Annotated in this window: 55 protein-coding genes (2 of these 55 running past the window's edge); 33 read left to right on the forward strand and 22 right to left on the reverse strand. The window is 58.1% G+C overall.

All coding sequences use genetic code 11. The features are described 5' to 3' along the window. The 7 genes from AC5QPF_RS10185 to AC5QPF_RS10215 all read left to right on the forward strand — a co-directional run. Positions 1–53: the end of a glycoside hydrolase family protein gene (locus tag AC5QPF_RS10185; RefSeq protein WP_494963090.1), read on the forward strand. Its footprint begins 412 nt before the window's first position; only the last 53 of its 465 coding nucleotides appear in the window; its start codon lies beyond the left edge, outside the window; its stop codon occupies positions 51–53. After that, on the forward strand, positions 50–508 hold the full coding sequence (locus AC5QPF_RS10190; protein ID WP_494963091.1) for a lysis system i-spanin subunit Rz: 459 nt from the start codon (positions 50–52) through the stop codon (positions 506–508). Before AC5QPF_RS10185 ends, AC5QPF_RS10190 begins: the two co-directional genes overlap by 4 nt. Continuing rightward, positions 508–1,452, forward strand: coding sequence for a minor capsid protein (locus AC5QPF_RS10195; protein ID WP_494963092.1), 945 nt, complete (start codon positions 508–510; stop codon positions 1,450–1,452). The genes AC5QPF_RS10190 and AC5QPF_RS10195 overlap by 1 nt, the downstream gene beginning before the upstream one ends. Positions 1,453–1,692: 240 nt before the next feature. Further along, positions 1,693–1,953 carry a phage protein Gp36 family protein gene (locus AC5QPF_RS10200; protein ID WP_494963093.1) on the forward strand — a complete coding sequence of 87 codons (261 nt, stop codon included), beginning with the start codon at positions 1,693–1,695 and terminating at the stop codon, positions 1,951–1,953. 3 nt (positions 1,954–1,956) lie between these two features. After that, the gene (locus AC5QPF_RS10205) at positions 1,957–2,430 is read left to right on the forward strand and encodes a phage virion morphogenesis family protein (protein ID WP_494963094.1); all 474 of its coding nucleotides are present in this window, start codon (positions 1,957–1,959) and stop codon (positions 2,428–2,430) included. Next, complete coding sequence (locus AC5QPF_RS10210; RefSeq protein WP_494963095.1) at positions 2,427–2,873, forward strand: hypothetical protein; 447 nt, start codon at positions 2,427–2,429, stop codon at positions 2,871–2,873. Before AC5QPF_RS10205 ends, AC5QPF_RS10210 begins: the two co-directional genes overlap by 4 nt. 38 nt (positions 2,874–2,911) lie before the next feature. Next, entirely contained in the window at positions 2,912–3,688 is a 777-nt protein-coding gene (locus AC5QPF_RS10215; protein ID WP_494963096.1) for a phage tail tube protein, read from the forward strand. 39 nt (positions 3,689–3,727) lie between these two features. Here AC5QPF_RS10215 and AC5QPF_RS10220 read toward each other — a convergent pair whose 3' ends face one another. The 3 genes from AC5QPF_RS10220 to AC5QPF_RS10230 are packed head-to-tail and all read right to left on the reverse strand — an operon-like array spanning position 3,728 to position 6,068. Further along, entirely contained in the window at positions 3,728–5,107 is a 1,380-nt protein-coding gene (locus tag AC5QPF_RS10220) for a hypothetical protein (RefSeq protein WP_494963097.1), read from the reverse strand. A 17-nt stretch (positions 5,108–5,124) separates the two neighbouring features. Next, positions 5,125–5,727 carry a histidine phosphatase family protein gene (locus AC5QPF_RS10225; RefSeq protein WP_494963098.1) on the reverse strand — a complete coding sequence of 201 codons (603 nt, stop codon included), beginning with the start codon at positions 5,725–5,727 and terminating at the stop codon, positions 5,125–5,127. Then, on the reverse strand, positions 5,721–6,068 hold the full coding sequence (locus AC5QPF_RS10230) for a hypothetical protein (RefSeq protein WP_494963099.1): 348 nt from the start codon (positions 6,066–6,068) through the stop codon (positions 5,721–5,723). The genes AC5QPF_RS10225 and AC5QPF_RS10230 overlap by 7 nt, the downstream gene beginning before the upstream one ends. Before the next feature lie 108 nt (positions 6,069–6,176). Here AC5QPF_RS10230 and AC5QPF_RS10235 point away from each other — a divergent pair, with 108 nt between their 5' ends. The 7 genes from AC5QPF_RS10235 to AC5QPF_RS10265 all read left to right on the forward strand — a co-directional run bounded on the left by AC5QPF_RS10235 (position 6,177) and on the right by AC5QPF_RS10265 (position 16,161). After that, positions 6,177–6,584 carry a phage pre-tape measure protein gene (locus AC5QPF_RS10235; RefSeq protein WP_494963100.1) on the forward strand — a complete coding sequence of 136 codons (408 nt, stop codon included), beginning with the start codon at positions 6,177–6,179 and terminating at the stop codon, positions 6,582–6,584. 309 nt (positions 6,585–6,893) lie between these two features. Further along, entirely contained in the window at positions 6,894–9,632 is a 2,739-nt protein-coding gene (locus AC5QPF_RS10240; RefSeq protein ID WP_494963101.1) for a phage tail tape measure protein, read from the forward strand. Between the two features lie 35 nt (positions 9,633–9,667). After that, on the forward strand, positions 9,668–10,540 hold the full coding sequence (locus AC5QPF_RS10245) for a hypothetical protein (RefSeq protein ID WP_494963102.1): 873 nt from the start codon (positions 9,668–9,670) through the stop codon (positions 10,538–10,540). Continuing rightward, positions 10,537–11,478, forward strand: coding sequence for a hypothetical protein (locus AC5QPF_RS10250; protein ID WP_494963103.1), 942 nt, complete (start codon positions 10,537–10,539; stop codon positions 11,476–11,478). Before AC5QPF_RS10245 ends, AC5QPF_RS10250 begins: the two co-directional genes overlap by 4 nt. Beyond that, positions 11,475–13,007, forward strand: a complete 1,533-nt coding sequence (locus AC5QPF_RS10255) for a hypothetical protein (RefSeq protein WP_494963104.1) — start codon at positions 11,475–11,477, stop codon at positions 13,005–13,007. The genes AC5QPF_RS10250 and AC5QPF_RS10255 overlap by 4 nt, the downstream gene beginning before the upstream one ends. Continuing rightward, on the forward strand, positions 12,964–13,764 hold the full coding sequence (locus AC5QPF_RS10260) for a phage BR0599 family protein (protein WP_494963105.1): 801 nt from the start codon (positions 12,964–12,966) through the stop codon (positions 13,762–13,764). Before AC5QPF_RS10255 ends, AC5QPF_RS10260 begins: the two co-directional genes overlap by 44 nt. A gap of 30 nt (positions 13,765–13,794) precedes the next feature. After that, positions 13,795–16,161, forward strand: a complete 2,367-nt coding sequence (locus AC5QPF_RS10265) for a phage tail protein (protein ID WP_494963106.1) — start codon at positions 13,795–13,797, stop codon at positions 16,159–16,161. A 6-nt stretch (positions 16,162–16,167) separates the two neighbouring features. Here AC5QPF_RS10265 and AC5QPF_RS10270 read toward each other — a convergent pair whose 3' ends face one another. The 3 genes from AC5QPF_RS10270 to AC5QPF_RS10280 form a co-directional block, all read right to left on the reverse strand. Further along, positions 16,168–16,818, reverse strand: a complete 651-nt coding sequence (locus AC5QPF_RS10270) for a hypothetical protein (RefSeq protein ID WP_494963107.1) — start codon at positions 16,816–16,818, stop codon at positions 16,168–16,170. After that, complete coding sequence (locus tag AC5QPF_RS10275) at positions 16,818–17,141, reverse strand: hypothetical protein (protein ID WP_494963108.1); 324 nt, start codon at positions 17,139–17,141, stop codon at positions 16,818–16,820. The genes AC5QPF_RS10270 and AC5QPF_RS10275 overlap by 1 nt, the downstream gene beginning before the upstream one ends. Positions 17,142–17,213: 72 nt before the next feature. Beyond that, positions 17,214–18,185 carry a hypothetical protein gene (locus tag AC5QPF_RS10280; protein ID WP_494963109.1) on the reverse strand — a complete coding sequence of 324 codons (972 nt, stop codon included), beginning with the start codon at positions 18,183–18,185 and terminating at the stop codon, positions 17,214–17,216. Between the two features lie 175 nt (positions 18,186–18,360). On the opposite strand from AC5QPF_RS10280, the gene AC5QPF_RS10285 reads away from it, so the two are divergent. Beyond that, on the forward strand, positions 18,361–18,810 hold the full coding sequence (locus tag AC5QPF_RS10285; protein WP_494963110.1) for a hypothetical protein: 450 nt from the start codon (positions 18,361–18,363) through the stop codon (positions 18,808–18,810). Positions 18,811–19,217: 407 nt separating this feature from the next. Here the strand turns inward: AC5QPF_RS10285 and AC5QPF_RS10290 are convergent, their stop codons facing one another. Together AC5QPF_RS10290 and AC5QPF_RS10295 are read right to left on the reverse strand one after the other, a co-directional pair. After that, entirely contained in the window at positions 19,218–19,490 is a 273-nt protein-coding gene (locus AC5QPF_RS10290) for a hypothetical protein (protein WP_047595180.1), read from the reverse strand. After that, complete coding sequence (locus AC5QPF_RS10295) at positions 19,483–19,785, reverse strand: hypothetical protein (protein ID WP_494963111.1); 303 nt, start codon at positions 19,783–19,785, stop codon at positions 19,483–19,485. Before AC5QPF_RS10295 ends, AC5QPF_RS10290 begins: the two co-directional genes overlap by 8 nt. A gap of 104 nt (positions 19,786–19,889) precedes the next feature. Between AC5QPF_RS10295 and AC5QPF_RS10300 the strand changes: the two genes are divergently transcribed. Both AC5QPF_RS10300 and AC5QPF_RS10305 read left to right on the forward strand, forming a co-directional pair. Continuing rightward, the gene (locus AC5QPF_RS10300) at positions 19,890–20,750 is read left to right on the forward strand and encodes a hypothetical protein (protein ID WP_494963112.1); all 861 of its coding nucleotides are present in this window, start codon (positions 19,890–19,892) and stop codon (positions 20,748–20,750) included. Beyond that, on the forward strand, positions 20,751–21,218 hold the full coding sequence (locus tag AC5QPF_RS10305; RefSeq protein WP_494963113.1) for a 3'-5' exonuclease family protein: 468 nt from the start codon (positions 20,751–20,753) through the stop codon (positions 21,216–21,218). It abuts the gene before it with no gap. Here AC5QPF_RS10305 and AC5QPF_RS10310 read toward each other — a convergent pair. From AC5QPF_RS10310 to AC5QPF_RS10320, 3 genes are all read right to left on the reverse strand, one after another. Continuing rightward, the gene (locus AC5QPF_RS10310) at positions 21,208–22,362 is read right to left on the reverse strand and encodes a relaxase/mobilization nuclease domain-containing protein (protein WP_494963114.1); all 1,155 of its coding nucleotides are present in this window, start codon (positions 22,360–22,362) and stop codon (positions 21,208–21,210) included. The genes AC5QPF_RS10305 and AC5QPF_RS10310 overlap by 11 nt on opposite strands. Then, positions 22,359–22,652 carry a plasmid mobilization protein gene (locus AC5QPF_RS10315; protein ID WP_494963115.1) on the reverse strand — a complete coding sequence of 98 codons (294 nt, stop codon included), beginning with the start codon at positions 22,650–22,652 and terminating at the stop codon, positions 22,359–22,361. Before AC5QPF_RS10315 ends, AC5QPF_RS10310 begins: the two co-directional genes overlap by 4 nt. 336 nt (positions 22,653–22,988) lie before the next feature. Beyond that, entirely contained in the window at positions 22,989–24,185 is a 1,197-nt protein-coding gene (locus tag AC5QPF_RS10320; protein ID WP_494963116.1) for a hypothetical protein, read from the reverse strand. A 499-nt stretch (positions 24,186–24,684) separates the two neighbouring features. On the opposite strand from AC5QPF_RS10320, the gene AC5QPF_RS10325 reads away from it, so the two are divergent. Further along, the gene (locus AC5QPF_RS10325; protein ID WP_494963117.1) at positions 24,685–25,689 is read left to right on the forward strand and encodes a Fic family protein; all 1,005 of its coding nucleotides are present in this window, start codon (positions 24,685–24,687) and stop codon (positions 25,687–25,689) included. A 1-nt stretch (position 25,690) separates the two neighbouring features. Here AC5QPF_RS10325 and AC5QPF_RS10330 read toward each other — a convergent pair whose 3' ends face one another. Then, positions 25,691–25,921, reverse strand: a complete 231-nt coding sequence (locus AC5QPF_RS10330; RefSeq protein WP_494963118.1) for a 4Fe-4S binding protein — start codon at positions 25,919–25,921, stop codon at positions 25,691–25,693. A 138-nt stretch (positions 25,922–26,059) separates the two neighbouring features. After that, complete coding sequence (locus AC5QPF_RS10335) at positions 26,060–26,947, reverse strand: LysR substrate-binding domain-containing protein (RefSeq protein ID WP_494963119.1); 888 nt, start codon at positions 26,945–26,947, stop codon at positions 26,060–26,062. A gap of 102 nt (positions 26,948–27,049) precedes the next feature. Here AC5QPF_RS10335 and AC5QPF_RS10340 point away from each other — a divergent pair, with 102 nt between their 5' ends. Beyond that, the gene (locus tag AC5QPF_RS10340; RefSeq protein WP_494963120.1) at positions 27,050–28,000 is read left to right on the forward strand and encodes an EamA family transporter; all 951 of its coding nucleotides are present in this window, start codon (positions 27,050–27,052) and stop codon (positions 27,998–28,000) included. 66 nt (positions 28,001–28,066) lie between these two features. Here the strand turns inward: AC5QPF_RS10340 and AC5QPF_RS10345 are convergent, their stop codons facing one another. Next, on the reverse strand, positions 28,067–29,656 hold the full coding sequence (locus AC5QPF_RS10345; protein WP_494963121.1) for a diguanylate cyclase: 1,590 nt from the start codon (positions 29,654–29,656) through the stop codon (positions 28,067–28,069). Between the two features lie 310 nt (positions 29,657–29,966). Here AC5QPF_RS10345 and AC5QPF_RS10350 point away from each other — a divergent pair, with 310 nt between their 5' ends. Next, a complete protein-coding gene (locus AC5QPF_RS10350) occupies positions 29,967–32,540 on the forward strand; it encodes an EAL domain-containing protein (RefSeq protein ID WP_494963122.1) in 2,574 nt (857 codons plus the stop codon). A gap of 70 nt (positions 32,541–32,610) precedes the next feature. On the opposite strand, the gene AC5QPF_RS10355 is transcribed toward AC5QPF_RS10350, so the two are convergent. The 4 genes from AC5QPF_RS10355 to AC5QPF_RS10370 form a co-directional block, all read right to left on the reverse strand. Continuing rightward, the gene (locus tag AC5QPF_RS10355) at positions 32,611–33,855 is read right to left on the reverse strand and encodes an OprD family outer membrane porin (protein ID WP_494963123.1); all 1,245 of its coding nucleotides are present in this window, start codon (positions 33,853–33,855) and stop codon (positions 32,611–32,613) included. A gap of 94 nt (positions 33,856–33,949) precedes the next feature. Continuing rightward, positions 33,950–35,608: a cation/acetate symporter gene (locus tag AC5QPF_RS10360; protein WP_494963124.1), complete on the reverse strand. Its 1,659-nt coding sequence runs from the start codon at positions 35,606–35,608 to the stop codon at positions 33,950–33,952. Then, complete coding sequence (locus tag AC5QPF_RS10365) at positions 35,605–35,931, reverse strand: DUF485 domain-containing protein (protein ID WP_494963125.1); 327 nt, start codon at positions 35,929–35,931, stop codon at positions 35,605–35,607. The genes AC5QPF_RS10360 and AC5QPF_RS10365 overlap by 4 nt, the downstream gene beginning before the upstream one ends. 444 nt (positions 35,932–36,375) lie before the next feature. Continuing rightward, on the reverse strand, positions 36,376–37,290 hold the full coding sequence (locus AC5QPF_RS10370) for a LysR family transcriptional regulator (RefSeq protein ID WP_494963126.1): 915 nt from the start codon (positions 37,288–37,290) through the stop codon (positions 36,376–36,378). Between the two features lie 130 nt (positions 37,291–37,420). On the opposite strand from AC5QPF_RS10370, the gene lysA reads away from it, so the two are divergent. Continuing rightward, positions 37,421–38,638, forward strand: coding sequence for a diaminopimelate decarboxylase (lysA, locus tag AC5QPF_RS10375; protein ID WP_494963127.1), 1,218 nt, complete (start codon positions 37,421–37,423; stop codon positions 38,636–38,638). A gap of 152 nt (positions 38,639–38,790) precedes the next feature. Here lysA and AC5QPF_RS10380 read toward each other — a convergent pair whose 3' ends face one another. Further along, positions 38,791–39,309 (reverse strand): isochorismatase family protein, encoded by a 519-nt coding sequence (locus tag AC5QPF_RS10380; RefSeq protein ID WP_494963128.1) that lies wholly within the window; start codon positions 39,307–39,309, stop codon positions 38,791–38,793. A gap of 299 nt (positions 39,310–39,608) precedes the next feature. Between AC5QPF_RS10380 and AC5QPF_RS10385 the strand changes: the two genes are divergently transcribed. Beyond that, a complete protein-coding gene (locus tag AC5QPF_RS10385; protein ID WP_494963129.1) occupies positions 39,609–40,256 on the forward strand; it encodes a hypothetical protein in 648 nt (215 codons plus the stop codon). 42 nt (positions 40,257–40,298) lie between these two features. Here AC5QPF_RS10385 and AC5QPF_RS10390 read toward each other — a convergent pair whose 3' ends face one another. Continuing rightward, complete coding sequence (locus AC5QPF_RS10390) at positions 40,299–41,165, reverse strand: LysR substrate-binding domain-containing protein (RefSeq protein WP_494963130.1); 867 nt, start codon at positions 41,163–41,165, stop codon at positions 40,299–40,301. A gap of 130 nt (positions 41,166–41,295) precedes the next feature. Here AC5QPF_RS10390 and AC5QPF_RS10395 point away from each other — a divergent pair, with 130 nt between their 5' ends. The 5 genes from AC5QPF_RS10395 to AC5QPF_RS10415 all read left to right on the forward strand — a co-directional run bounded on the left by AC5QPF_RS10395 (position 41,296) and on the right by AC5QPF_RS10415 (position 45,966). Then, positions 41,296–41,928: a DUF998 domain-containing protein gene (locus AC5QPF_RS10395; protein ID WP_494963131.1), complete on the forward strand. Its 633-nt coding sequence runs from the start codon at positions 41,296–41,298 to the stop codon at positions 41,926–41,928. 71 nt (positions 41,929–41,999) lie between these two features. Then, positions 42,000–43,148 carry a heparan-alpha-glucosaminide N-acetyltransferase domain-containing protein gene (locus AC5QPF_RS10400; RefSeq protein ID WP_494963132.1) on the forward strand — a complete coding sequence of 383 codons (1,149 nt, stop codon included), beginning with the start codon at positions 42,000–42,002 and terminating at the stop codon, positions 43,146–43,148. A 527-nt stretch (positions 43,149–43,675) separates the two neighbouring features. Next, positions 43,676–43,954, forward strand: a complete 279-nt coding sequence (locus AC5QPF_RS10405; RefSeq protein WP_494963133.1) for a hypothetical protein — start codon at positions 43,676–43,678, stop codon at positions 43,952–43,954. Positions 43,955–44,150: 196 nt separating this feature from the next. Next, on the forward strand, positions 44,151–45,407 hold the full coding sequence (locus AC5QPF_RS10410) for a PAAR domain-containing protein (protein WP_494963134.1): 1,257 nt from the start codon (positions 44,151–44,153) through the stop codon (positions 45,405–45,407). Then, positions 45,388–45,966, forward strand: a complete 579-nt coding sequence (locus tag AC5QPF_RS10415; protein WP_494963135.1) for a hypothetical protein — start codon at positions 45,388–45,390, stop codon at positions 45,964–45,966. Before AC5QPF_RS10410 ends, AC5QPF_RS10415 begins: the two co-directional genes overlap by 20 nt. A gap of 68 nt (positions 45,967–46,034) precedes the next feature. On the opposite strand, the gene AC5QPF_RS10420 is transcribed toward AC5QPF_RS10415, so the two are convergent. Next, entirely contained in the window at positions 46,035–46,820 is a 786-nt protein-coding gene (locus AC5QPF_RS10420) for a TSUP family transporter (RefSeq protein ID WP_494963136.1), read from the reverse strand. A 285-nt stretch (positions 46,821–47,105) separates the two neighbouring features. On the opposite strand from AC5QPF_RS10420, the gene kdpF reads away from it, so the two are divergent. The 6 genes from kdpF to AC5QPF_RS10450 are packed head-to-tail and all read left to right on the forward strand — an operon-like array spanning position 47,106 to position 54,905. After that, positions 47,106–47,195, forward strand: coding sequence for a K(+)-transporting ATPase subunit F (kdpF, locus tag AC5QPF_RS10425; RefSeq protein WP_494963137.1), 90 nt, complete (start codon positions 47,106–47,108; stop codon positions 47,193–47,195). A gap of 8 nt (positions 47,196–47,203) precedes the next feature. Then, complete coding sequence (gene kdpA / locus AC5QPF_RS10430) at positions 47,204–48,898, forward strand: potassium-transporting ATPase subunit KdpA (protein ID WP_494963138.1); 1,695 nt, start codon at positions 47,204–47,206, stop codon at positions 48,896–48,898. Between the two features lie 10 nt (positions 48,899–48,908). Beyond that, complete coding sequence (gene kdpB / locus AC5QPF_RS10435; RefSeq protein ID WP_494963139.1) at positions 48,909–50,963, forward strand: potassium-transporting ATPase subunit KdpB; 2,055 nt, start codon at positions 48,909–48,911, stop codon at positions 50,961–50,963. Positions 50,964–50,979: 16 nt separating this feature from the next. Beyond that, positions 50,980–51,540 (forward strand): potassium-transporting ATPase subunit KdpC, encoded by a 561-nt coding sequence (gene kdpC, locus AC5QPF_RS10440; RefSeq protein WP_494963140.1) that lies wholly within the window; start codon positions 50,980–50,982, stop codon positions 51,538–51,540. A 15-nt stretch (positions 51,541–51,555) separates the two neighbouring features. After that, positions 51,556–54,210, forward strand: coding sequence for a DUF4118 domain-containing protein (locus AC5QPF_RS10445; RefSeq protein WP_494963141.1), 2,655 nt, complete (start codon positions 51,556–51,558; stop codon positions 54,208–54,210). Then, entirely contained in the window at positions 54,207–54,905 is a 699-nt protein-coding gene (locus AC5QPF_RS10450) for a response regulator (RefSeq protein ID WP_494963142.1), read from the forward strand. Before AC5QPF_RS10445 ends, AC5QPF_RS10450 begins: the two co-directional genes overlap by 4 nt. Before the next feature lie 130 nt (positions 54,906–55,035). On the opposite strand, the gene AC5QPF_RS10455 is transcribed toward AC5QPF_RS10450, so the two are convergent. Beyond that, positions 55,036–55,447, reverse strand: partial view of a patatin-like phospholipase family protein gene (locus AC5QPF_RS10455; protein ID WP_494963143.1) — the 3' end only. The gene runs 647 nt beyond the window's last position; the window shows 412 of its 1,059 coding nt (coding positions 648–1,059); its start codon lies beyond the right edge, outside the window; the stop codon is at positions 55,036–55,038.

Here is a 55,447-nt window from a genome sequence, read left to right on the forward strand (position 1 = left end):
GCCTGGTTACACGGCGAGCGGAAGAGCGTGCGCTGTGCGAGGTCGGGCTATGAACAAGTACCTGCTGATCGCCATCTTCACGACCGTAGCTGTCCTTGGTGGAATTCTACTCAAGGGGAATCGTGATTCACTCATGCGCCAGATCGACGAAGCAAATGTTCGGGTGGCTCAGCTAGAGCAGCAGGCACTGCAGGCTGCTCAGACTCTTCATGCTCGCGACGAATTAGATAAACAACGTTTCCAGGAAATGAGTGATGCGAAGAATCAGATCGACACTTTGCGTGATCAGCTTGCTTCTGGCACTAAGCGCGTGCTCGTCCGTGCCACCTGCCCAGCAGCAATGCCAACCGCTACCAGCCCCACCGTCTTGGATGATGGAGCGGAACCAGCGCTTACAGCCATTGCTCGACAGGATTATCTACGTCTCCGAGAGCAAATAGTCACCACTGAAGCCCAGCTCCATGGACTTCAGGACTACGTCCGCAAGATCGTACAGGGTGCTCAATAATGTCGAGCCTGGCGGACAAAACGATCAAACACCAAGTCAGCATGCGAGGGCAGTTCACACGCATCGCGAAGCAAGCTGCGTTGCACCTGCAGGCGCTAAAAGTGGCTGTGAAGGCCGAGCTCGATGAGGCGATGACAGCCAGGAATTGGAGTGCTGTGGCCAGGCTGCGAAAGACCTTTGTGACAATCGACAAGCTGATTGCTGATGAATACGAGCTGATGTCTGAGACGCTCAAGCGCGAGCTGGGCTACCTATTTGCGTATGAGTCGGAATTCACAAGCAAGCTGCTCGGATTCGATTTCAGCAGCAACATGGTCACAGAGAAGCTGGTTGAGAGCATCGTGAGCCAAGACCCATTTGACGGCAAAATCCTTGGGGAGTGGCTCGACGAGCAGAAGCTAGCGACACAGATCAAAGTGAAGCAGACGATTAGGCTCGGTGTGCTCAATGGCCTGTCTACTTCGAAGATAGTTGATGCTCTGTATGCCGAGCCTGGCAATCCGTTCCTGGGGGCGAAGCGAAACGCTGAGATCATGGTTCGGACTGCCTCAGCGCACGTCACGTCGCAGGCTTCGCTGAAGACTTTTGAGCGGGTTGGGTTCAGCTCGTATCAGCTCAGTGCCGTGCTCGACTCCAGGACGACTCCGGTGTGCCGGGCGCTGGACGGGAAGATCTTCAAGACGACGGACAAGGGCCGAAAGGTGCCTCCTTTCCACCCTGGGTGTCGCACTGTGATGATCGCGGTCAGTGATGATGAGCCGGCTTTCACGGACGGGTATGAGGATTGGCTGGGTAAGCAGACTGCAGGCGAGCAGGAAGCGATTCTTGGGCCTGCCAGGTACAGGCTTTGGAAGGCTGGCCAACCGCTTGAGAGCTTTGTGGATCTCGATACCCATCACGTCATTCCGCTTGATCAGCTCAAGCAACGAGAGAGTTCTTCTTAATCATGCTGGTGTATGACCCCCACTACCCACACTACCTCTCTATTAATAATAAGAAAGAAAAATCGAGGTAGTGGGGGTAGCGATCCCCAGTAGGCCCATAACAACTAAAACATCTGATTCAGAGAAACTGCTTTTATGACTTACGCAAGCTACGAAGACTACAGGAACGAATTTGGTGACGACGATCTACCGAGTGACGCTGAGCCCAGGGTCAACCGAGCAATCGACCGAGCTTCCAGGATGGCTGACAATTACATCCGGTCGCACGGTATCAGCGTACCTCTGACAGACCCTTCCGCAATTCTAGACGTGCGCGGGTCAGTGCTCGACATCGCTCGGTACACCGCCTGGCCCGACAACGATATTGAGAACCTGAGAAAGCGCTACGAAGACGCGCTGGCATTCCTCGAAGGCATTGCGACAGGCAAAATCCATCTCGTCTCAGCAGGGCAGACGACCACGGGTTCAAAGCTCACCAACATCAAGATTTATAGGGCCTGACTCGTGATCCCTATCATCGCCAGGGCCTTGGCGGCTTCACCTGGTAGAAACAGATCAGTTGAGCTCGTTGCCAACACGAGGCAGCTTCAGGCTCTCGCAGTCAAAGTCAAAAAGCTCGGCCCGAACAGCCCACAGATCCGGTCAGGCCTGCAGGAAATCGCTGGTCTCTGGGAAAACCGTATCAAAGCGAACTTCCGAAAATCCCAAGACCCATACGGAAACACCTGGGCTGAAATCAAGCATCGTAAAGGTCAGCCGTTGATCGACACCGGCATGCTCCGAAATAGTATTTTCGGTGAAGTCCGTGGCCTGAGCATCGTCCTAGGGTCTCCTCTTGAATACGCTGACACTCATCAAGACGGTATTCGAGTAACTCGCCGCATGTTCCTTCCAAGTCAAGAAAAAGGCCTGCCGGACAAGTGGAAGAATGAATATGTTAAGATAATCACAAAGAACGTCGAAAAGGCGCTGGCATGAAAATATCTGAACATCTGGAACTAATAAAAACACAAATCCAGGCGCTCCCATCAAGCCCAACAGTAAAATTCTTCTCTGGCGAACTAACTGTCGAAGATTTAAGCGAGCTAAAGCTTGACGGCAAACGTCCGTATATCTTGCTTTCCTGTGGCGGGGGCAATGTGCCAGAGCGTAATCAACGAGTGAAGCTAGAGTTGGATTCGCTATTTGGTGCTTGGATAATAGGTAAAGTAGATCCGGCATCTCACGGTATGTCGTCAATCGCCGCAGACACCGCTATTGAAATTGCACAGCTGATCGAAAACTTTCGTGGCGACCCCAAAACCAATACAAAAGCCCCCGTGCTACAATTAATTAAGGAAGCATTTAACGGCGTTACCAAAGGCAAGACTAGCTTTAGTGCTTGGTCAGTCGTTTGGTCGCAACGAATCGTGCTTGTTTGAGCTCAATATCACAATAACAATAATAATAGGTATCTAATATGTCTCTCGGATTTAACGCGCCGGATACAACCATTGGCTGGATCGCAAACGGCGGCCTGCTCATCTCCAAGCTTGATGCTAACGACCAGCCTGTAGGTGGGTTTTTCACTGTGGGCCAAGCTTCGTCTGCCGTCTTGGCCCTCTCCTCGGACAAGGTCGAGATGCCGGATATGGTTTATGGAACTCTCGGCATTGCCAAATCGAAGGTAATCAAAAACTCAGCTGAAGCAACCATCAACATGAAGTCGTTTTCCCCGGAGGTCATGGAGCTTGCACTCTTCGGACAGGTTACCGAAGACATTGCTGAGACGGGTGCCACTGCAACTACCAAGGCTTACAGGGGCCGTAGCATTATCGTAAATGGCATCATTGCGGGTGTCACGAGCATCAAAATTGCCGGCGAAGAAGACAGCCTAGTGCTCGGTACTGACTACGTTGTGTCGAACGGCTCTATCTACTTCCCCGCGACGTCTGGAATTGCGGATGGCGATGTTGTTGATGTCGTGTACGACAAAGCAGCCGTGCGCAGGATCGAAGGAATGGTAAATACGGGCGTCAACGTGATGATCGTGTTCGACGGGGTAAACCTGGCCGAGAGCGACACCCCTGTGAAAGTGACGTACCACAAAGTGGCTCTGTCTCCTGCTGCACAGCGTCAGCTTCTGTCGAGTGACTACGCTGACCAGGAGATCAAGGGTACTCTGCAGGTATCCAAGGCTGTCACTGGCTCTGGGCTATCCAAGATGTTCAAAGAGGAGCATGTTGTAGCAGTATAATCCTCAAAGATGAAGCGGAGGGGGCTCGCGCCCCCTTTTCTATTTCTTGTCGTCAACGATGTTCAGAATGTTTGTAGTAGAGGAATATGGGTAGAAGTCTGGAAGATGGCTGACAATCTGGCCATCCTTAAACCAATGATGGGCTATCGAGGGAAATAGTCCCGGATGGATCGGGTGAAGAGCATTCGGGTTGTGGAACATAGAGAGACCTTCCGCCCAGTTTTCATTGGTCTCACCAGTCACATTGATCATGAACGCTTTCGGTAGAGATGCATTCTCATCGTGATCATGGCAGAAGCCTGTGCGAACCAACATTACTTTACTAGAGCCAAAGCCAGCCTGTTTACCCATTCTGTTGAACTTAGATATCGTTCCGCTATTGGAGAACATAACAGCGCTGATGTTTTCAGAGTCAGGCTGGAAAAAATACCCAGAAGGAATTTCTTTGTCTCCAAATTTGTGCATGTCAATCTGAATGGGTTCTATAACGAGCTTCCCGTCCTCATCATAATGAGAGTTGTGCCGAACGCCATACAAGTAGCTCGGGAGGGATGTAGAACTCCAAAGCATTGACTGCTTATCATGAAAATCGGCAATTGCTATTACCAGCGGCTTGCCGGCAACGTGTTTGTGCTCCCAGTATTTTTTCTTGAGCTTAGAATACAGCGGGCTGCCAAATTTTATAGGCATTTCGCCCATGGATTTTTCGAGGATTTCTTCTTTTGTGTATTCCTTGGCTGGTATCTTGGCATCTTCTTCCGTCAAAGGTTGCTTGCGGCCTACGATAGTCGCTTCAATACATACCTTTTCACCATACTTGCTTACATTGAAATCTGGAGCGAAGTGGGAGCGATCAAACTCAAAACCTTCTTCGATAAGGTAGGCATTTAAGTACAGCTCCCAGATCCGAGCATCAAAACCAGCAGACTGGAACTGCTCGACGAAGTTTCCATCGATGTCAGTGTAATGAGGCATCATTTCCCCGATGATACCTTTAGCGCAGGAAAAGGACGGCTCTTCCGACAGTCTCCTAAAAAATGGATGGATCTTTTCATTAGGGACAATGATGTTAAATAAGTCTAAAGCTTTCCCTTTGTCACCTTGCGGAAATACTGTTTGGCCTGTTTTAGTGATTCTTTCAAGTTCGGCCAAAAGTTGCGAGGTAGCTTCTTCTTGTGTTTCAATGCATGCGTTGATTCCAAAGTTCCTGTAGCGCCCGATTTCATCTCGCCCAAGCGTCAGCCATACATAGTCATTGTCGCAAGTGTCGAGGAGAACCACACCGAGAACTGACTCATCTTCATTGCTATACCAATCGATCTCTCTGCTAAAAAACTCGGCTCGTGGGCTGCGCGAGGGCCCAACAAGTGCAGTAAATCGCTTTAAGTCCAGTCTTACAATTTTTACTTCGTCGGTCATAGCAGCTCCTTGCTCAATTAACAAAGCCAACGCTGGCCGTCGGGATCGATGGTGATCACCTGGCAGTTCGAAATGGTGTGTTCAAGATCGAAGGCGCGAAAGGCTCGCATTGCATCCGAGTCGATTCGCTCTGGTGATTGAGCTACGAGCCACCGCACGGCTTGAATGAACTGACCGTGACCGAACACAGCCACCAGGCCAGTCATGCCGTGCAGCCGGCGCAGCGACTCCCTTGCTCTCTGCACCAGGCCCGCAAAAGATTCAGTACCTGGCCCATCCACAAAGTCAGGGTCAGCAGACGTCCAGTAGCTCTCCACCCACGGCTTACGATCTGCTGCCGTGGTGTTTGCGCATCTAGAAGGTGATAGGTAAGTGAACTCCTCAACAGGCCAAACCTCAACCGGCACGCCTGGAAAACGAGCAATGGTAGGCTTCGCGGTATCAGCAGCACGCTCATAAGGAGAAGTGACGATCAATGTCGGCACCTGCAAGAACGTCTCTGCGACAGCTCGTGCTTGCTCCCAGCCCAGGTCGGTCAGTGGAATAAGTGCCGGGTCGGATGTAGCGGTGCCGGCGTTGGCAGCGCTCTCACCATGACGAACGAAATGGACAGTCAGCATACGAGTGGCTCCAGCTCATCTCTGGCCGCCGCGTGGGCAATCCTGAACAGTTGATCCGTCAGCCGGTGTACATGCTCAGCACCTGCCTCTTGAAGTAGGTTTTCCATGGCTTCCATCGCTTCTGCATCATCACGCTTGTGCTGCAAAGTGAATGCGATGCAGTTGAAAACGCAGTCCAGCACATCAAACCGATAACCTGGAGCAGACTCGGAATCCAACAGGTAGTCGAGGGCCGCATCCTCCGGCATGTCATACCCGCTCGCCCTAAGCACCGCTGCACTTTGACGACAAACGTAATCATCACGTTCTGCCGGCGTCAGTTCAGAAATCTTTTTCATCATGGCCTCATGCCATCTTTGAGCTCAACGCATTCTTGACTGTCGTCACATTTATGTCAATCGAAATGATATTATTGCTATACAAGAATAATAATAAGAAAGGCCACTTCAATGTCTCTGCTTGATCTCGTTGTTCCGTTTAAGAAAGTTGTTATCACACAAGCTCTCGGCGATGAGCCCGAGAAGTCTCTCGATGTTTACGGGCTGACTACTGAGGACTTTGTGCGGCTTGCAGGAGAGCACGCAAAAATCCTTGCAGCAATCTTCTTTCATAATGCAAAGGAAGATAATAAGGCCAGTGATAACTCCAAGATCATAATGCTGCAGTTTCCGGCTTTCGGTGCTTCATGCATCGCCATGGGCTGCAAACAGCCAGAAGCAGCAGAGCATATTCGCAACTTTCCGCTCATGACTCAGGTGGAGCTGCTCTCTACTGTTCTGACTCTGACATTCCCTGAGGGTCTAAAAAAAAGTCTGGAGAAGCTCGCGCCGACAATCGCACTGCTGCTCAGCAAATAGCGGATTACGAGCGCGAGAGAAGAAAGCAGGAAGGACAAGGAGAGACAGACCAGGTATCGGATTACCTGGATGTCTTGATATCAAGTTGCGAATTTCTGGTTGGCTGCGGTCACAACTCTACTGATTTCAATCCTTACAAGTATTCAATCAAAAAAGTATTTCACCTTGTTGGAGTTCAACGCGACTTGCGCCGCTCAGAGCTTGCTGGAGAGCTTTATGCTCAGCATTTAAGTCGTATTGCTTGTGTGTCTGGAGATGCGAAGCCGTTCAATGAGTTGATGCAAAAAATAGCCGGAGAATAAAAATAAAATGGCTAGTAGTGCAGTAATTAATTTAATCCTAAAGGCTAAAGATGAAGCTTCCGGGATACTCAATAGCTCATTCACAAAAATCGCAGCATTAGCGACAGCCGTTACTGGCGCCTTAAAGTTTCATGAAGCCATCAAGGAAATGACGGAGCTTGATGCAGCGGCTAAGCGCCTTGGCGTCTCCATGGAAGATCTGACGGCGGCTCAGTACGCTGCATTTAATGGTGCAAACGTCCAGCCAGACCAGCTGCTCGACGCGCTGGATGAAGTACGTATTAAGGTCGAAGAGTTCAGCTCCATTGGATCTGGCGGTGGCGTCGACTTCTTTGAAGTCATGAATGTTGATGTTGCCAAATTCAATAAGCTCAATCCACTGGAGCAGTTGCAGAAGATTTCCGAAACCCTCAAAGGCATGTCGGATAACTCTGCTTTCACTTTCCTCGATCAAATCGGCTCTGACGCCTTGAGAAACCTCCTGCCAGTTCTGAAGAATGGTGGTGAGGAGTTCAAGCGGCTCATGGAAGAGGCGAAGCGCTTCAATCTGACGCTCAGTGACACTGACACCATCGCAGTCAGCAAGCTAGGCAAATCTTTTTCTCAATTGGAAAAAGTAGGTAGTACCGCGTTTAGCAAAATGCTCGCTGATCTTTCGCCTCAGGTTACTGCTGTAGTACAGCTTGTCACCGAATCTATAGTAACCATGTCCAGCGATGTCGAAGCTCCGGTGAAGAGCATTGGCGACAAGTTCACTGACATGTTTACGGGAATCCTGGGCGGCTTGGTATTTGCCGGGAAGATTAAGGATACATTTGATGTGGTCTTTAGCTTCCTTGGAGAGGGTGTGCTTTTTACTGCAGAACTCTTCCTGCGCGGCCTGGACACCATCGATGCTGGGTTTGTGAAAACAGCGAATGGTATGACCAATACTTTTAGGTCGGCCTTTGCTACCACCATCGGCTTTTTTAACTCTCAATTTGTACAGCCAATCCAGACATTTGCTAACGCCTTCAACCTTGACGGTGTATCAGACAAGGTAAAGAATTTCCAAAAAGATATTTCTGAGCTCCAGGCTTCCTACAAGAAGCCGATTGAGGTAACAAAAAAAGGAGACTTCGAAGAATCCATTAAAGGCGTCCAGGAACTCCGTCAAAAGCTCCATGAGGTCGGCCAGGAAAACTTCCGCATTCTAGATACGGACGAAGACCAGAAAGCTGCTGACGACTTCCTTAACAGATACAAAATCCAAACCATTAAGAATGAAGAGGATCTGCAGAAAGAGCTCGCTTCTAGAAAGGACAAGGCTAATCAGGAAAAACTAGCCAAGCTTCAAACCAAAAACGCCGAAGCTTCGGCAGCCATCGCAGCAACCCAGGCCCAGCTCCAGGCCGATCTCGCTAAAAAAGAAATCGACATTACGATCTCGAAGATCGACACCAAAAAGCAGATTGAGTTATCCGGCCTGCAAGAGCGCGCACGCCTCGAAAACTTGTCCGCAGTTCAGATCGCTAATGAGAAGTACCGCATTGAGGTAGAAGCCGCCAAGAAGCTCAGCGAGCAAAAGAAGCGCTCACTCGATCTCGACATCAAAGCTCTGCAGGGCAGCCTGGCCGGCCAGCAAAAGCTCTTGGCTGTCACTCAAAACCCCAACGACCGGCCTGGCATCCTTGCAACCATCTCCCAGCTCGAAGCTGACATCACGTCGAAGCGAGCTGACCAAGCAACCATCGGCGCCGAGCTGGTGAATCAGGCGGCGCTGCTCAAGGCCGAGCGCGCCGCCGAGCTTGGGTTAATCAATCAGCAAATCGCACAGATTGAGGCTGATGCGCAGATCGAGCTGCTGGCAATCGGCGGCGATCAGCTCTCCGCTGACATCAAAAAAATCGAGTCCGAATTTAAGGACACCGTCAAAAACATCGAGAGCCTAGGTGAAGACTCCACCGCGATTCAAAAGCTGATTAACGCTAAAAAAGCCCAAGCCGAGATGGCTGAGATCGAGCGCCAGTATGCGGCTTTGAAGTCAAAGCTTGAGAAGCATCAGATCTCGCCAATGGACTACCTCGACCAAGCCAACAAGCTGGAGGAGCGAGGTAGCAAGGCTGCTGAGGTCACTGGTAACCCAGCTGATTTGGAGAAGGTTCAGGCTGCTGCCAAGGCTGCTAGGGCTGAGGTGTTTGACCTCGCAACGCTGACTGACACCGTGTCGGATAGCCTCCAAGGCGGCCTGGAAGGTCTGTTCACTGACTTTATCTCTGGTACGAAATCAGCGAAAGATGCGTTCTCGGACTTCGCTCAAGGCGTGTTGACGGAGGTGTCGAAGATCATCGCGAAGCTCCTGATCCAGCTAGCTATTCAGTCAATGCTGTCAGCATATACCGGGGGGGCGAGCACTGGTGCTACTGGATTGTTGGGAATGCTAGGCAATCTCGGCGGTTCTGGAGGGTCGGTGCTACCAAAGTTTCACACAGGTGGAATTATCGGTGAACGACCAAATATAGGTCTGTCTTCAGATGAGGCATTGATTATAGGTAAGCGCGGAGAAGAGGTACTCACTGAGGAAAATCCACGTCACCGGAATAATGTTGGTAAGGGAAGCAAGGGCCAGTCGAGCCAGGCACAGAATATTGGGATCTATAACGTCTTGGACTCTCAGTCCATCGCTAGTTCCATGGAAGGCAAGGATGGTGAGCGGATGGTCATGAACCATATTCGAGCGAACATAAATGAGATAAAGAATCTGTGATAATATATAGCTACTGATCTAGAAGAATAATAACAATGACAGTAGCTATATCTACTTATGCCAGTGGCTCAGACTGGCTCACATCTCTTTGTACTGATCTTTTGCCGTCAAATGGCTGGCCGGTTGTCCGGAATACTTCGAGCGAGAAAGTATTTGGGCTTCCGGGTAGTGCTGGGTTTGTGGCGTTTGTGATCGGGGATGGGGTGGTTGAGGTGCAGGCCTTCAAGGACTTCGATCCTGATGAGCCTGTGGCCCTGCAGGCGGGTGGGTTCAGCTATGCGTACTCGCCGTTTCTGCCACGGTTCGTTCTGCCTGCTGGTGAAGTGAGGGTGTGGACGCTGGTGAATTCTCGGCGGCTGTGTGGAGTCATCAAGTCGGGGACTTCGTACTATTCGTACTATGCAGGGTTGATCCTACCTTTCGGCTCAAATCGCGTGTACCCGTTTCCGTGCTTCATTGGGGGATCTGGTGAGCTGGGTGGGTCGAAGGAGTCGGCGTATCCTTTTATGTCCGGTGGCAACCAGTATTGCCCTAAGGTCTGCTTGCCTGGCGGTGGCTGGCAGATCGTTGGTGGGAATTCTGGCGGCAACACCTCTTTCACCAATGAGTTCCCGTACTCGTATTCGTATTCCTTCGTGCGCCCATTTGATGGGAAATTCCATCGCTTGCGGTCGAAGATTGACGGCGGCGCAGTGGTGTATCCAGCCTTGGTTGTTAGCTCGGGTCGTATGTCTGATGCAGATGCGTTGATCGCAGATGATGGGCAGTGGCTGGGATATCTGGATGGTGTTTTCGCGATTCCCCAGGGGCGTGCTGCTGAGTCGGTCATCGCTGTGGATGGTGCGGATTACCTGGTAGTGCCTAACGTTTCGAAGGCGTCTGAGACTTACGGGTTGAGGTTGTCATGAAGTACTACTCATCTCGCTACACCTCTTCCGATGACCTTGTGGCGGTGATCAAGCAGCGACTTGAACTAGAGGGCTGGACAGTCAACCGGTACGCTGGTTTCGATGACCCGCGCATTGGCATCCAGCTGATGATCTCGCGGGACGATGCCTTCTTTTGCTTGCGTAGCTTTGGGGAATCGAGCCCTTACGTTGACTACTACAGCGCGAGCTCGATAGGGCAGCACGGTGTGATCGTCTCTGCTGCGAGCGGGTATAGCGATACTGCTGGCTTCGTCAACCAACCTGGTTTTCAGTCGTCGCCTAAGTGTTACGTCGAAAGCGGTGACGGCGCAGGCACATGCCATTTTTTCGTATCGAATGACCTTGTGATGTTCGTCACCGAGCGTTCAGGCGGCCATTACTCCTGCTTGTCGTTCGGCGTGCTCCCGGTGCTATCTGCCAATACTGGGGGCCAGTTCGCTACCTCAACGGAGAGTTACCTCAGCACCCAAAGGCAGTCATTGTTCGCTAATGCGTATGGCACTTTCGGGGTTCGCCTCTCTCATGGTGAGTGGAGTGGTTGGGACGTAGGAGGCAGGACTTGGGGGCCGCTGAGGCCGAACGGCCAAGGCACCCTAACTGGCGTTCCACATTTTCATCAAAACGGTAGTGCATACGGAAACGTGGGGGCTGTTTCGCGAGCAAAAGGCCTAGTCGGCGGGATGGATGGGCTGATACCGATCACTCTTTTTACTGAGTACGGTGGCGGCTTTGCTCCATATGCCGAGTTACCTGAGATTTTCCTGGTGCCCATGGACTCGTTCGAGCCTGGTGCCGTTTACGAGCTCGGGGTCAATCGGTTCATGGTATTTCCGCAGTACGCCAAGGCTTTCCCGGCTGATCGGGATTATCCCCACTTTAATCTCGGCATTGCTGTATTGCTGGAGCCCGCCGCATGAACCAGGTTGCTACAAGCTTCGGCTCGTTCTTTTTCGATAACGTCTTCCTTACCCCGGCTGAGATTGATGCGGGGGTAATTGTGCCTGGTGCTGAATTCAGCTTCGAGCTGTGGCACTCATTCACTGACGCCAAGGCTCTCACGGGCGTAACTGAGTCGGGGGCTTTCGGTGTCGCACTGTCCGGCATCACATCCGGAAGCTTGCACTCATTCACGTCGATTCCTTACAGCGTTTCTCTTAGCCAAGCTACGGGTGTGATCGACTACAGGGCCAGCTTCGACTTCGGCACTGGATCGGCGTACAGCTTCAGTCTGACCGCATCGATGGCACTCGTAATGCCCGAGCGCATTGATTGGTCGACGCAGCCGGAAATGAGCATCCAGTACCTTACAGAGGTGATCGAGGCATTCGACGGCACCGAGCAACGCATCGCTCTTCGTGACACCCCTCGCTGCTCCCTGAGCTACATGTACAGCCTGGCCGATGAGCAGCAGTACCTTTTTGATAACAAGATAGCCACATCGACCGGCAGCATGATTGTCCCGTTGTGGCCGCTGCAGTGTCAGCTGTCACGAGCAGTCTTGGCGGGAGATGCATCTGTTGTCCTGGAGACGATCAATGCACACGTGATGGCATCCGACACGCTTTTGATCTGTGAAGGGGATGAGTCCGAGATAGTCAGTGTCGAGTCAGTGGCCGACAGGGTCGTGACCCTTACCTCTATGGCTAAGAAAACCTTCTCTACCAATGCGGTGGTGATCCCTGCCCGTATCGCGTACCCCTCAGATGAGTCGAATTCCACATCGTTGCTGCGGGGATTTGATCAGCACACGATCACCTTCGATCTCGATGAGACTCAGATCCTGAAGCCTGCACCAGTCGACGACTTCGAACGCCTGAACGCCCGACCAATCTTCCCATTCCGCCCGGACAGATCCAAAGACATCACGACCCAATACAACCGCCTCCGAGAGACCCTCGACCCACTCATAGGAGCCAGGAGCATCTACGACCGCGCCCGAGGCACAGTGAAAATCCTTGGCCAAACCTTCACCTTTTTCAGTGAGGTTGAGCGCCAAAGATTCGAGGACTTTGCGGAGCTCATGAACGGGGCTCAAGGGGAGTTTTACATTGAGGGCCTAGGCCAAGCGTTTGAACTCAGCGAAGATGTCGTAGCCCCTACATACAAACTCAAGATCAAAAGCAGTGGGTACATTAACTTCGCCAATAGCAACTCGCTCGCCCAAATAGTGGCAATAAATCTGTATGATGGAACCACTATTTACAGAACTATTCTGAGCGCCACTGGCAACCCGGATGGTACAGAAACAATCACAACCAAAGAATCCACGAACAACCTGAAAACCAGCGACATCGAAACAGTTGCACCGCTATACCTCGCAAGATTTGACTCTGATGATTTTCGCTACATCTTCGACACCGCCGAAGTGTCGACTATAACTAAAAATATAAGACAACTACACTATGCTGACCCTGCAATCGATACAGAAAGCGCTATCACTATCTAGACCCATCGAACTCTTCCTTTTTGAGCACGGCACAGAAAAGTACGCTTACACCTCTGGCAGCCGTCAGCACCTGCACACCGATGGCCTAGTCTACAAGCCGCTCAGCCTGAAGCGCGGCAAAGTCCAGCGCACCGCCGAGGATTATAAAAATCAACTGACAATCGACATGCCAGGCGACTCACCAGTACCTCTGCTGTTCCGCTCACATTTGCCATCAAATCACGTCACACTCAAGGTCTTTCAGACCCAACGCGACCTGCCGGACGAGTCCATCAACATCTTCGCCGGAGAGGTCACGAGCGTAACTTGGAACAACAGCATCGCCAGCCTCGCATGCAACCCGGTCTCCAGATCCCTCACGCGTCAGGTTCTTCGCTGCGGCTATCAGAGCCAATGCAATCATCACCTCTACGACAGCAGGTGCGGACTGCAAATCCAGGACTGGCAAGAAGACTCAAAGGTCACGGCAATCAAAGACAACGGCTTCACCGTCGAAGTAATCAGTAAGCAAAACGAAGACGACTACTACATCACAGGTTTGTTATCAAAAAATGGAAGTGACTTCCGGATGATTACGTCCTGTTCCGGCAATGCTTTCAAGCTGATGTCGCCGATTGACGGATTGAAAGTCGGGGATGCTATTCAAGTGGCAAAGGGGTGTGATCACTCTGCTGCGGCATGTCATTCTTTCGATAATTTTGAAAACTTTCTGGGCTTCCTGACGATCCCTGCTGACAACCCGTTCCAAGTTTACTGACCACTAATAACAACAAGAAAGGTATAGGCAATGGTCTATTTCATGATCGCGCTTTTCGTCCTGTCCATGGTTATGGCCGCAAGGATGCAGCCCAAAACGGAAAAGCCAACTGCAGCTGGTCTGGGAGATTTTAGGTTCCCGTCTGCCGCTGAGCGTCCGATCCAGGTTCTTGCTGGCACTCGAAGATTATCCGGGCCGAATGTTCTCTGGTACGGAGACCTCCGAAACTCAGCGATAAAGCAGGTGCAGAAAGGCCTCTTCAGCTCAAAGAATACAGTTGTCGGATACCGCTACTACATGGGAGTGCAACTCGGCATTTGCCACGGCCCTGATGTCATGCTGCGAGAGATCAAATTTGGTGACGATGTGGCTTGGTCTGGCCTCAGCTCGGGTGGAGCTATTGCTATCGACAAGCCCTCGCTGTTCGGCGGCGATACCAATGGGTCTGGTGGTGTGTCTGGCACCTTGAGGTTTTACCCTGGCACATGGACACAAACACCTAACGCCTACCTGGTTGGTAAGGTCGGCAGTGACCTGGTGTCTGCGATACGTGGAGTGTCGTACTGCGTGCTTGAGGGCATGTACATCGGAAACTCATCTAGTCCCCAGGCCGTCAGCTTTGTGGCTAGCCGATTCCCAAAATCCCCTGATGATCGCTTCGCGCAATACGAGCAAATCGGACTCGACGCAAACCCTGCATTCTTCCTCTACGAAATGATCACGAACGGGCTCTACGGCGCTGACCTGGGCTACTCGTCTATCGACATGGATTCGTTCACATCCGCAGCTAAAACGCTGTTTGGCGAGGGGCTGGGGATCTCGGCAGTCATTGACTCCTCGACGACTGCCGGTGACGTGATCAACGACATCAAGCGTGTGATTCAGGGCTCTCTTCAGACAGATCCAGCAACAGGAGCCCTGAAGCTCAGGTTGATCAGGAACGACTACGTGGTCGACGAGCTGCCGCTGCTCGACCAGTCGAACATCAAGAATCTCTCCGGCTTCACGCGTGGCTCACTCGACACCGCGATCACTGAAGTGAAGCTCAAGTACACAAGCATCGACGATGACTTCACTGAGCGCACAGTGATCGCTCAGAACAATGCCATGCGCATTCATAAAGGCGACTCTGACGGCCAGGTCGTCCAGATGCCCATGATCAGCACCCGCGACACGGCGTCAAAGATCGTTATGCGCGAGATGGCCAGCGCGTCCGTTCCATTAGCTACGTGTACGGCAGAGTGCAATCGAGGCCCAGCTCACACAGAGGTGGGTGATGTTGTTCGCTTGAGTTGGCCAGCAGAAGGCGTAGACAACCTTGTCATGCGTGTTACCGGCGTCGACCTCGGCGCTCCCCAAGATGGCGCTGTACGCCTCACGCTAGTCCAGGACGTTTTTGGGGTATCTATGAGCGTCTACGCAGATGGTTCCGAACGTCAGTGGACGAAGCCAACCTTCGAACCGACCGACATCACGCGATTCGACGTCGTGGACGCTCCGGTGATTTTGACGACAAACCAAACCTCAGGGAGCGTGCTTGTCGTTGCTGAAAATCCAGGTGTTGCTCTGGACTACCGGATGAATGTGAAGGGTGGTGTTGATAGCGATTACGTCGATGCTGGAGCGATGCCATTCACTCCGTTGTTCTCGACTACGACAGCCATGGGAGCTGGGTGGACTGATGCGAGCATGGTGCTGTCCGGGCCTTCTGCAGAGCTCTCGTCTCTTACCGCCGATGAGGTGCGTCAGGGGCTGGGGTTGATGCTGATCGTGAGTTCGCTGGGGCGGGAGTGGATCTCCTATCAGACTGCTGTAGCCGGCAACTCGACCACCGTGACACTTGGCCTGATCAACCGTGGGCTGTTTAACACGAAGCCGCTGCCTCACCCTGCGGGAGCTCGCGCATGGGCTGTATCAGAAGGCTACGGGGTGACGGACTGGCAATATGCGCGGAGTGAGTCTGTGTCGCTGAGAATGCTGCCTAGAACGCAGACGGGAGTGCTCGATGTCGATGATGCTGTCGTGCATTCGTATAGCGTGTCCGGATCGAATGTGGCTCCTTGGGCGCCTGGGCGTGTTCGTGTGAATGGTGTCGATGGCGGCCAAATTTCAGGCGTGGCCACGGTGACCTGGAGAAGTCGAGAGGGGGCATTGCCTGCAGTGTTGTTCTACAGCGATGACGTCGACCAGGCCAGCGATTCGACATGCCAGGTTGTAGTGCGGTCGGGCGGGGCTGTCGTCAAAACCGTGAGTGGTATCACTGATAGCTCATGGACGTTTGATGACGAGATGGCACTGAACGGCGGGATTTACTATCAAGCCCTGACCTTTGAGATCTCCGCTCAAAAGCCAGGCTATTCCGATTCGGCTGCATCGGTCGTATCAGTGACCAGGTAGTAGCTGTTAGCCGCGAGCGCTCAAAAACTTCGGTAGATCGTTCCTGTCGTACCTGAGCTTCATCAGCATTCTCTGAACAAAGCCGATCTCGGAGTCTCTCGTCAGACTTGCGAACACAAATGACGATGAATTGAGCCCGGAAACCGCGATTTGGATATTGTCAAAGTCGATGATGCCAACATGCATTTCGTGGCAGTTTGGCGCGTCCGGGGCGTTACGGAAAGCAAGGTCAAAGGCGTAGCTGTAGCTCGTCAGCCAGCCATCGTAGCTATTGTCATGCCCGGCAAAGAACTCACGATTCTTTGTTGTCCTGGATTTGTATGGAGAACAAGCAGATTTAGTGTTTTCGCCCAGGAAGGCCGGATCTATACCTGCCTTTTTGAGAGTATCTAAATCATCGCCACTGAAATTCAGTCGAATGCTGCCGGTTCCCAAATTGCCATAGAGCGCCGCTCCATCCACCAAGTAAGCATCCAGTTTTGCTTTGAGTGGAACGGGTTTTGGAAAGCCATTTTTTTCGGTTACAACATACACTTCCCCAGTGTATTTATCTCCGAGTGGCTCCCTTATTAGTCCAAGCGCTACTTCCCCGATAATCCAAAAAGGAATCAGGAACTTCATCGCTTGTTTGAAGCTTCGAGGGCCGACGAGCGCCATTATTCTTTTACCCCTTTCTTGTAAAAAGGCGGACGAATATTCAAGAAGGCCGCAGCAAGGAGAATGACACCAACACCTTTCCAGATCATGTCCCCAAAAAACGGCAACAGGGAACTAGAGCTCGGTAGTATTGTGGCGAGAGTAGCGATTGGGTAAGCAACGGCAGCGGAAATTATATCCGGTACATGATAGCTGCCGAGAAGGTGTGCCGCTTCATGAGCGATTTCACCTAGACTGTAGAACTCCGTCGAGGATGCAAGCATGAAGGCTGGGGCTACAATCAAGACCATAAATATGGCCCATACCACTCGATAAATCGTCATAAAACATCCTTTTACAGGTAAGTAGCAAAACTAACTTACCATTGCCAACAACGAGTTCCATAGGGTTTTCGGTCATGTCGTAACATAGCCGATTGTTGTTTTTTTAATCACTCCCAGGTTTTCGGCAGTCCTGAAAATTTCACATGCGCGTAGGTTGCCGATTCTGGCTTTTCTCGCAAAATCCTTGAGTCTGACTGGAGTGCCCGGTGTCAGCGTTTCCACTTGGGTTACCAGCGATTTCAGGATTTCGTCGTTCGTTCCCAACAGCGTTTTCGGGGTTTCTGGCGTTTCTGGCGTCTCCTGTGGCAGCTCAGCCCCAGCATTTTCGAATGGTGGCGTTTCGATGGCTGATGAGGCTACAACATGCGTGTTAGAGCGTCTAGCGGTACGAACACCGGTCAGAATCAGTGCAGGTACGATCTCTAGGGACATGGCAAACCCCAGGCACAGCAACTGAGCTAGCAGCGGCGGTAAGCTAGATGCTTTTGCGACAGTCGACTTGATCTGTGCAATTTCCAGAGAGCCGGAATTGATCCGCGCCAGAGCCTGAGCACGCTGAGCTGCTGCACGATTGCTGACAGACTCTTCGAGCTCAAGGGCCTTAGAAACCATCCCACGAGCGCGCAGGTCATTAGCTTGAGCAGTTGCATCAGAGATCTCTCTATCTAATTGAGCGATAAGAGCAGAGTCTTTCTGAGCCAGGGCTGTAAGAGCAGTAACGCGCTCAGTAGTCATCGCCTCATGCGTAGCTTTGCTGACGTTAATCGAAGTCATCAAGCGATCATAAGTAGCCCATCCACTTACTACCGACAGCATCAATGCACAGCTAATTGTAAGAGCCGCGCTAGTGCCCCTCAGGACACGGATAGCAACCGGCCACGCCAGGTACTTAAATATATCCAGTAGCACCGCTGCCGCTGCAAAAAGAAGCGCTAACTTCTTGTCGTCGATCAATGCGTACATTGCAAGCGCTACCGAAATTGCAGTGACGCTGGACAATAGGAATGCGATTGCGACAAGTAATGTCGACAGCTTCTTGCTCATCTTGAACCCCGAAATCTCTCTATGAGTCCATTATATAAAGGGATTCCTGGCATGCAATAGCTGGTCGGGTCAATTTGACATCAAATTAACTTCATATAGATTGTAATTATTTATTGAGTGGGTCGGTCTAATTCAATATGATGTTTATATCGAGACCCCAAAAAAGGAAAATAACATGGGTATCAAGAACTCACTTCGCATCAATGTAGATCAGATTGCCAAGGCGTTAATGAAATCGGGTGGTCTAGATAAAGAGTGTGATTGCGGCCTAGAATACGAGCATGATGATGCAGTTGATGTTGAAGATTTGATTGATATTGCGATAGAGAGCATCGGAAGTTACGGCGAAGCCGGGCTAAGGGCTTTAATTAATAGGGCTAATAATGAAGTTGGTAAACTTAATTTAAAAGTTCGTGCAACGCAGGCTAAAGAACCCGAGGAGAATAAAAATACCAGCGTCAGGCACACGGACTACGATCAGGTCGACCTGTTGTGTGCCGTGGGAAGTATCGGCGGTGACATGCATGACTATGACGCTGCCACCTTGCTGATGCTCACAGGGGCTTACACGGCGTCTGAGCTATGCCGGCTGCCACCTGCAACATTGCGGGAGTTGTTAGCGTAAGAATGCTTCAGCTAAGAGATGGGCTAGTTCTGCAGGGTACTGGCCTTTTTTCATCTGCTTCACCAGGAAGGTCTTACCGTCCCGAGACTTAACGATCATGCCTTCCCGAGATAGCCTGACGTCATAGTGGAGCTCAGCGAACATCCCGAATGCGGACATGTCGCCGTCGACCTGCCCGTAAATCCACCCATTCTCGACGGAGACATCAGTCATATCGTGATCTGTAGTTCGCATAGCTCGCTTGACCATCCTTCCGAGTCTTCTCGCCCCCTTGGTCATCATGATGAAGAGCCAAATCGCTGGCATGAGAGGGATTGAGATGAGAATCCCACCCCAAATGTTGATCTGATGGATTACCCATCGTAGAAGCCCCCAGATTCCCCGCAGTGGAACCATCCAGTTCACTCTCATGCGTCACCACCAGCCATTTTCAGTACGTCGGCGTAAGCGTCCGTAGCGTCTGTAAAATCCGCCTCTACCCTAGAAATGACTTGGTAGGTTCGACCGTCATTACCTTGAAAATACAGGAAAGCTCCTTCGTGCCAGGCCTCCCGAAGCTTGGTGTGATGGCCCGTGCCGCTCTCGATGCCTTCTGACATTTGAAAGGCGAAGCCGAACACCGTTATGCCGCCTTTCCAATGAGCGAAGACTGCATTCTGGAAAATCCATTGCTCAGGCATCTTCAGGGTTTCCGGTACGCAGGTAAGCTAGTCCAAGCAGCACATGAAGGCTCTCCAGCACAGCCGGATGGGTCTCATCGATGTCGACTAGGAGGAATGTGTTGCCTTGGCTATCGATAGCTCCAATCCCGTCGCCCGCTACCCATGATTTTCTCACTCTATGCGTCGTCATTCGGTCGCCATCCACGGGTTCGCCATCGAACGCACCATAGATAATGCCCTCGACGTAGGCTTCGCCTTCTTCATAGCGAACTACACCCTCGTATATATTCGAGTCGAAACTTATGATTTCCATGTCATCACTGAGCTAGACACTAGAGATCTTAATTGTACTACTTGCCAGGTTTGCCAGCAAATTGCCATGCTGCTAAAATCAGATAAAACATGGAGATTTAGTGTATGGATTGGGTTAATTCAGGTTATTCAGGACTGCCATTTCATGTTTCAGCGCTTATAGCAGAAAATGGGCAGCAAGCCGTTTATGATCTGCTAATTTCTGCCTCGCGAGACTCTTCAGATCCCCAGCGCTCTGATGCTCTGGCTTATTTGGCTGCTGCCATTGATACTACAGCTGCTCGTGCTGCTGCGGAGAAATTCAAGACGGCTGTTGCAAACCATAAGAAGAAAGTAGAAGAATATAACAAGGTCTACCGCGATATATGTAACATGACTTTGTCTATTGACTTCAAGCGCCTGGTTTTTTGGGATTCGCTCACAGAAAAAGCTCCTAGCAGTTTCTTTCTTGGAAAGACTGAAATTCGCCCGTTTATTCCGTCTCGTCAGCCTGCAGAATTAATAGATAGCCGAATTAAAGAACTCAATGATGAGGCGCTACAATACAAGGATAGTCCGGAAAGCGCTTCGGCTGAGTATTTTCATCACAAAGTAGTTAAGTTCCTTACTGGCAGCTTAGTTTCCGATATGGAAAGGCAGGTTGAGCTATATAGGTACTTCACTGACTTCGAATGCTTGTTCTCCACCTATGAGCAAAGAGAAAAGCTATCCACTCATGCCAGGTTTGAAGTTGCGCCAGGGAAGCTCTCTCAGCTTGTTGAAAAAGGCGGCATGTACAGGGATGTAGAGGCGAAGTGTAAAAAGTTAAGTAAGCTTATCTCTAAGCTGGGTTCTTGTGAGTCTCAGCTGAGCGACATGGCAAATCAGTACAATGAAAAAAAATCCGAAGTCGAAAAGTTTATCCCGTATGGATTGGCTCGCTATATTGACGGATACGAGAAAATAAGGTTTCCACAGGAGGCGTGAATGAGGTTGGTAGTTGATTGTGAATTCACGCAGCTCAATTCAAGCTCTAAGCTAATCTCTTTGGCGCTAGTTGCTGAGGATGGTCGGGATCTTTACTTTGAGCTGAGCGATAGCTATTCGATAGCTGATTGTAGTGAGTTTGTTGTTGAACGAGTGTTGCCACAATTAAACGGTGGCCATGCCTCAATGACCACGGAAACAGCTAGGGGCAAGCTTCTAGACTTCCTAGCGAGTTTTGATAACGTAGAAATCATGTCGGACGCTCCCGCATGGGACTGGGAGTTCTTTTGCGCCATTGTCTACCATCAAGGCAAGTGGCCAGGCAACGTTGCGAACACGCCGATAAATCTTATTGATCTTTTCAATGAGAAAGGTGTGGATGGCGAAGAAGCGCCGGAGCTTCCGCATCATGCGTTGCTCGACGCCCGCTTGCTGATGAGTTATTACAAGCAGTATCTCAAAGAGTAAGCTCCTCTTCATCCGGGATGCTTAGTGGAGTGCCAGGGCTGTACTCAATGTAGCTACGCTTGAGCCGGCACTCTTGGGGCTTGAAGATCGTATCGAACAAAGCCTCGATGATTTCCAATATTTGCTTGATCAGCTTTTGGACTTGATAGTCTCTTGCTGTGAATTTAATGTAGACGGGTTTCCTTCTCCGACCTGAGAGTGGGATGAATTCGTAGAAGTAGAGTCTAATTCTTTCCTGTTCTTCGCTATCTCTTCTTGCAATCTCAATCTGAAGTTCACGAATGGTTTCGGGGTCATACTTTATTCCTTCTTGGGTAGTTAGTTTTTGCCACGTTAGTCTTGAGCGCTTGAGCTGCCTACCGGATATATGTTTGCCGTCAAACTCATAGCTGATGCCCTTGGGTTGGCCATCTTCGTTGAGCGTGAGGTGAATGTAGACTTTTTGCTTTCTCAGCGCTCTTACGAAGTCGAACATGTCTCCATCGGTTGCCCGTGTGCGTTCCATTGCTCCGGCGATCTTGGCGATCATCTTGTGTTTCAGGGGCAGGTCGTTGTCCCGAATCGATGCTTGGAGCTCTGCGTGGGTTATCGACACTCCCCACGTGTCTTTTGGTTTGGGGGCCTTAGACAGCTTGAATCGGTCTTCGAGTCGGGAGACGGAGTCCAGGCTGATTGAGCGCTCGTTGCTGTCTTTGACCATACTGAACTCGTCATTTAGGTGAATCCTGTTGGCGACGATGTGGACGTGCTGGTGATCTTTATCTTGGTGCATGACAGCGACGTATTGATTCGTTTCGTCAAAGCCCAGATCTGCCAAGTAGGTCTGGACAGCCGTGCGCCACTGGGCAGTTGTCAGAGACTCACTTGGGCGGAGTGACAGCATGGCGTGGAAGACGGGCTTGATGAGCTTGTCGGAATCGATAGACATGCGCCGCATTGCCTCGACGCTGTCGAACTCTCGGATCATCTCCAGGACATCCGTTTCATCACCTGCGAGGATGCCAGGGAGAGGGTCTTGGCTCAGGCAGTTCGAGTCAATCGTGCGGATGCCGGTAATCTCGTGGTCATGCTTAGTGCAGCCGAAAATGTATCGTATTCGACCTTTGAAAGAACCTGCTGACTTAGGGAAGATTTTGCCGATCATGCCGCACCTCCGGCGTTGATCTGAGCGATCCTCTTTACTTTTTCAAGTAGTGCCGCGCCTGGGTATTCGGCGTTGATCATCGATGCTAAGTTCATGAGCTCCCGAGCGATCTGAACGACATCTCCGCTGATTTTCGGCTTGACGCTATTGTTGACTACGAAGTCTCGAATGAATGCACCAGCAGCTTTGTAGCCAGCCTGGGACATCTTTGCTTCGAGCGTTTCGAGCTCAGACTTAGTTAATCTTATTGTGATCCTTGAATCTTTGTTCTGCTTGATATCATCTTTCATCTGACTCACCTTTATTTTATTGTTATCGAGCCAATTTAACGCAACACCCGGAGGGATGTGAGTAGCTAATCGCCTATGTCTGACATAGACACAACTGGCTAAAAAGAAGCTCTAGACTTATTGTGCAACTGGAGCTTTTGGTGTTTCAACGATAAATTTAAGAAAGTTTAATGTATAACTAAACTTTCGCAAGGTGTGAATGCAAAATCACTATAGGGGAGTGCGGTTTCGCTCTTGGGGAGTGCTAATTCGCTTTAGGGGAGAGTGACTTTCACTATGGGTAAGAGCGAAGTCACTTTGTGAGAGTGTGACTTCGCTATGGCAGAGAGCGAGGAGCTAGCGATGGAAGGTGATCGTAGGGAATGATCCAGTTTCTATTCCTTCCTCTACTATTGCATCAAAGGATTCAAAAAACTCTTCGGGGGTTTTGAGCTTAGCAGTCCATGTCACAAGATCTGGATAGCCCATAACATAGCAAGATGCATTCATTTCTTTTCCTAAAGCCACAACTCTATCCGAATAACCTTCCCATTCGCTTGTGAAGGCCTCTTGTACAATAATTAGGTTTCTAACGGTCTTGTCGTAAGTGTCAATTTCAAAGATGTCATCGCCAAAATGAAACTTTAGATCATCACCTTTTCGGAGGTACTTTATCGCGCCTCTAGTTTGGTCGATGGCTTTGTCTAGAGCTTTTGAGACGGTAGAGATTTTTCTTTTCAGGCTTCTGTTTAAGGACTTTTCTGTGTTTGGACTATCTTTGGCTTGAATCAATAATAGGTAGTCGTCTGATGCGACCATGACATCTACAAACTCTTCATTGTTGTCTGTTCGAAGAGGATTGAGAAATATGGAGTCTTCATGGAATACTTTTTGGAGTAACTTTACGATATCCATTTCCTGGTAACTGCCAGGTTCTTGTCGTTCGAGTGTTGAATGGCTTACGGGTGGGCCTTTCTGGAATAAGTTTTTCATGGGAACGGCGTCAAGAATGAACAAGTCATCGGCCATGAGTGGTTCTATGAAATTTACCTTGAATGAATTTTCATCATCTTCGAGTGACCTGCGAAGAAACCAATGGTTGGTCAGGTCTCGAATCTCAAATGCGGCTTCAATGCTTGGGGAGCAAAGTTTGTAGTGGCTTTTATCAAATTCTGCAAATTTCTTGTTTTGCGCTTTGTAGCCTAGCAGCTCGCGATTGTTGTCGTCGAAGAAATGAATGTCGAAGCTTTCAACAGAAAGTAGATGAAGTATTGAGTTTCCCATTTCATCATCAAGTAGCGGAGTAACCACCATCAACGGATTGAGTTCGTCATCTTCATATGTGGTTACCAGACCGTAGCAGATCTCGCCGCTCACTTGGCATGGGGCTAGGTAGAAGCAAACCCTCTGTTTCGCTTTTGCTGCTAGGACGGCTTCCTTAGGCACCTTGATGATGAGTATGAACGTGCCTTCCTTGTCGTTCGCAACCGTGCATAGTCCGTGATGGAGGTCTCTAACGTGCTGCAAAAGATGAGGATGGAGGATGGTCAGCATGGCGTCTCCCTGAGCCGGCGCGGGTCAATGTGCCATCACTCATAGCACGAAACCTGGCTGGATGCTCACCACGGAAGGGCGGAGAAGAATAGGTAGTGTCAGTCGGTAATGCCATGACTGGACGTGTACATCGCCACTGTCGAGTCCAACAGATCCAGCAAAAATTAGTGATCACGGGTACAGGAGGGGTACGAAAAGCTGCACATAAACTGTACACGAATCTCGTTTTGATCAATGTTTACGGGCTTTGGGTGTCCAATCCATCATCGGCGCAACGCTGAAGCGGCGGGACAGGGTGGCGGGGGTTGTCGCGGATTCTGTGAGCATGGGTCGACTACGTGGCTTCGGCGCATCGGGCACTTTGGGCGGGACGCGGCGTGGAGATCGAGGGAAAGGCGGGCAGTTTACCAGATGGCGGGGTGTTCGCCTGTAACGGCGTGCGTTTGAGTGGCCGCCGGTTTCTGCCATCATGGAAAGCCATTTCCGCAGGAGCGCTCGCTTGAGCCAGTATCAGCCGCCCTTGACCCTGACCTCACGCATGCTCTCGCTGGTGGCTGAAATCGGCGAGCGTGTCGGCCTGCTGTTCGCGCGTCAGGAGCAGGTAGCGACACCGCAATTGCGCCGGGGCAACCGCATCCGGACCATCCAGGCCTCGCTGGCGATCGAGAACAACACGCTGAGCGTCGAACAGGTCACTGCCGTGCTGGATGGCAAGCATGTACTGGGTTTGCCCCGCGAGATCCAGGAAGTGCGCAACGCCTTTTCCGCCTATGAGGCGATGGCCGGCTGGCAGCCCGGTCGACATGTCGATCTGCTGGCCGCCCATGCCTTGCTGATGCACGGCCTGATCGACGATGCCGGTCACTATCGGCGTGGCGGTGTCGGCATCTACCGCGGTGAGCGCTTGTTGCACATGGCGCCTCCGGCCAGCCGGGTGCCGCAACTGATGGACGATCTGCTGGCCTGGCTGGGGCGCTGCGAACTGCATCCGCTGATCGCCAGTTGTGTCTTCCACTACGAGTTCGAGTTCATTCATCCCTTCGCTGATGGCAACGGGCGGATGGGGCGGCTCTGGCAAACCCTGATACTCAGCCAGTGGCGAGAGGTGCTGGCTTATCTGCCTGTGGAAAGCGTAATTCGTGAGCAACAGGATGCGTATTACGACGCGTTGGCGCTTTCCGACAGGATTGCCGAGGCGACGCCGTTCGTGGAGTTCATGCTCGATGCACTTCGCGAGGCGCTGATCGAAAGTGCGGAAAGCGAACAAGTGAGCGAACAAGTAAGCGAACAAGTAAGCGAACAAGTAATTCGCCTGTTGCAGGTACTTGCGCCTGGCGAAGCCCTGAAAGCCAGTGAGCTGATGCAGCGACTGGGGCTGAATCATCGTCCGGCGTTCAGCAAGAACTACCTCAAGCCAGCCCTTGCTGCCGGGGTCGTCGAGATGCTCGATCCGGCCTCGCCGCGTAGTCCATTGCAACGCTATCGCAGGTCGTTGCGCTCTTGACTCAGCGTAACTTGGCACTTTGAGTGGCGTTGAACTTCAGGTCGCTGGCGCTCGCATGTTCGCCATCCTTGATCGCCGACAGTGGGCATTCCTCGCGACAGGCGTCACAGTCGATGCAGGAGTTCGGGTCTATGACAGCCCTTTTGTTGCTCATCAGAAGAATGCAGACGTCGCGACAGGATTCGTCGCAACCGATGTGGTTCTCGCAGGCGTTGGTCACGGCGTAAGTCATGGCAGCTTCCTTTGAAGGAAAATGACAGCCCCATGCTATGGCTCAGCCGCCCCGTGCACACCTGACAGAAATATCAGTTCGTTATACGGATTGGCGATTCCTGGCCGACTACTCAGTTCTCGCCGCACCCGGAGCGCTCTAGTGGTGACCTGAGAGAAACGTCACCAACTCCCGCCCATGCGAGCTCAACGCCTCCCACGCCCTGAAACAGATCCGCAACTCCAGCGCCGCCCAGCGCTCCTCCAGCACCACGCAGCGCACCGGCAGTTCCTGCTCCAGCCGCCGCGCCGTGGTCTCCGGCAGCATGGCGATCCCCGCTCGCTGCGCCACCAGTTGCGCAATGGCTTCGAAGCCCGGGGCGCGGACGCGGATCTTCAACGGCATGGAAAGGTTCAGCGCCTTTTCCTCGACGAAGCGCTGCATGGCCCGCTCCGGCGGCAGGCAGACGAAGGAGTAGGCGAGGGCGTCGTGCAAGTGCAACTGGCCGTGTGCGGCCAAGGGATGATCCCCCGGCACCAGCAAGGCCAGGCGCTCGCTGCGGAACGGCACCGAAACCACGCCTTCGTTGATCAGGTTGCCGTCGTACACGCCGATCTCGCATTCGCCGCCTCGGACCATGCGCAGGATGTCCACGCTCTTGTGTTCTACCAGGTGCAGGTCGATTTCCGGGTAGTCGAACAGGAACGGGCCGAGCACGCTGGGCAGGAGGGTGCTGTTGCTCACGGTGGAGGCGGCCAGGTGCAGGGTGATGCGTTTCTGCCCGGCCAGTTCCTTGAGCATGTCCTCCAGCTTGCGCGCTTCGCCGAGCACGCCCCGCGCCGACTCCAGCACCAGGCGCCCGGCCGGGGTCAGTTGCATGCCGTCCGCCTTGCGGGTGAACAGGACCAGGCCGCTGCGTTCTTCGAACTGGCGCAGGCGCGTGCTGGCGGCGGACACCGCCACCGGAAAGCTCGCCGCCGCCTTGCTCAGGCTGCCGCTTTCGGCGATGGCGGCGATCAGGCGCAGGTCGGGCAGGTCGAAGTGCATCCAGGGTTTCTCCAATTCAGAACGCCCTGTTCGGAAAAAAGCGATTCTGGCACGGTGGCGTTCTGTTCAGAATAAGCCTGTCACATTCTGGTGCGGACCTCCATGATTACCCTGCCTTCCCCGATTCAACGCTCTCTCGACAACGGCAGCCTCTACGCCGTGCTCGCCGCCCTTGGTTTCAGCTTCAAGGCGATCTTCGTCAAGCTGGCCTACGCCGCCGGTACCGTGGATGCCATAACCTTGCTTGCCCTGCGCATGGGCATTTCCTTGCCGTTGTTTGTCTGGCTGGTCTGGGCCAGTCGGCAGCACGACAACGCGCCGCTGACCTGGGGTAGCGGCGGGCGCGTGTTGTTGCTTGGCTTGTTCGGTTATTACCTGGCGAGCCTGTTCGATTTCTATGGCCTGCAATACATCAGCGCAGGGCTGGAACGGTTGATCCTTTTTACCTACCCGACCCTGGTCCTGATCTTCCAGGCCGTGGCCCTGCGCGAGCGGCCGACCCCGCGGGTGCTGGTGGCCATGGGCCTGTGCTACCTCGGCCTGGGCATCGCCTTCGTACATGACGTGAGCATTTCCGGGGTGGGCAACCAGGTGATCCTCGGGTCGCTGTGGGTCTTCGCCAGTGCGGTGACCTATGCGCTGTACTACTCGGGGACCGGGGTAATGTTGAAGACCATGAGCTCCATGCGCCTGGCGGGACTGGCGGGGACGGCGTCATCGGTGATGGTGCTGGGGCATTATCTGCTGACGGGGGACTTTTCCCTGCTTGGTCAACTGCCGGCAGCGGTGTGGCTGAATGCGTTGCTGATGGCGATCTTCTCCACGGTGCTGCCGATCTGGTGGGTGTCGCTGGCGATCCAGCGCCTGGGCGCGACGCAGACGGCGGCGGTGGGCAATCTCGGACCTGTGCTGACGGTGCTGGGGTCGTGGGCGCTGCTCAGCGAGGAGATTTCGGCGTACCAGATTGCCGGGTTGGCGTTAGTGTTGTTCGGGATTTCCCGGCTCAAGCCAGGGAAGCCGAAGGTGGTTCTGGGGAGGGATGTTGCTGCCTGAGGCCTGTCAATGCTGATCTGGCCTGTGGGAGCGAGCAAGCTCGCTCCCACAGGGTTTGCAGCGGCTTCAAGCCGGAGTGTCGGCCTCGGCCTCAAGCGCCACGCTGACCCGGTTCCGGCCCTGCTGCTTGGCCAGGTACAACTGCTCGTCCGCTACCTCGAACACCCGCGCCGCATTCTCCGAATGCAACGGCCACGCCGCCACGCCCATGGACACGGTCAGGTGCCCGATGGTCTCGAAGCGGGTGTCTTCCACCAGTGCGCGCAAACGCTCCGCCACCCGCGCCGCCGCGGTCGGGCTGGCGCCTGGCAGGAGCATGAAGAACTCCTCGCCACCGGACCGGCAGATCACGTCGTTGTCTCGCGAACAGCTGCGCATCAGCTCGGCCAGCGCCTGCAGCACCTCGTCGCCCACCGCATGCCCATGGGTATCGTTGACCCGCTTGAAATGGTCGATATCGATGGCCACCACCGCGAACGGACGTTTTTCCGCCTGCCACAGGGTCACCGCCAGGTCCAGGCCGCGGCGGTTGCGCAGGCCGGTGAGGGGGTCGGTCTGGATATCGTGGTTGAGCTTGCCCAGACGCTCGTGCAGCAGGTTGAGGCCGATCAGCAGTGCTCGCTTGAGCTCCGAGGATTCGAAATACCAGGAGCGCACTTTCTCGATCTGCACGCTGGTTTCCGGCTCGCTGATCTTGTGCGCGCCGGCCGCCAGTTGCTTGAGCGGCTGGGCGATGATCCGCGAGAACCACCAGATCAGCAGGAAGCTGGCGATGGCCAGCGGGATGGTCTTCAGGATCACGTTGAGCAGCAACGGGTTGAGCCCTTCCAGGGTCGACGCGGTGGAGCGCTGGGCGACGATGCCCCAGTGCGCCGAGGGCACCGTGGCGAATCCGGCGAGCATGTCCAGGCCTTCGCTGTTGATCACCCTCTCGGTGCCGTTGTCGCGGCTGGCGAGGTCGTCGATCAGGGTGTTGGCGCCGACGATGGTGCCGACCCGGTCGGCGTTCGGGTGATAGAGCAGGCGGCGGTTGGCATCGACTACGTAGAGGTACGAACCGTTCTTGTAGTAGTGCTCGCCGAGCAGTTCGTTGAGGATGCTCTTGTGCTTGAGGTAGATGCTCCCGCCGATCAGCCCGAGGTAGTTGCCGCCGCGGTCGAACACCGGCTGGGAAATGAAGATGATCAGGTTGTTCGCCGCCGACATGTAGGGGCTGGAGATCATCGGCTTGCGCTCGCGCAGGGCGGCCACGGCCCCCTCCGACTCCAGGGTCTTGCCGATGATCTGCAGGGTGTCGGGGGAGGTGGTCAGGACCTTGCCGTGGGCATCGGTGATGACGACGGAATTGAAGGTGTTGGTCTGCAGGCGCAGGCGCGTGGCCTCCCTGTGCAGGCCGTCGATATCGTCGAAGCGGTCGGCCAGCAGATTGGCCGCATAGGCCAGTTGCTGCTGCGATGCCTGGAGGTAGGTTTCGGTACTGGAGGCCAGTTTCGAGGCATAGGCGTGATTGGCCTCCAGGGCGTTGTCGATCAGCAACTGGTACTGCACGCGGTAGCTGGCATGGAAGCTGTTGAGCAGGGTGACCAGGGCGGTGACCAGGGTCAGCAGCAGGATCAGGCTGCGCAGGTCCCAACGGAAGAAAGTCTTGAACGGCACCCGAAGCCCCCTTGCCTCGATCGTGAATCATGAACCGGCGCACAGCGCGGATGACTAATAACCATCTCTTTCGTGTGGAAAGCGCGACATACTGCGCTTGCAGCCTGTCATTGTCGCGCCAAGGGTAATGAGACTTTCATCGAATAGCCACAAGCTCCGCGAGGCAATGGATCTGCTCGAAGGGGCGCGGTAATATCACGCTGACATTATTTGCGTGCCAAGGCGGCCCCTTCGGTGATCCCGGGCAGTGTCGGGGCGCCGGCTTCCAGGTTTACCCGGCCGTGCACAGTCGGAATCTTTTGAGTAGAACATGACGTCTCAGGACAACCGTTCCATCGAATTGTCGCTGGCTCAACTGGCCGCCCTCGACCGGGTGATGGCCATCGCCGAGTTCACCCCGGATGGCACCCTGCTGCGGGCGAACGAAAACTTCCTGGTGCTGATGGGCTACACGCTGGAGCAACTGCGTGGTTGCCATCACCGCGTCCTCTGTCCTCCGGCCTTCGTCCACAGCCCCGATTACGGCGACTTCTGGATGCGCCTGCGGGACGGCAACGCCCGCTCCGGGACCGTCGAGCGTATCCACCGCGACGGCAGCAGCCGCTGGCTGGAAGCGACCTATGCCGCAGTGCACGACGAACATGGCGAGGTGACGCAGATCCTCAAGATCGCCACCGACATCACCGCGCGCCTGGCCCAGGAGAACGCCCAGCAGCAACGCCTGCGCGTGCTCTCCCTGGTGGCCGACGCCAGCGACACCGCGGTGATGATCAGCGATGGCCAGCGCCGCATCGCTTACACCAACGCCGGTTTCAGCCGCATGTTCGGTTGGAGCGCGGAGGAAATCCTCGGTCGCAGCCCCATCCCGCTGTTGGCGCCGGACACGGACGAGCAGAGCATCGCCGAGCATTACGCCCAGATGTACGCCGCTGGCTCCATGCAACGGGAAGACATCGTTACCGGCAAGCAGGGCCAGCGTTACTGGGCCAAGGTGGTGAGCAACCCGGTGTTCGACGACGCCGGGCAGTTGCAGCACACCGTGACCCTGTTCACCGATATCACCCAGGCCAAGATGCACGAGGCCCTGCAGCACCGCGTGCTGGAAGCCATGGCCCGTGAGCAGCCGTTGACCGAGGTGCTGGAGCTCATCTGCCTGGAAGTGGAGCGCATTGCCCCGGAGCTGGCTGCCTCGATTCTACGGGTCGACGACGAAGGCCAACTGCATTCCCTGGCCGCGCCGAGCTTGCCGGGGGAATACAGCCGCCAGCTCAACGGCTTGCGCATCGGTCCCACCGTGGGCTCCTGCGGCACCTCGGCCTGGCGCAATGAGTCGGTGCTGGTGGACGACATCACCACCGACCCGCTGTGGGCCGAATACCAGGGCCTGGCCAGTCAGTTGGGCTTTCGCAGTTGCTGGTCGACGCCGATCCGTAACAGCCATGGCGCGGCCATCGGTACCTTCGCCTTCTATTTCCGCCAGCCACGCAACGTCGCCTCGGCACTGTTCCATCAACGTCTGGTGGACGCCTGTGCGCACCTCTGCGCGTTGGCGCTGGAGCGGGAGAATTCCCGCCAGCGGATTCGCCAGCTGGCCTACTACGATGCCCTGACCGGCCTGCCCAACCGCAGCCTGCTGCAGGCCAAGGCCGACCAGGCGATCGCCAGCGCGGCGCGCAACAACGAGCAGGTGGCGGTACTGTTCATTGACCTCGACCGCTTCAAGCAGGTCAACGATTCTCTCGGGCACCCGGCCGGTGACGAGCTGTTGCGTCAGGTGGCCACGCGGATGCGCAGCGAACTGCGTGCCTCGGATATCGCCGGACGCTTGTCCGGCGACGAGTTCGTGGTGATCCTGCCGCAATGCGATGGCGACCATGCCGCCGATGCGGTGGAGCGTATCCAGATCCTGCTCAGTGAGCCGATGTCCATCGCCAGCACCCAGTTCGCCATTTCCGCCAGTGTCGGCGTGGCCATGTACCCGTCCGACGGTTGCGACGTGGAAACCCTGCTCCACCGCGCCGACATGGCCATGTACCAGGCCAAGAGCAGCGGGCGCGGCTGCTTCAGCTTCTTCAGCAGCGAGATGAACAAGCTGGCCCAGGAGCGCCTGGCCCTGGAGAACGCTTTGCGCGAGGCGCTGCAGCACGAGCAGTTGCGGCTGCACTACCAACCGCAGGTGGAGATGTCCACGGGCCGCCTGTACGGCGTCGAGGCCTTGGCGCGCTGGACCCATCCGCAACTGGGCGAGATTTCCCCGGCGCGCTTCATTCCGCTGGCGGAGGAGTGCGGGCTGATCGCCGAACTGGGCCGCTGGGCCTTGGGCGAGGCGTGCCGGCAACTGTCCGAATGGCGTGGTCGTGGCCTGGTGGTGCCGGCAGTGGCGGTGAACCTGTCGCCGACCAGCTTCCATAACCTTGACCTGCCGCGGATGATCGCCGACACCCTGCGCCACAACCACCTCGCGCCGGCCGACCTGACCCTGGAGCTGACCGAGAACATCCTGCTGGACACCAACCCCAGCACCATGAAGACCATCGAAGAAGTACATGCCCAAGGTGTTCGCCTGTCCATGGACGACTTCGGCACCGGGTATTCCAGCTTGAGCTACCTGCGCCGTCTGCCGGTGTCGGAATTGAAGCTGGACCGCAGTTTCGTCGCCGACATCGAGCACGACGAAGCGGCGCGGGCCTTGAGCAATGCGATCCTGGGCATTGGCAGGAGCCTGCACCTGACGGTGGTGGCGGAAGGGATCGAGACCGAGACCCAGGGGGTATGGCTGGAGGAGCAGGGTTATCCGGTTGCCCAGGGCTACCTGTATTCGCCACCGCTGGCGCCGCAGGCGCTGGAGCAGTGGCTGGTGGAGCGGGTGGTGGTGATGGGTTAGAGAGAGCACCGCTAAACCTGTGGGAGCGGGTGTACCGGATCGCCGGACCCGCTCCCATAGGGTCCGCCGACTACCAGAGGGCCAGGGTGTAACTCACGATCAACCGGTTCTCATCCAGGTCATTGCCAAAGTCGGTCGAGCGCACCGTCGCATTCCGCCACTTCACTCCCAGGTTCTTCAGCGGTCCGCTCTGGATCACATAGCCGATATCCATGTCCCGCTCCCACTCCTTGCCCTCCGGCCGCCCCGCGCCGAGATCGACGTTGTCGCCGCGCAGGTAACGGGTCATGAAGGTCAGCCCGGGAATCCCCACGCTGGCGAAGTTGAAGTCGTAACGCGCCTGCCACGAGCGTTCGTCCTTGTTGGCGAAATCGCCGATCTGCACGAAGTTCACCAGGTAGGCGTCGGCGCCATTGATATAGGCGAAGCCGGTGTCGCCACTCATGCGCTGGTAGCCAAGGCCGAAGGCGTGCCCCTTGATGCCATAGGTGAACATCGCGCCCAGTGCCTTGTTGTCGACATTGCTGCCGCCGTCATCCAGCGAGCGGGCGAAACGCAGGTCGCTCTTGAGCGTCTGCCCGTCGCCCAGCGCCCAGGTGTGGCCGAGGCCGAGCATGTGCTGGCGGTAGAAATGCTCCAGGCCACCGTAGCTGTAACTGGTGGTCAGGCTGTCGTTCCACTTGTAGCTGAGGTGGCCGAAGTCGAAGCGGTCGCTACCGGTCTGGCGCACGACGATCTGCTTCGCCGCGCCGGTGGTCAGGCCAATGTCCTCGTAGTCTTGGGAATCACGCTGGTTGACCTGACGCAACTGGCCGAGGTCGAGGCTCAGGTTGGTGATTTCCTGCACGTTCAACTGGCCGCCCTCGAACACTTGGGGCAGCAGGCGCGAGTCGTTGGGCATCAGCACCGGCAGCTTGGGAATCAGCGTGCCGACCTTGAGCACGCTTTTTGACGCGCGGACCTTGGCGGTCAGACCGAGGTCGCCATAACTGTCTTGCGCGCGTTTCGGTGCTTCGCGGTCGCGCTGCAGCAGACCGCTGCCGGACCGGTCCGGGCTGGAGTCGAGCTTGACCCCGAGCAGGCCGATGGCGTCGACGCCAAAGCCGAGGGTGCCTTCGGTAAAGCCTGACTCATAGCGCAGGAGGAAGCCTTGGGCCCATTCGTCGATCTTCGACTGCGCGGCGCCGTCCTGGCGGAAGTCGCGGTTGAAGTAGAAATTGCGCAGTTCCAGGCTGGCCTTGCTGTCGTCGAGGAAGGCGGCGTGGGCGTTGCAACTGAGGACGGCGAGGGCCAATGGGGTGAGTGTGCGGTACATAGGTGATCTCTTGTTGTTATTGAATTGTCGGGCCCGCTTTGCGGGCCTTCGCGAGCAAGCTCGCTCCCACAGGGTGGGCAGCCGTGGATTGCGATCAGTGGGCGGAAGCAGCGGCGGCGCCGAGGCCGGTCTGGGCGCGGACGAACTGGTCGTCGAAGGCGGCGCGCTCACGGGCGGCGCGGGCGCTGTTATCGAGCACCGACACCACCACGGTGACCAGGAACGCTAGCGGCATGGAGAACAGCGCCGGGTGGTCGTAGGGATAGATCGCCTTGGCATTGCCAAGCACCGCGACCCATACCGCCGGCGACAGGATCACCAGCACCAGGGCACTGACCAGCCCGGCGAAACCGCCGGCCAGGGCGCCGCGGGTGGTCAGGCCTTTCCAGTACATGGCCATGATCAGCACCGGGAAGTTGGTCGAGGCAGCGATGCCGAAGGTCAGGCCGACGAGGAAGGCGATGTTCTGGTTCTCGAACAGGAAGCCGAGAAAGATCGCCACCAGGCCCAGGCCGACAGTGGCGATGCGGGTCACGCGCATTTCCTGCTGCTGGGTCGCGGTGCCTTTCTTCAGCACGGTGGCGTACAGGTCATGGGAAATCGCCGAGGCGCCGGCCAGGGCCAGGCCGGAGACCACCGCCAGAATGGTGGCGAAGGCCACCGCCGAGAGGAAACCGAGGAACAGGTTGCCGCCCACCGCCTTGGCCAGGTGCATGGCCACCATGTTGCCGCCGCCGATCAGCGCCGCCTTCACATCGCCCCCGACGAAGAATTGCGGGTCGGTGCCGACGATGACGATGGCCGCATAGCCCAGCACCATCACCACGAGGAAGAAGAAACCGATGAAACCGGTGGCGTAGAACACCGATTTGCGTGCTTCCTTGGCGTTCGGCACGGTGAAGAAACGCATGAGGATATGCGGCAGTCCGGCGATGCCGAAGACCAGACCAAGGGACAGCGAGGCGGCGTTGACCGGATCGGCGAGCATGGCGCCGGGGCCCATGATGTCGAAGCCCTTGGCATGAGCCTGCACCGCGCGGGCCGCCAGGGTTTCGAAGCTGAAGCCGAACTCGGCCATCGCCAGCAGCGCCAGGGTGCTGCCGCCCACCAGCAACAGCACGGCCTTGATGATCTGCACCCAGGTGGTGGCGATCATCCCGCCGAAGATCACGTAGACCAGCATCAGCACGCCAACCACCATCACCGCGGTGCGGTAGTCGAGGCCGAACAGCAGCTTGATCAACTGGCCGGCGCCGACCATCTGTACCACCAGGTAGCAGCACACCACGGTCAGCGAGCCGAAGGCAGCGAAGGTGCGGATGCGGGTCTGGTCGAGGCGGTACGAAACGATGTCGGCGAAGGTGAAGCGCCCGAGGTTGCGCAGGCGCTCGGCCATCAGGAAGGTGATGATCGGCCAGCCGACGAAGAACGCCACGGTGTAGATGAAGCCGTCGTAGCCCTTGGCGAAGACCAGGCTGGACAGGCCCAGCAGGGTCGCCGCGGACATGTAGTCGCCGGCGATCGCCAGGCCGTTCTGGAAGCCGCTGATACCGCCGCCGGCGGTGTAGAAGTCGGAGGTGGTCTGGGTCTGCCGCGCTGCCCACCAGGTGATCGCCAGGGTGGCGAGGACGAAGACGAAGAACATGCCGATGGCATGCAGGTTCACCGGCTGTTTTTCCGCCACGATCGGTGCGGCGAGAGCCAGGGTAGGGGCCAGCAGCAGGGCGGCGAGGCCGAAGAGGCGGCGGCTCATTTCAATTCCTCCAGCAGGTCGGCGCTCAGCGCGTCGAAGCGGGTGTTGGCGTTGCGCACGTACCAGCCGGTGAGCAGCCACGACAGCACGATCAACGCCGCCGCCACCGGGATGCCCAAGGTCAGCTGACCGCCCTCGGCCAAGGGCGCATGCAGCCACAGAGGCTGGAAGGCCACCACCGCCATGAACAGGTAATAGGCGCCCAGCACTGCGGCGCTGAGGGACCAGGCCAGGCGCGAACGGCTGCGCACAAGGTCGTGGAATTTCGGGTTGGCGCGGATCCGCGCGCAGCGTTGGGCATGGGACAGGTCGGTGTCGCTCATGGGTGGGGCTCCTTGGGTTTTTCTTGTGATTTTTCGGTCCGGCATGGATTTCAGCGTGCAGGGCGCCGTGGCGGCGGGCGGGGCCCGTCACCGGATAAAAGGTGAATGCGCGGTGGTTCAGTCGCGCGGAGGCGACGGATCGGGGATCGATGTTCGGAACACGAGGCGGGCGCGAACCCGGGACGGTCGCGCGGACGGACTGCTGGCGGCGAGGATAAGTATCGACATGTGTGGCACCCGGCGGCTGATTGTTAGCTCTTGATGGTTGCCGCGTCCTTGTCGAGGGGAGGCGGCGCAGATGGCTCCGGGGGCTTTATATAACAGTCCTGAGTTTTTATGGAAGTAATACCTGCTATGTATGGTATTTATACTATATTAATTTGGCTGTTCTTTTGAGTTTCTGCCCGGTTTCAGGCTGCTTAATGGATTAGTTACCAGATGGCGCTAACCGGCCTGCGCCAACCGCTCCATCAACACCTGTGCCTCCTCATGCAACGCCCCGCAAAATGCCTCCACGAACACCGAAGACGCGCGAAACTCCGGCCGGATCAGCATCACCCGATACGGGATCGACACCTCCAGCCGCCGCACTTGCAACCCGCGCCCGCTTTCCTGCAACGCACTCAGCGGATTGATGATCGCTACCCCCAGCCCCTCGCGGACCATGGCGCAGACCGACGCCGCATTGGTGGTTTCGATCACCGTGTGCCGTTCCACGCCCGCCGCGCGAAATTGTTCATCGAGTTGCTGGCGGTAGATATCGCGTCCCGCCAGGTTGATGAACGCCACGCCCTGGAAGTCCTCCACCGCCAACCGCTCGCGGGCCAGCAGTGCATGCCCGTCGGGCAGTACACAGAGCATGTCGGCGCTGAACAGCCGTTCGCCGCGGGTGCCGCGTGGTACCTGTTCGCCTTCGGTCAGGCCGAGGTCGTGGCGTTGGGCGCTCAGGGACTCCTCGAGCAACGGCGACTCCTGGGCGCTGATGCATAGCCCGATGCCGCTTTGCTGGTGCTGGAAGCGCTTGCACACCCGCGGCAGCAGGGTCTGGGAGAACAGCGGCAGGCAGGTCAGGTCGAGCTGGCCGTGCTCGAATCGGCGGATCGACTCCACCAGGCTGTTGATCCGCTCCAGGCCGACGTAGGCGCGTTCCACTTCCTCCAGCAGCATCAACGCCTGGGCGGTGGGCAACAAGCGCCCGCCCTGGCGATCGAACAGCTTCAACCCGGTGAGGCTCTCGAGGCGCGCCAGTTCGCGGCTGAGGGTTGGCTGCGAGGTAAACAGCAGGCGTGCCGCGCCGGTGACACTGCCCGCCAGCATGATGGCGCGGAACACTTCGATATGGCGGACGGAGAGGCTCATGGCTGTGGACCTGATGACGATGAAGGTGCATATCAAAACTGAATGGACTGACAAAGAATAGATATTTTTATGAATGATCGTCCTTCGGCATGATGGCGTTCTTCCCCTTTTCCGCAGGACCTTTCCCGCCATGACCACGCCTTCCGCCCTGGCCGCCGCCGCCCAGCAGTTCCCGACCCCGTTCTGGACCTACGACGCCGCCATCATCCGCGAGCGCATCCAGCGCCTGGCCTGCTTCGACGTGGTGCGCTTCGCCCAGAAGGCCTGCTCCAACCTGCATGTCCTGCGCCTGATGCGCGAGCACGGCGTGCGCGTCGACGCGGTGTCCCTCGGCGAGCTGGAGCGCGCGCTGCTGGCCGGCTACAGCCCGGAAGGCGACCCGGCCGGCGTGGTGCTGACCTGCGACCTGCTGGACAAGCCGACCCTGGCTCGTGTCGTCGAGCTCAAGGTCGAGGTCAACTGCGGTTCCATCGACATGCTGCGCCAGCTGGGCGAGTCCTCGCCGGGCCATCGCGTGTGGCTGCGGATCAACCCGGGCTTCGGCTACGGCCACAGCCGCAAGACCAACACCGGCGGCGAGAACAGCAAGCACGGCATCTGGCACGACGAGGTGGGTGATGCGCTGGCGGTGATCCGTCAGCATGGCCTGCACCTGGTGGGCATCCACATGCATATCGGCTCGGGCGTGGACTACGGCCACCTGGCCCAGGTCGGCGGGGCGATGGTCGCCACCATCAAATCGCTGGACCACGATATCGAGGCCTTCTCTATCGGTGGCGGGCTATCTACGCCGTACCGCGAAGGTGACGTGGCGGTGGACGTGCAGCGCTACGCCAGCACCTGGCAGCAGGCCAAGCAAGAGATTGAAGCCTTCCTGGCTCACCCGGTGCGCATGGAGATCGAACCGGGGCGTTTCCTGGTGGCCGAATCCGGACGTCTGGTGACCGAAGTGCGTGCGGTGAAGCGCGCGGGCAGTCGCCAGTTCGTACTGGTGGATGCGGGCTTCAACGACCTGATGCGTCCGGCCATGTATGGCGCCTATCACCATATGAGCGTGCTGGACGCGGCGGATCGCGCCGAGGTGGCGTGCGTGGTGGGCGGGCCGCTGTGCGAGTCAGGCGACGTGTTCACCCAGGACGACCAGGGCCTGGTCCCGCGCCTGCTGCCGCAGCCGCAGGTGGGTGATCTGCTGGTGATGCATGACACCGGGGCCTATGGCGCCTCGATGTCGTCGAACTACAACAGCCGGCCATTGCTCGCCGAGGTGCTGCTGGATGGCGAAGAAATTCGCCTGATCCGTCGGGCGCAGCCTTTGGCTGATCTGCTGGCATTGGAACAGGGCCTGTAACGACCCGATCTTCAGGCTTGCACTGAACCTGTGGGAGCTGGCTTGCCAGCGACGAGGCCGGCAATGACAACGATGTTGTCAGGTCGCGCCCTATCGCTGGCAAGCCAGCTCCCACAGGGTTTTGTAGCGTGTTCAGGATTTGGGGCAAGTCTTCAGAGCTGCCAGTCCCCGGCCTTCACCACCTGACAGAACGCCCCTGCCAGCGTCCCGTTGTGATGCGCCACGATCGCCTCGGCGCTCAACCCCGGCGTATCCGAACAGGTATGCCCATCCGCCACCAATACCGCCGGGAACCCCAGGTCCCCCGCCGCGCGACAGGTGCTGTCGACGCAGTACTGCGTCTTCATCCCGGCGATCACCACGCCCGTCGCTCCACATTCCCTGAGCATTTCCGCGAGCCTGGTCCCGACGAAGGCATTCGGCCGCCGCTTCTCGAATACCCGTTCGCTGCCGTCCAGGCGCAGCTCTGGAATCAATTGCGTAAGCGCGCCGTCCGGCGCCAGCGGCGAACCCTCCGGCCCCACATGGCGGGCGAGAAACACCGGCGCGCCAGCGGCATGGGCCTTGTCCAGCAGGGTATTCACCGCCTCGATCATCGCTTCACCGCGCCACGGTTTATCCGGGCCATGAACCAGGCCGACCTGCAGATCGAGAATCAAGAGTGCATCCATGGGTATCGCTCCTTGTGATAAGCCAGCGACACCGCAACCCCAACGAAAAAGGCCCCGTCCATCGCTGGCGGGGCCTTTCGGATCTGGCTTCAGCAGCTCAGCAACATCCGCAGCCCCCGCCGGTGGCGGTGGTCGTGGTGGTGGTCGAGGTGCTGCGCAGAACGTTCATGGCCCTGACAGTAGCGCTGATGGCAGGGTAATGGCAACCGTTGCCTCCGAGTCCTACCTGATATTTCTGTCAGGTGTGGGAAAAACCTGCGGATCATAAACTGGCCGCACCGCTACCAGGAGCCACCGCCATGAATCTCCAGTTTCTCGCCAGGCAGTCCGGTGTCGACATCAACAGCGTCCTTGAACACAAGCAGATCGGCAGGACAGACATCCTGCGCATCGACCAGGCCCGCTCACCGGCGCTGCGCCGCTCTCTTTCGGCGCGGACCGAGGGGATCTTCAAGGCAGATATCACTGCCGATGGCCTGTACCGGGATTTTCCCGTCCAGTTCATCGACGCGCAAATCACCGACAAATTCGAAGACGAAGTCGGGCCGGAAGAGGTCTGGAAACTGGGCGGCGAGACCTATCCGCCAGACAGCCTGTTCCAGATCGATGGCGAGCGGATCGACTTCAACGTCTTCGAACGCCATAACGGCAAGCTCTTCGACCTGTCCCTCCCCAACGAGAACTGGTCGCGGCCTTGGGTGGCGTGGGGGCTGGCAGACATACACCCGATCACCGGCGAGTTTTTCTGGATATGGACCCAACCCGCTTCAGGGTGGCTGGAAGTCCATCAGGAGCCGCCGGTCGACAATACCCGGCGCCTGTCGGGCGTTTTCCGCGACGTGCATTTCGATGTGCCAAACCTGCACATGTTCTTCCCGCAGGTGCCGGACCGTCCCTTCGTGGTCGACATTGCCAATGGTCACTACGAGATCATCGGTACCTGGTAGGCCCGCACCTGCGCAGCGGTCCGGGCGGCAGCGTGCGGACCGCTAGCGAGCGTCGATCTCCTCGAACAGCCACGCCCGGAAGTCCTCCAGCGCCGCCGACGTTTCTCCCGGCCGGCTGACCAGCACGTAGCGCTCGCTCAACGGCGCCACCTGTGGCCAGGGTGCCGCGAGGCGGCCGTCGCGCAGGTCGTCCTCGACATACAGGCGTGGTACCAGCGCCATGCCCATACCGGCACGAGCAGCATCGATCAGCAGGGAGAAACGGTCATAGCGCGGGCCGCCATCGACGCTCGGCAGGTCGATGCCGCTCTGTCGTGCGTACTCGGACCACTGCTCGCCATCCTCATGCTTGTGCAGCAGTGGCACCTCGCTTGGTGCCCGTGGGGCCAAGTCGGGATGACAGACGGCCAGCAGCGGCGCCTGGAACAGTGGCTGCACGCGCAGGCCGCTCCAAGCCGGGTGCTCGATATTGATTGCTGCGTGCAGGTCGCTGTCGGCCAAGGCGAAAGGCTCGGTTCGCTCGCGCAAGTTGACCCGGATACGCGGATGCCGCTGCTGGAAACGCGCCATCCGAGGAATCAGCCAGCGGCTGGCGAAGGTAGGGATCACGCCGATTTCCAGAGCGGCGTCGTTGCGCGCCTCGGCGATCAACTGACGGGTCTTGCGCTCGATCAGGTCGAGGGCTTCGCGCATGTCGGCGGCATAGCGGGCGCCCGGTTCACTCAGCTCGACCCGGTTGCCCACCCGATGGAACAGACGCACACCGAGCTGGCTTTCCAGCTTGGCGATCTGCCGGCTGATGGCGCCTTCGGTGAGGGACAATTCCTGCGCCGCGCGGGCGAAGCTCTGGTGCCGGGCGGCGGATTCAAGGGCGAGCAGGGCGGTAGTGCCGGGGAGACGTCGTGTCACTTGAAGCGATCCTTGCCGAGGGGGCGACAGGATGACGCAGTGGCAAGCTGCCTTGCAAAAAATTCGGTAACGATCGTGGGAAGGGGGTCACTAGCATGTGGGCTCGAACAACAAGGGAGTGATGAGCCACATGAGGACGATCGATCGGGTGTTGCTGGGGGCCGGGCTGCTGATTCCGTTCTGGCTGTTTTTCGGTGTGTTGCTGACTGCCAGCCAGTTCCCGGGCTACAGCCATGTCGATCTGGCCATGAGTCAGTTGGGAGCGGTGGGGGCGCCGACCCATGATTTTTCGCCCTGGGTGAACAACCTGCCGCTGGGCGTGCTGTTCGTGCTCTGCGCGGTGGGTCTGCTGCGGCGGTTTCGTGGCTCGGGGCTGGCGACGGTGAGTGCGCTGCTGGTGTTGGCGCATGGGCTGGCGAGCATCAGCGCCGGGGTCTTTCCCTGTGACCAGGGCTGCTTGCCGGCGGAGCCGTCGTTGTCGCAGAAGCTGCACAACCTGTCCGGGCTGGTGATGTTCGTTTCGCTGATCCTGGCCAGTGCGCTGTGGATCTTCCTGGGTCGGCGGTTGCTGGATTCGGTTGGCTTCGCGCGGTTTTCGCTGCTGTGCGTGCTGCTGTCGCTGGTCACCGTTGGTTTGATGGCCGGGGCGATGGAGAGTGGCCATGGTTTTGGTCTGTACCAGCGGCTCAACTATGGGGTGGCGGTAGTCTGGCTGGCGGTGTTGGCCTGGATGAGCCTGCGGCGGAGTCATGCCGTGAGATGAAGGCTGGCGGGGCATGCGGGCGTTATGACACCATGTAATAACATTACGTAATGAGTGAGTCGTTCCTTCGCATGTCCTCCCCACCTTCCTCTCGTCTGCATTCCATCGACGCCCTGCGCGGGCTGGTCATCCTGTTCATGTTGCTGGACCACGTCCGCGAGACCTTCTACCTGCACATGCAGGTGAGCGATCCCATGGACGTGGCCCAGACCGATCCGGCGCTGTTCTTCAGCCGTACCCTGGCGCACCTGTGCGCGCCGGTGTTCATCCTGCTCACCGGGCTGTCGGCGTTTCTCTATGGCGAGAAGTACCAGGGCAGGGCGGCGGTATCGGAGTTCCTGTTCAAGCGCGGGCTGTTCCTGGTGGTGCTGGAGTTCACCCTGGTGAATTTCGCCTGGACCTTCCAGGTGCCGCCGAGCGTGATCTACCTGCAGGTGATCTGGGCCATCGGCCTGAGCATGCTGGCGCTGAGTGCGCTGGTCTGGTTGCCGCGGGCGCTGCTGGCCGGCCTGGGCGTGGTACTGGTGGCGGGGCACAACCTGCTGGATGGCCTGCACTTCCCGGTGGAGTCGGCAATGCATGTGCCGTGGGCGGTGCTGCATGACCGAGGCTGGATCGAGGTGTCCGAGGGGTTGCGCTTGCGTACCTCGTATCCGGTGCTGCCGTGGATCGGCGTGATTGCGCTGGGCTATGCGATGGGGCCGTGGTTCGCCCGGGGCAGCGAGGCCGGGCAGCGACGTCAGCGGTTGCTGGTGACAGCGGGCTCGGTGCTGGGGCTGTTCTTCGTCCTGCGCCTGCTCAATGGCTATGGCGAGAAGCCGTGGGTTAGCGGTGAGACGGCGGTGCAGACGCTGATGAGTTTCTTCAACATCACCAAGTATCCGCCGTCGTTGTTGTTCCTGGCGTTGACCCTGGGGATCGGCCTGTTGCTGCTGGTGCGCTTCGAGCGGGGGAATGACGGGCGGATGGTGCGCTGGCTGGCGGTGTTCGGGGCGGCGCCGATGTTCTTTTATCTGCTGCATCTGTATGTGCTGAAGGTGCTGTATCTGGTGGCGGTGGCGCTGTGGGGCGCCAACCATGGGCAGTATTTCGGCTTCGATTCGGTGGGGGCTGTGTGGCTGGGGGCGGTGGTGCTGGCGTTGGGGTTGTACTTGCCGGTGCGCTGGTTTGCACGGTTGAAGGCACGGCGGCGGGATATCGTGTGGTTGAAGTACCTGTGATCCATGGCCTGGAACAGATGACCCAAAGCTGATGCAAAAACCTGTGGGGCTTGCCAGCGATAGGGCCCGACCTGGCAACACATTGCTTAAGCCGGCCTCATCGCTGGCAAGCCAGCTCCCACAGGGGCCAGTGGTGCTTTCGGGCTTTAGGGTGTGCCAGCGGTGTTAATTCGGGGTCAAAGATGTTGCATGTTGCTACGAAATTCCCTCTATTTCCGACTTTCTTGTAGGCAATTTCCCAATCATACTTCCGCGCCGCATTTGTCGTTGCGCTCCTGGAAAACCGTGCCTAGTCTTCGCCGGTCGCCGCACCTTGGCGATCAGGTTTGGTCACCTGTTGGATTTTGGAGACGCGTGTCTTAAACGACGAGCGCGTCGGCTGCTGCTTTCATGGCGGCTGTGCGCGGGGCGCCTTCGGGTGCGCCGGGTTTTTCTCCTAAGTCCCCGGTTGACCAACCTGCGTACAGTCGCCACCCAACGTTTGGTCACGTCGGGGTGGTGGCCCGAGCAATTCTTAGGAGGTTCCCATGATCAAACCCGTACCCGATCCACCCTGCACCGCCCACGCCCACTTCGGCACCTGCAACGGCCACCACCCGCCACTGTTTTCTGTCTGCGAAGGCATCAGCCTGGAAGATGCCCTGGTGCACCTGGCAATGTCCCTCACTGCTGCCTACGAAACCAACTACCAGGTCTGCGAGTCCGCCGACAGGCCATTGCAAGGCCTGGCCTGGGCCACCCAGCATTCACTCGAGATCGCCCAGGCGGTCCTGGAGTCGCTGTTGAAGGGCCTTCGCCAGCAATGAAAAAAGCCGCCGGGATCTCCCGGCGACCTTCTCTCATAGATGCACTTGCCTTCTTTCGCCTATATCTCAGAAACATCCTACGCATCGTCAGGAGTTCGCCTGCTGACGACCCGATGTTGCCCAGCAACTATCTGCCCCTTCTCCCGGGGAGCCATTTCCCCGAGGCCTTTTGATAACACCGAGAGGACGCAGATTCATGGCTTACGGCTACTTGATATGCCTGGGCGACAAAACCACCTGTGGTGGCACGGTTCTGGGCGGCGACGGTGATTTCACCATCAATGGCAGGGCTCAGGCACGCCAGGGCGATCCGGTCACCTGTGGTGTGACTGGCAAGATGTATCAGATCCTGGGCGGTGTCTGGGACATTGTGAACGACGGGATCCCGGTTGCAGGAAGCCTCGACAGCTTCTCCAGTTGTCCATGTCACGCCAACCTGATCCCGTCGGACGACGGATTTGCCTATGAGTCCACCCATGGAGTCATGGCCCCGTCGCAACATCACTCACTGAATACGGCCCCGACAAACCAGTCGCATCTTGAGTCGGCTCGACAGTATTTTTCCGAGAAGCAGCGAGCTGAGGCGACGCGAGCCCAGGCGGGTCACTCACGCGCGGCTACGGCTGGTAACTCGCTGACTCCAGAACTGATCGCCGTTGCCGGTAGCCAACATGACAACGGGTCTGGCAACAAGATGATGTTCATCGGCCAGGCAGTGCGCGAGCTGGCCCAGTTCAAGCGCTTCCATCCAGACCTGAGCAGGACGCTGGTGGTATTCACGCCTGATTACAACAAAGCCATGCTTGATGCGGCGCGTGATTCTGCCGAGGCTTACGCTGCGGAAATGGTGGAGATCTCCACGACCCAGGAACTGATCGACTACATCAACCATGGTCGGAACCGACAGCGTTCGCCTATTCGGCAATTGTCGCTATTCAGTCATGGCGTGCCCCAGCAGATCGCCTTTGGCTACCAGCTTCCCGGTCACCTGCAGATGTCACTGGATGTGCTGGACCATACGGACATCTCGCCTCAGGCATTCTCTGAAAATGCCCGGCTGGACAGTTATGCCTGCCGCACCGGCATGGGCAATCTTTCAGATCATCCAATCGAGGATGGGGTCCAATTCTTTCCGCAGACCAATGAGAGCCTGGCCCAACTGTTGGCCAATCATTTGCGGATCAAGGTGCGGGCCTTTATTCGTCGGTCGGACTATAAGAATACTTGGGGTTCCTTCAGTGAGAGGCGCATGGGCGATATTTGCAACGCCACTGCTAATGCCTTGCCGCAACAAGAGTGGTGTGACAAGTGGGGAAGTCTAGCGGACGAACGCCAAGTTTATGACGAAGATCAGGATTTTAACTATCAGCTACTGGGTGCGATAAACCCTGTTGTATCAGGTGATACTCCATTGGGCGCACCGGAGGGGTTCTTTGAATTTTTACCAAAATAAACTCTGGTGGATGGCGATGGCCATTATCGTTCCATTGCTTATGCTCGGTATCGACTATGGGATAAAAGTGATGACCAGCGTCTACAAGAAAGACTTCGGCAACGGCATGGTCATTTACGCCGATGACTATGTGAACAGCGGTCGTTGGGTATTTGATTGCAGGTATACCCGGCTGATCAGCCGAGAACGCTTGCCCCCACCGTTAGAGGAATTGAGTGCGTTAGAAGTGGTCCCTGTAGGGAAAATGTACTTCATGGACAATCTTGAGGCAGCCTTCACGAAAAAGGCGATCGAGGCAATTACTACAAGGCCTGGTTGGTACAGCGGTCTTCAATATGTTCATTCCAGTCTCGGGGAATTCACCGGGATCCGGAGGCACAAATTTTTCCTGGTAGCGGACTATGCAGGGCATCGATGGGCTGTGGAGGCTTCTCACAATCCAAAATCGAACGGGAAATACCGGTTCAACATAAGTGGACGACGCTACGATCCTGAAACCTACGTGGATTACGACAAGGCATTCAAGGCAGCACTCACAAGCTGTCCTGCTCCGCAGTAAATAATTCCAGTAACCGAGAAAGCCGGCCTGGAGCTGATATAAGCAGCTCCAGAACCGTCGATTCAGCTTTAAAACGCCAGCTTGTACCCAATCAACAACAACATCCCCGCCAGACAAGGCCGCAGCACCGAATCCGAAATCTTCCCGGTCAGGTGGCTACCGATATAGATCCCCGGCAACGACCCCAGCAGCAGATACCCCAGCAGCGACCAGTCCATATTCCCCATGCTCGCATGCCCCAGCCCGGCGACCAGGGTCAGCGGCACGGCGTGGGCGATCTCGGTCCCCACCAACCGACGGGTGACCAGGTACGGATACAGCAGGAACAGCGCCACGGTCCCCAGCGCACCGGCACCGATAGAGGTCAGCGAAACCATCACCCCCAGCACCACACCAGTGATCACGGTCAGCACATTCAGGCTGCGCCCGCTCAGGTGGTAGCGGTCACCCGCATGCTTGCTGGCAAAGGCCTGCAAACGGGATTTGAAGAGGATTGCCAGGGCAGTGAGGATCAGCACCACCGCCAGGCCCTGCTTGATGATCGCATTGAGCGCCGCAGTGTCGGTGTGCAGGGTGCTGAGGAACCACAGGGTCGCCGCCGCCGCAGGCACGCTGCCCAGCGCCAGCCAGCCGGTGATGGCCCAGTCGATGTTCTTCTGCTTGCCGTGGACCCAGACGCCACTGGCCTTGGTGATGGCTGCGTAGAGCAGGTCGGTGCCGACCGCCGTGGCCGGGTTGATACCGAACCAGAGCAGGATCGGGGTCATCAGCGAGCCGCCGCCGACGCCGGTCATGCCGACGATGAATCCAACAATCAGACCTGCAATGGTGAAACCAAACGAACCTACATCCATACGTTACCTGACACGCTCTTGATCGACGGGCCGGCGCAGCATAACGGATGTTTTTATGCCCAAATATATTTGTATCGAATTAGCTTATAACCGATATCGATTCGATCTATGCAAAAGGGGCGGATCGATCATGTGGTCGGCGCAAGGAGCAGCAACCGACAGGGGCGATAAAAGCGATTTTTACGCTTTCTTTATGTCCCGCCCATTACCCCGGTCTCGCCCCTTTACGCCCCCTGAACAGAGAATTTTCCTACGCGGCAACCGGCCGCTGGACGGAGATTTCTGATGAGCATTCTGGACGGGGTGTCACTGCTCTTGGCAGTGGCGTTGTTTGGGTACCTGATGATGGCGCTGCTGCGCGCCGATCGCGGCTAGGAGCGGCCATGCAAAGTTACGATTACGCACTGCTGCTGGCGTTCTTCGCCCTGGTGCTGTTGCCGGCACCTTGGCTGGGACGTTTCTACTACAAGGTGATGGAAGGCCAGCGTACCTGGCTGAGCCCGGTCCTCGGCCCGGTGGAGCGCGGCTGCTACCGCATCGCCGGGGTCGACGCCGACAAGGAACAGAGCTGGAAGCAGTACGCCCTGGCGTTGCTGGTCTTCAACTTCGCCGGTTTCCTGTTCCTGTTCGCCGTGCTGCGCCTGCAGGCATACCTGCCGCTGAACCCGCAGCACCTGCCCGGTCAGGAATGGTCGCTGGCGTTCAACACCGCGGTCAGCTTCATGACCAACACCAACTGGCAGTCCTACAGCGGCGAAGCGTCGCTGAGCTACCTGAGCCAGATGATCGGCCTGACCGTGCAGAACTTCGTCAGCGCCGCCACCGGCCTGGCCGTGCTGGTCGCCCTGTGCCGCGGCATCGCCCGGCGTTCCGCCAGCACCCTGGGCAACTTCTGGGTCGACATGACTCGTGCCACCCTCTATGGCCTGCTGCCGCTCTGCCTGCTGCTGGCGTTGTTCCTGGTGTGGCAGGGCGTACCGCAGACCTTCAGCGATTACGTGCACGCCATCACCCTGCAAGGCGCCGACCAGAGCATCCCCCTCGGACCGGCCGCCAGCCAGATCGCCATCAAGCAGTTGGGCACCAACGGCGGTGGTTTCTTCGGCGTCAACTCGGCGCATCCGTTCGAGAACCCGACGGCGTGGAGCAACCTGTTTGAAGTGGCCTCGATCATCCTGATCCCGGTGGCCCTGGTGTTCACCTTCGGTCATTACGTGAAAGACATGCGCCAGAGCCGCGCGATCATCGCCGGCATGCTCGCCCTGTTCCTCATCGGCGGCGCCACCGCGCTGTGGTCCGAGTACCAGCCGAACCCGGCGCTGAGCAATCCGCAGGTGCAGCAGAGCGCTCCGCTGGAGGGCAAGGAAAGCCGTTTCGGCACCACCGGCAGCGTGCTCTGGACGGTGACCACCACCGCCGCCTCCAACGGCTCGGTCAACGCCATGCACGACAGCCTCAACCCGCTCACCGGCATGGTGGCGCTGGTCAACATGATGGTCGGCGAAGTGATCTTCGGCGGCGTCGGCGCCGGCCTGTACGGCATGCTCCTGAACGTACTGATCGCGGTGTTCCTCGCCGGCCTGATGATCGGCCGCACCCCGGAATACCTGGGCAAGAAACTCCAGGCGCGGGAAGTGCAACTGCTGGTCGCGACCCTGCTGGTGATGCCGGTCGGCGTGCTGATCCTCGGCGCCCTGGCCACCTCCCTGCCAGGCCCGTCGGCCGCCGTGAGCAACCCCGGCCCCCATGGCTTCAGCCAGCTGCTGTACGCCTACACCTCGGCCAGCGCCAACAACGGCTCGGCCTTCGCCGGCCTGGGCGCCAACACCACCTTCCACAACCTGATGATCGGCCTCGGCATGTTGATCGGCCGCTTCGGCTACATCCTCCCGGTCCTGGCACTGGCCGGCAGCCTGGCGCTGAAGAAGACCGCGCCGGTGGGGCAGGCCAGTTTCCCGACCCATGGCCCGCTGTTCGTCACCCTGCTGGTGGTCACCATCCTCTTGGTAGGCGGCCTGACTTTCCTCCCGGCGCTGGCCCTCGGCCCGATCGCCGAACATCTGGCCCTGGGCTTCTAAGGAGCGACACATGAACATGCCGATTCGCGACGTGAAAACGGCAACGAGCAATACTGCCAAGACGTCGTTCTCCGCCTTGTGGCGGCCAGCGCTGGTGCAGGCCTTCGTCAAGCTCGACCCGCGCCAGCTCAAGCGCGCCCCAGTGATGCTGGTGGTAGAACTCACCGCCATCTTCACCACCGTGCTGTGCCTGCTGCCCGACAGCACGGTGCCCACCGGCGTCGCCGTGCAGATCGCCCTGTGGCTGTGGTTCACCGTGCTCTTCGCCAACTTCGCCGAAGCCCTCGCCGAGGGCCGCGGCAAGGCTCGCGCCGATAGCCTCAAGGCCGGCAACCAGGGCCTGACCGCGCGTCGTCGCACGGCGTCCGGCGGCTTCGAAGTGGTGGCGGCCACCGCTCTGCGCAAGGGTGATGTGGTACGGGTCGAAGCCGGCGAGATGATCCCCGGTGACGGTGAGGTGATCGAAGGCATCGCTGCGGTCAACGAAGCGGCCATTACCGGTGAATCCGCGCCGGTGATCCGCGAGTCCGGCGGTGATCGTTCGGCGGTCACCGGCAGCACCCGGCTGGTGTCCGACTGGCTGCTGGTGCGCATCACCACCAACCCCGGCGAATCGACCCTCGACCGCATGATCGCCCTGGTGGAAGGCGCCAAGCGGCAGAAGACCCCGAACGAGATCGCCCTCGACATCCTGCTGATCGGCCTGACCCTGATCTTCCTCGTCGTGGTGGTGACCCTGCAGCCGTTCGCCCACTTCGCTGGCGGCGCGATCCCGACGGTGTTCCTGGTCGCCCTGCTGGTGACCCTGATCCCCACCACCATCGGCGGCTTGCTCTCGGCCATCGGCATCGCCGGCATGGATCGCCTGGTGCGTCTCAACGTCATCGCTCGCTCCGGTCGTGCCGTGGAGGCCGCCGGCGACGTGCACGTGCTGATGCTCGACAAGACCGGCACCATCACCTTCGGCAACCGTCGTTGCAGTGCGGTCCACGCCGCCCCGGGCATTGCTCCGCGGGAGCTGGCCGAAGGTGCCTTGCTCGCCTCGCTGGCCGACGACACTGCCGAGGGCAAGTCCATCGTCGAGTACCTGCGCCAGTTGCATGACTTTGTCGAACCCGACGCCAGCCAGCTGGTGCCGGTGGCCTTCAGCGCCGAGACGCGCCTGTCCGGCGTCGACTTCGGCCCGCGTCGCTACCGCAAGGGCGCAGTGGATTCGCTGCTGGCCTTCGTCGGTATGCAGCGCCCGGACATGCCAGCACCGCTGGCCCGCGAAGTGGACAGGATCGCCCAGAGCGGCGGCACCCCGTTGCTGGTCTGCGTCGACAAGCGCCTGCTCGGCGTCATTCACCTCAAGGACGTGGTCAAGCCGGGCATCCGCGAGCGCTTCGCCGAACTGCGCAAGCTGGGTATCCGCACCGTCATGGTCACCGGCGACAACCCGCTGACCGCCGCCGCCATCGCCGCCGAGGCCGGTGTGGATGACGTGCTCGCCGAAGCAACCCCGGAGAAGAAACTGGCGCGCATCCGCCAGGAGCAGGACGACGGCCGCCTGGTCGCCATGTGCGGCGACGGCGCCAACGACGCTCCGGCGCTGGCCCAGGCTGATGTCGGCATGGCCATGAACGACGGCACCCAGGCAGCCCGCGAGGCGGCCAACATGGTCGATCTGGACAGCGACCCGACCAAGTTGCTGGACGTGGTCCAGGTCGGCAAGGAACTGCTGGTGACCCGTGGCGCCCTGACGACCTTCTCCATCGCCAACGACGTGGCCAAGTATTTCGCCATCCTCCCGGCGCTGTTCGCCGCGATCTACCCGCAACTGGGCGTGCTCAACCTGATGGGGCTGGCCAGCCCGCAGAGCGCCATCGTTTCGGCGATCGTGTTCAACGCCCTGATCATCGTCGTGCTGATTCCTCTGGCCCTGCGCGGGGTACGGGTCAAGGCGGCCAGTGCAGCCCATCTGCTGCGGCGCAACCTGCTGATCTATGGCCTTGGCGGCCTGCTGGTGCCGTTCGCCGGGATCAAGCTGATCGACCTGCTGCTCAACGCCCTGCAACTGGTTTGAATTGGAGGATATGAACATGACGACCCATCTTCGTCCGGCCCTGAGCCTGCTGTTGCTGATGACCCTGTTGACCGGCGTGGTCTATCCGCTGGCGGTCACCGGCATCGCCCAGGTGGCCTTCCCCGACCAGGCCAATGGCAGCCTGCTGCGCGACGACGCCGGCCAGGTGCGCGGCTCGCGCCTGATCGCCCAGCCGTTCAGTGGCGATGCCTGGTTCCAGTCGCGGCCGTCGGCCGGCGACTACGCCACGGTCTCCAGCGGTGCAAGCAACTTCGCCCCGAGCAACCCGGCCCTGGCCAAGCGTGTCGGCGACAGCGCCAGCGCGCTCTACAACCAGGCCGAGGGGCCGGTGCCGCTGGCACTGCTGACCACCTCTGGCAGCGGCCTCGATCCGCACCTGCCGCCGGCCGCGGTGATCTACCAGTTGCCGCGGGTGGCAACGGCACGACAAATCCCGCAGCAGACGTTGCAAGGACTGGTCGAGCAGTCCACCCTGCAACCGCTGGTGGGCCCGCCGGTGGTGAATATCCTGGCGTTGAACGCGGCCCTCGACCGTCTCGCCCCTCTGCCGAAATAAGGACATGACCTGACCATGAGTGATTCCCAGCGCGCCGATGCGTTGTTGGCCGAGCTGCCGCGCCAGGGGCGCGGCCGGCTCAAGGTGTTCCTCGGCGCGGCGCCGGGGGTGGGCAAGACCTACGCGATGCTGCAGGCCGCCCACACCCGTCTGCGTCACGGCGTGCGGGTGCTCGCGGGGGTGGTGGAGACCCACGGCCGCAGCGAGACCGAGGCCTTGCTCGGTGGCATCCCGCAGCAACCGCTGGTGCGCTCGGAATACCGTGGGGTGATGCTCGAAGAGATGGACCTGGACGGCCTGCTCAAGGCCGCCCCGGATCTGGCGCTGGTGGACGAACTGGCCCACAGCAATGCGCCGGGCAGCCGTCACAGCAAGCGTTGGCAGGATGTCCAGGAACTGCTGGCGGCGGGTATCGATGTCTACACCACGGTCAACGTCCAGCATCTGGAAAGCCTCAACGACCATGTGCGCGGGATCACCGGTGTGCAGGTACGCGAGACCCTGCCGGACTGGGTCCTGCAGGAAGCCTTCGAACTGGTATTGATCGACCTGCCGCCACGGGAACTGCTGGAGCGCTTGCGCGACGGCAAGGTCTACGTGCCAGAACAGGCACGGGCAGCGATCGATGCCTTCTTCACCCAGACCAATCTCACGGCCTTGCGCGAGCTGGCGATGCAGACTGCTGCGGCGCAGGTGGATGCCGATCTTGCCCATGGCTACCGCCGCCTCGGCCAGGACGCCCCGGCCCTGCGCGGGCGCCTGCTGGTGGGCGTGGACGGCGATGCCCAGGCCGAGCGCCTGGTACGTCACGCGAGCCGCGTTGCGCAGCGCCGTCACCTGCCGTGGAGCCTGGTGCATGTGGATAACGGCAAGTTGCGTGACGAAACCGCGCGGCAACGCCTGCAGGCGGCCCAGCAACTGGCCGAGCGCCTGGGCGGCGAGGTGGTGGTGCTGCGTGCCGGGGAAGTGGCGCGCACGCTGATCCAGCACGCCGCCGAGCGCCGCGCCAGCCTGGTGCTGGTGGGGCAGTCGCGGGATCGCCTGCGCCGGCGGCTGTTCGGCGCCGGGGTGGCGACGCGGCTGCTGCGCGAGGCCCATGGCCTGGAGATCAACGTCCTCGACCGCGACGAGCAACCGGAGCCGGCGCGGGCCGTGGCGTCCGGCGAATGGGTGTGGCGTCACTACGCCCTGGCGCTGGCGGCGACCCTGCTGGCCACCGGACTCGCCTGGGCGGTGGGGCGGGTCATGGACCTGCCGAACATTTCCCTGGTGTTCCTTGCCGCCGTGCTGCTGGTGGCGGTGCGCAGCAGCATCGGCCCGGCGCTGGCCTGCGCGGTGCTGTCGTTCCTCGCCTATGACTTCCTGTTTATCCCGCCGAGTTTTTCCTTCGCCATCCAGCGCGAGGAAGATGTGCTCACCTCGCTGTTCTTCCTGCTGATGGCGGTGCTCACCGGCAACCTCGCCGCGCGTCAGCGCCGGCAACTCAAGGCCTTGCGCGAGACCCAGGAACAGACTGGACAACTGCTCGAACTGAGCCGCCGCCTGACTGCCGCCACCGACCGCCAGGCGGTGCTCAGTGCCGCCGGCCAGCACCTGGAGAACTGGCCCGAGGTGCAGGCCTGCCTGCTCGACCGCGACGCTGAAGGGCGCCTGCAGGTGGCCTTCGGTGGCGACCTGCAATTCACCGACAACGAGCGTGCGGCGGCGCAATGGGCATGGCAGCACGACCAGGAAGCGGGGCAGGGCAGTGATACCTTGCCCAATGGCCGCTGGTGGTGGTGGCCGCTGTCGGTTGAAGAGGGACCGCTGGCGCTGCTGGGTGTGCGTGCCCGTGACGACGAAAGCCTGCCGGCGCAACGCCGACGCCTGCTCAAGTCGCTGAGCCAGCCGCTGGCCCAGGCCCTGGCCCGGGCGCGCCTGGCCGATCAGTTGGAAGCCGCACGCCTGCATGGCGAGACCGAGCAACTGCGCAGCGCCTTGCTCGCCTCGGTGTCCCACGACCTGCGCACGCCCCTGACCGCCATGCGCGGCAGCATCGACAGCCTGCTGGCCCTTGGCGATGCGATCCCCGCCGAAGACCGCCGCGAACTGCTGGAAGGCACCCGCGACGAAGCCGAGCGCCTCGACCGCTATATCCAGAACCTGCTGGACATGACCCGCCTCGGTCATGGCGGCCTCAAACTGGCGCGGGACTGGGTGGCGCCGGCGGATATCGTCGGCAGTGCGCTGAACCGCCTGCGCGTGGTGCTGGCGCCGTTGCAATTGCACACTGATGTGCCCGCCGAGCTGCCCTTGCTGTACGTGCATGCGGCGCTGATCGAGCAAGCGCTGATCAACGTGCTGGAAAATGCCGCGCGCTTCTCACCGGTCAACGGGCACCTGGAATTGCGCGTCGCTGTCGAGGGCGAGCTGCTGTGCTTTGCCGTCGCCGACGAAGGCCCGGGCATTGCCCCGGCGGATCGCGAACGCATCTTCGACATGTTCTACACCGCCGCCCGTGGTGATCGCGGCGGGCAGGGCACGGGTCTGGGCCTGGCCATCTGCCGCGGCATGATCGGCGCTCATGGCGGGCATATCCGCGTGGATGACGGCCTCGGTGGCCGCGGCACCTGCATCACACTATGCTTGCCGCTTCCGGCCCAACCCGAACTGGACAGCGAGACCCCATGAGCCAGACCGCGACCGTGCTGGTCGTCGACGACGAACCGCAGATCCGCAAATTCCTCCGCATCAGCCTGGTGTCCCAGGGTTACAAGGTGCTGGAGGCGGGGACCGGTACCGAAGGCCTGAGTCAGGCCGCGTTGTCCCGTCCCGACCTGGTGGTGCTCGACCTGGGCCTGCCGGACATGGATGGCCAGGACGTGCTGCGCGAGCTGCGGGAGTGGAGCGCGGTGCCGGTGATGGTGCTGTCGGTGCGGGCCAGTGAGGCGCAGAAGGTCCAGGCGCTGGATGGTGGAGCCAATGACTATGTGACCAAGCCGTTCGGTATCCAGGAGTTTCTCGCCCGGGTGCGCGCGCTGTTGCGCCAGGTGCCGCAGGCGACGGCGCCCGAGGCGGCGTTGAGCTTCGGTCCGCTGACCGTCGACCTGGCTTATCGGCGCGTACTGCTAAATGGCGAGGAAGTGGCGCTGACCCGCAAGGAATACGCGCTGCTGGCGCAACTGGCGCGGCACCCGGGGCGGGTGATTACCCAGCAGCAGTTGCTCAAGGACATCTGGGGGCCGACCCATGTGGATGACAGTCACTACCTGCGCATTGTTGTGGCGCATGTGCGGCAGAAGCTGGGGGACGATCCGACGGCACCGCGCTTCATCGTCACGGAGCCGGGGGTGGGGTATCGGTTGATCGGGCAGGATCCAGGCTAGTCTTCAGGGCCTCATGGCGGGGAACGCCCGCTCCCACAGGTTTTGCGTCGAGCCGGGATGCTGCGGCTGGTACCAGACCTTGTGGGAGCGGGCGTTGCCCGCGATGGAAGCGACGCGGATCCCAAGCCGGTCAGCGCTTCTCGCCTTCATGGTTATCCAGCGTATCCCGCGCAATCTCCCGCCCCAGCGCAATCAGCTCCGGCGCCTTGTAGAACTCGAAGAACCGGCACACGCGCTTCGGCACGTTGATCAGCACATCCGGTGGATATCCGGCGATCTTGTACTGCGCCAGGGACGTCTGCATCACCTCGAAGCTCTGGTTGATCAGGTCCAGCAAGGAGGCCGGCCCCACGTTGTCGACAATGAACGACCCGGTCGCCGAGCGGGGCGCGCCATCGCTTTCCGGGGCCGCCGATGGCTGCTGGGCCTTCGGGCTGGCGGCGTCCGCCAGCCACGGATTGGGTGCGGGTACCGGCTCGTTGGCCAGTTCCTGTTCCAGCACCAGCTCTTTCTCCAGCCCCAGCAGCGCCTCGGCCTGCTTG

This window comes from Pseudomonas sp. Con_6 (assembly GCF_059379395.1).

What these genes read in the sequence shown, in the direction of transcription:
- AC5QPF_RS10190 (WP_494963091.1), top strand. Translation starts at nt 50, where the DNA reads ATGAACAAGTACCTGCTGATCGCCATCTTCACGACCGTAGCTGTCCTT.
- AC5QPF_RS10195 (WP_494963092.1), top strand. Translation starts at nt 508, where the DNA reads ATGTCGAGCCTGGCGGACAAAACGATCAAACACCAAGTCAGCATGCGA.
- AC5QPF_RS10200 (WP_494963093.1), top strand. Translation starts at nt 1,693, where the DNA reads ATGGCTGACAATTACATCCGGTCGCACGGTATCAGCGTACCTCTGACA.
- AC5QPF_RS10210 (WP_494963095.1), top strand. Translation starts at nt 2,427, where the DNA reads ATGAAAATATCTGAACATCTGGAACTAATAAAAACACAAATCCAGGCG.
- AC5QPF_RS10215 (WP_494963096.1), top strand. Translation starts at nt 2,912, where the DNA reads ATGTCTCTCGGATTTAACGCGCCGGATACAACCATTGGCTGGATCGCA.
- AC5QPF_RS10220 (WP_494963097.1), bottom strand. Translation starts at nt 5,107, where the DNA reads ATGACCGACGAAGTAAAAATTGTAAGACTGGACTTAAAGCGATTTACT.
- AC5QPF_RS10225 (WP_494963098.1), bottom strand. Translation starts at nt 5,727, where the DNA reads ATGCTGACTGTCCATTTCGTTCGTCATGGTGAGAGCGCTGCCAACGCC.
- AC5QPF_RS10230 (WP_494963099.1), bottom strand. Translation starts at nt 6,068, where the DNA reads ATGATGAAAAAGATTTCTGAACTGACGCCGGCAGAACGTGATGATTAC.
- AC5QPF_RS10235 (WP_494963100.1), top strand. Translation starts at nt 6,177, where the DNA reads ATGTCTCTGCTTGATCTCGTTGTTCCGTTTAAGAAAGTTGTTATCACA.
- AC5QPF_RS10240 (WP_494963101.1), top strand. Translation starts at nt 6,894, where the DNA reads ATGGCTAGTAGTGCAGTAATTAATTTAATCCTAAAGGCTAAAGATGAA.
- AC5QPF_RS10245 (WP_494963102.1), top strand. Translation starts at nt 9,668, where the DNA reads ATGACAGTAGCTATATCTACTTATGCCAGTGGCTCAGACTGGCTCACA.
- AC5QPF_RS10250 (WP_494963103.1), top strand. Translation starts at nt 10,537, where the DNA reads ATGAAGTACTACTCATCTCGCTACACCTCTTCCGATGACCTTGTGGCG.
- AC5QPF_RS10255 (WP_494963104.1), top strand. Translation starts at nt 11,475, where the DNA reads ATGAACCAGGTTGCTACAAGCTTCGGCTCGTTCTTTTTCGATAACGTC.
- AC5QPF_RS10260 (WP_494963105.1), top strand. Translation starts at nt 12,964, where the DNA reads ATGCTGACCCTGCAATCGATACAGAAAGCGCTATCACTATCTAGACCC.
- AC5QPF_RS10265 (WP_494963106.1), top strand. Translation starts at nt 13,795, where the DNA reads ATGGTCTATTTCATGATCGCGCTTTTCGTCCTGTCCATGGTTATGGCC.
- AC5QPF_RS10270 (WP_494963107.1), bottom strand. Translation starts at nt 16,818, where the DNA reads ATGGCGCTCGTCGGCCCTCGAAGCTTCAAACAAGCGATGAAGTTCCTG.
- AC5QPF_RS10275 (WP_494963108.1), bottom strand. Translation starts at nt 17,141, where the DNA reads ATGACGATTTATCGAGTGGTATGGGCCATATTTATGGTCTTGATTGTA.
- AC5QPF_RS10280 (WP_494963109.1), bottom strand. Translation starts at nt 18,185, where the DNA reads ATGAGCAAGAAGCTGTCGACATTACTTGTCGCAATCGCATTCCTATTG.
- AC5QPF_RS10285 (WP_494963110.1), top strand. Translation starts at nt 18,361, where the DNA reads ATGGGTATCAAGAACTCACTTCGCATCAATGTAGATCAGATTGCCAAG.
- AC5QPF_RS10290 (WP_047595180.1), bottom strand. Translation starts at nt 19,490, where the DNA reads ATGCCTGAGCAATGGATTTTCCAGAATGCAGTCTTCGCTCATTGGAAA.
- AC5QPF_RS10295 (WP_494963111.1), bottom strand. Translation starts at nt 19,785, where the DNA reads ATGGAAATCATAAGTTTCGACTCGAATATATACGAGGGTGTAGTTCGC.
- AC5QPF_RS10300 (WP_494963112.1), top strand. Translation starts at nt 19,890, where the DNA reads ATGGATTGGGTTAATTCAGGTTATTCAGGACTGCCATTTCATGTTTCA.
- AC5QPF_RS10305 (WP_494963113.1), top strand. Translation starts at nt 20,751, where the DNA reads ATGAGGTTGGTAGTTGATTGTGAATTCACGCAGCTCAATTCAAGCTCT.
- AC5QPF_RS10310 (WP_494963114.1), bottom strand. Translation starts at nt 22,362, where the DNA reads ATGATCGGCAAAATCTTCCCTAAGTCAGCAGGTTCTTTCAAAGGTCGA.
- AC5QPF_RS10315 (WP_494963115.1), bottom strand. Translation starts at nt 22,652, where the DNA reads ATGAAAGATGATATCAAGCAGAACAAAGATTCAAGGATCACAATAAGA.
- AC5QPF_RS10320 (WP_494963116.1), bottom strand. Translation starts at nt 24,185, where the DNA reads ATGCTGACCATCCTCCATCCTCATCTTTTGCAGCACGTTAGAGACCTC.
- AC5QPF_RS10330 (WP_494963118.1), bottom strand. Translation starts at nt 25,921, where the DNA reads ATGACTTACGCCGTGACCAACGCCTGCGAGAACCACATCGGTTGCGAC.
- AC5QPF_RS10335 (WP_494963119.1), bottom strand. Translation starts at nt 26,947, where the DNA reads ATGCACTTCGACCTGCCCGACCTGCGCCTGATCGCCGCCATCGCCGAA.
- AC5QPF_RS10340 (WP_494963120.1), top strand. Translation starts at nt 27,050, where the DNA reads ATGATTACCCTGCCTTCCCCGATTCAACGCTCTCTCGACAACGGCAGC.
- AC5QPF_RS10350 (WP_494963122.1), top strand. Translation starts at nt 29,967, where the DNA reads ATGACGTCTCAGGACAACCGTTCCATCGAATTGTCGCTGGCTCAACTG.
- AC5QPF_RS10355 (WP_494963123.1), bottom strand. Translation starts at nt 33,855, where the DNA reads ATGTACCGCACACTCACCCCATTGGCCCTCGCCGTCCTCAGTTGCAAC.
- AC5QPF_RS10360 (WP_494963124.1), bottom strand. Translation starts at nt 35,608, where the DNA reads ATGAGCCGCCGCCTCTTCGGCCTCGCCGCCCTGCTGCTGGCCCCTACC.
- AC5QPF_RS10365 (WP_494963125.1), bottom strand. Translation starts at nt 35,931, where the DNA reads ATGAGCGACACCGACCTGTCCCATGCCCAACGCTGCGCGCGGATCCGC.
- AC5QPF_RS10370 (WP_494963126.1), bottom strand. Translation starts at nt 37,290, where the DNA reads ATGAGCCTCTCCGTCCGCCATATCGAAGTGTTCCGCGCCATCATGCTG.
- lysA (WP_494963127.1), top strand. Translation starts at nt 37,421, where the DNA reads ATGACCACGCCTTCCGCCCTGGCCGCCGCCGCCCAGCAGTTCCCGACC.
- AC5QPF_RS10380 (WP_494963128.1), bottom strand. Translation starts at nt 39,309, where the DNA reads ATGGATGCACTCTTGATTCTCGATCTGCAGGTCGGCCTGGTTCATGGC.
- AC5QPF_RS10385 (WP_494963129.1), top strand. Translation starts at nt 39,609, where the DNA reads ATGAATCTCCAGTTTCTCGCCAGGCAGTCCGGTGTCGACATCAACAGC.
- AC5QPF_RS10395 (WP_494963131.1), top strand. Translation starts at nt 41,296, where the DNA reads ATGAGGACGATCGATCGGGTGTTGCTGGGGGCCGGGCTGCTGATTCCG.
- AC5QPF_RS10400 (WP_494963132.1), top strand. Translation starts at nt 42,000, where the DNA reads ATGTCCTCCCCACCTTCCTCTCGTCTGCATTCCATCGACGCCCTGCGC.
- AC5QPF_RS10405 (WP_494963133.1), top strand. Translation starts at nt 43,676, where the DNA reads ATGATCAAACCCGTACCCGATCCACCCTGCACCGCCCACGCCCACTTC.
- AC5QPF_RS10410 (WP_494963134.1), top strand. Translation starts at nt 44,151, where the DNA reads ATGGCTTACGGCTACTTGATATGCCTGGGCGACAAAACCACCTGTGGT.
- AC5QPF_RS10420 (WP_494963136.1), bottom strand. Translation starts at nt 46,820, where the DNA reads ATGGATGTAGGTTCGTTTGGTTTCACCATTGCAGGTCTGATTGTTGGA.
- kdpF (WP_494963137.1), top strand. Translation starts at nt 47,106, where the DNA reads ATGAGCATTCTGGACGGGGTGTCACTGCTCTTGGCAGTGGCGTTGTTT.
- kdpA (WP_494963138.1), top strand. Translation starts at nt 47,204, where the DNA reads ATGCAAAGTTACGATTACGCACTGCTGCTGGCGTTCTTCGCCCTGGTG.
- kdpB (WP_494963139.1), top strand. Translation starts at nt 48,909, where the DNA reads ATGAACATGCCGATTCGCGACGTGAAAACGGCAACGAGCAATACTGCC.
- kdpC (WP_494963140.1), top strand. Translation starts at nt 50,980, where the DNA reads ATGACGACCCATCTTCGTCCGGCCCTGAGCCTGCTGTTGCTGATGACC.
- AC5QPF_RS10445 (WP_494963141.1), top strand. Translation starts at nt 51,556, where the DNA reads ATGAGTGATTCCCAGCGCGCCGATGCGTTGTTGGCCGAGCTGCCGCGC.
- AC5QPF_RS10450 (WP_494963142.1), top strand. Translation starts at nt 54,207, where the DNA reads ATGAGCCAGACCGCGACCGTGCTGGTCGTCGACGACGAACCGCAGATC.